Source organism: Erythrobacter sanguineus, from assembly GCF_900143235.1.
Taxonomy (GTDB): domain Bacteria; phylum Pseudomonadota; class Alphaproteobacteria; order Sphingomonadales; family Sphingomonadaceae; genus Erythrobacter; species Erythrobacter sanguineus.
Genome location: NZ_FRDF01000006.1, coordinates 112,866 through 170,150, shown reverse-complemented (window position 1 = coordinate 170,150; position 57,285 = coordinate 112,866). Strand labels below are relative to the sequence as shown.

Annotated in this window: 51 protein-coding genes, 1 tRNA gene and 1 pseudogene (1 of these 53 cut by a window edge); 35 read left to right on the top strand and 18 right to left on the bottom strand. The window is 62.3% G+C overall.

Translation table 11 applies throughout. The annotated features are described in order from the left end of the window. The 4 genes from ftsY to BUA05_RS06595 form a co-directional block, all read right to left on the bottom strand. On the bottom strand, positions 1-824 hold the 5' portion of the coding sequence (ftsY, locus tag BUA05_RS06610; RefSeq protein WP_072673868.1) for a signal recognition particle-docking protein FtsY. It extends 100 nt beyond the left edge of the window; the window shows 824 of its 924 coding nt (coding positions 1-824); it begins with the start codon at positions 822-824; the stop codon falls past the left edge of the window. After that, on the bottom strand, positions 821-2,008 hold the full coding sequence (locus tag BUA05_RS06605; RefSeq protein WP_072673867.1) for a MiaB/RimO family radical SAM methylthiotransferase: 1,188 nt from the start codon (positions 2,006-2,008) through the stop codon (positions 821-823). The genes ftsY and BUA05_RS06605 overlap by 4 nt, the downstream gene beginning before the upstream one ends. Further along, positions 2,005-2,832, bottom strand: coding sequence for a diaminopimelate epimerase (dapF, locus tag BUA05_RS06600; protein ID WP_218587358.1), 828 nt, complete (start codon positions 2,830-2,832; stop codon positions 2,005-2,007). Before dapF ends, BUA05_RS06605 begins: the two co-directional genes overlap by 4 nt. A gap of 79 nt (positions 2,833-2,911) precedes the next feature. Further along, positions 2,912-4,573 (bottom strand): putative bifunctional diguanylate cyclase/phosphodiesterase, encoded by a 1,662-nt coding sequence (locus tag BUA05_RS06595; protein WP_072673865.1) that lies wholly within the window; start codon positions 4,571-4,573, stop codon positions 2,912-2,914. Between the two features lie 188 nt (positions 4,574-4,761). Here BUA05_RS06595 and BUA05_RS06590 point away from each other — a divergent pair, with 188 nt between their 5' ends. Together BUA05_RS06590 and BUA05_RS06585 are read left to right on the top strand one after the other, a co-directional pair. Further along, positions 4,762-5,184, top strand: a complete 423-nt coding sequence (locus BUA05_RS06590) for an EVE domain-containing protein (RefSeq protein WP_072673864.1) — start codon at positions 4,762-4,764, stop codon at positions 5,182-5,184. A 126-nt stretch (positions 5,185-5,310) separates the two neighbouring features. Beyond that, positions 5,311-5,481, top strand: a complete 171-nt coding sequence (locus BUA05_RS06585) for a CsbD family protein (protein ID WP_072673863.1) — start codon at positions 5,311-5,313, stop codon at positions 5,479-5,481. Positions 5,482-5,750: 269 nt separating this feature from the next. Here the strand turns inward: BUA05_RS06585 and BUA05_RS06580 are convergent, their stop codons facing one another. Then, positions 5,751-7,460, bottom strand: coding sequence for a thiamine pyrophosphate-binding protein (locus BUA05_RS06580; protein ID WP_072673862.1), 1,710 nt, complete (start codon positions 7,458-7,460; stop codon positions 5,751-5,753). Between the two features lie 167 nt (positions 7,461-7,627). Between BUA05_RS06580 and BUA05_RS06575 the strand changes: the two genes are divergently transcribed. Beyond that, positions 7,628-7,819: a hypothetical protein gene (locus BUA05_RS06575; protein ID WP_072673861.1), complete on the top strand. Its 192-nt coding sequence runs from the start codon at positions 7,628-7,630 to the stop codon at positions 7,817-7,819. A 10-nt stretch (positions 7,820-7,829) separates the two neighbouring features. On the opposite strand, the gene BUA05_RS06570 is transcribed toward BUA05_RS06575, so the two are convergent. Then, entirely contained in the window at positions 7,830-9,146 is a 1,317-nt protein-coding gene (locus BUA05_RS06570) for an MFS transporter (RefSeq protein WP_072673860.1), read from the bottom strand. A 150-nt stretch (positions 9,147-9,296) separates the two neighbouring features. On the opposite strand from BUA05_RS06570, the gene pgsA reads away from it, so the two are divergent. The 5 genes from pgsA to BUA05_RS06550 all read left to right on the top strand — a co-directional run bounded on the left by pgsA (position 9,297) and on the right by BUA05_RS06550 (position 12,833). Next, the gene (gene pgsA / locus BUA05_RS06565) at positions 9,297-9,905 is read left to right on the top strand and encodes a CDP-diacylglycerol--glycerol-3-phosphate 3-phosphatidyltransferase (RefSeq protein ID WP_072673859.1); all 609 of its coding nucleotides are present in this window, start codon (positions 9,297-9,299) and stop codon (positions 9,903-9,905) included. 209 nt (positions 9,906-10,114) lie between these two features. Next, entirely contained in the window at positions 10,115-10,984 is an 870-nt protein-coding gene (locus BUA05_RS15020) for a cation:proton antiporter domain-containing protein (protein ID WP_211277610.1), read from the top strand. Beyond that, positions 10,866-11,492, top strand: coding sequence for a cation:proton antiporter domain-containing protein (locus BUA05_RS15015; protein WP_211277615.1), 627 nt, complete (start codon positions 10,866-10,868; stop codon positions 11,490-11,492). Before BUA05_RS15020 ends, BUA05_RS15015 begins: the two co-directional genes overlap by 119 nt. Further along, positions 11,473-11,838 (top strand): Rossmann-fold NAD(P)-binding domain-containing protein, encoded by a 366-nt coding sequence (locus BUA05_RS14845; RefSeq protein ID WP_072673858.1) that lies wholly within the window; start codon positions 11,473-11,475, stop codon positions 11,836-11,838. Before BUA05_RS15015 ends, BUA05_RS14845 begins: the two co-directional genes overlap by 20 nt. Then, positions 11,835-12,833: a universal stress protein gene (locus BUA05_RS06550; RefSeq protein ID WP_072673857.1), complete on the top strand. Its 999-nt coding sequence runs from the start codon at positions 11,835-11,837 to the stop codon at positions 12,831-12,833. The genes BUA05_RS14845 and BUA05_RS06550 overlap by 4 nt, the downstream gene beginning before the upstream one ends. A 401-nt stretch (positions 12,834-13,234) precedes the next feature. On the opposite strand, the gene BUA05_RS06545 is transcribed toward BUA05_RS06550, so the two are convergent. Both BUA05_RS06545 and rnd read right to left on the bottom strand, forming a co-directional pair. Next, entirely contained in the window at positions 13,235-14,131 is an 897-nt protein-coding gene (locus BUA05_RS06545; protein ID WP_072673856.1) for a hydrogen peroxide-inducible genes activator, read from the bottom strand. Between the two features lie 9 nt (positions 14,132-14,140). Beyond that, a complete protein-coding gene (rnd, locus tag BUA05_RS06540; protein ID WP_072673855.1) occupies positions 14,141-15,352 on the bottom strand; it encodes a ribonuclease D in 1,212 nt (403 codons plus the stop codon). A 179-nt stretch (positions 15,353-15,531) separates the two neighbouring features. Between rnd and aspS the strand changes: the two genes are divergently transcribed. From aspS to BUA05_RS06495, 9 genes and pseudogenes are all read left to right on the top strand, one after another. After that, entirely contained in the window at positions 15,532-17,322 is a 1,791-nt protein-coding gene (aspS, locus tag BUA05_RS06535) for an aspartate--tRNA ligase (RefSeq protein ID WP_072673854.1), read from the top strand. Positions 17,323-17,455: 133 nt separating this feature from the next. After that, positions 17,456-17,692, top strand: coding sequence for an acyl carrier protein (locus tag BUA05_RS06530; protein ID WP_036796816.1), 237 nt, complete (start codon positions 17,456-17,458; stop codon positions 17,690-17,692). Between the two features lie 181 nt (positions 17,693-17,873). Continuing rightward, positions 17,874-19,133 carry a beta-ketoacyl-ACP synthase II gene (fabF, locus tag BUA05_RS06525; RefSeq protein ID WP_072673853.1) on the top strand — a complete coding sequence of 420 codons (1,260 nt, stop codon included), beginning with the start codon at positions 17,874-17,876 and terminating at the stop codon, positions 19,131-19,133. Between the two features lie 4 nt (positions 19,134-19,137). Further along, a complete protein-coding gene (mltG, locus tag BUA05_RS06520; protein ID WP_072673852.1) occupies positions 19,138-20,103 on the top strand; it encodes an endolytic transglycosylase MltG in 966 nt (321 codons plus the stop codon). A 106-nt stretch (positions 20,104-20,209) separates the two neighbouring features. Continuing rightward, positions 20,210-20,746: a 2'-5' RNA ligase family protein gene (locus tag BUA05_RS06515; RefSeq protein WP_084662501.1), complete on the top strand. Its 537-nt coding sequence runs from the start codon at positions 20,210-20,212 to the stop codon at positions 20,744-20,746. Positions 20,747-20,964: 218 nt separating this feature from the next. After that, entirely contained in the window at positions 20,965-21,090 is a 126-nt protein-coding gene (locus tag BUA05_RS15010; protein WP_281247013.1) for a hypothetical protein, read from the top strand. 71 nt (positions 21,091-21,161) lie between these two features. Beyond that, positions 21,162-21,416 (top strand): annotated as a pseudogene (locus BUA05_RS06505) (hypothetical protein); the annotation flags it as partial. Between the two features lie 65 nt (positions 21,417-21,481). Next, a tRNA-Met gene (locus BUA05_RS06500) sits at positions 21,482-21,558 on the top strand. Positions 21,559-21,736: 178 nt separating this feature from the next. Further along, positions 21,737-22,990 (top strand): tyrosine-type recombinase/integrase, encoded by a 1,254-nt coding sequence (locus tag BUA05_RS06495; RefSeq protein ID WP_072673848.1) that lies wholly within the window; start codon positions 21,737-21,739, stop codon positions 22,988-22,990. 8 nt (positions 22,991-22,998) lie between these two features. On the opposite strand, the gene BUA05_RS06490 is transcribed toward BUA05_RS06495, so the two are convergent. Continuing rightward, positions 22,999-23,202 (bottom strand): DUF5818 domain-containing protein, encoded by a 204-nt coding sequence (locus BUA05_RS06490; RefSeq protein WP_072673847.1) that lies wholly within the window; start codon positions 23,200-23,202, stop codon positions 22,999-23,001. Further along, the gene (locus BUA05_RS06485) at positions 23,199-23,786 is read right to left on the bottom strand and encodes a lytic transglycosylase domain-containing protein (protein WP_072673846.1); all 588 of its coding nucleotides are present in this window, start codon (positions 23,784-23,786) and stop codon (positions 23,199-23,201) included. The genes BUA05_RS06490 and BUA05_RS06485 overlap by 4 nt, the downstream gene beginning before the upstream one ends. A 140-nt stretch (positions 23,787-23,926) precedes the next feature. Between BUA05_RS06485 and BUA05_RS06480 the strand changes: the two genes are divergently transcribed. The 3 genes from BUA05_RS06480 (at position 23,927) to BUA05_RS06470 (ending at position 31,244) form a co-directional block, all read left to right on the top strand. Continuing rightward, the gene (locus BUA05_RS06480; RefSeq protein ID WP_072673845.1) at positions 23,927-24,841 is read left to right on the top strand and encodes a DUF7146 domain-containing protein; all 915 of its coding nucleotides are present in this window, start codon (positions 23,927-23,929) and stop codon (positions 24,839-24,841) included. A gap of 76 nt (positions 24,842-24,917) precedes the next feature. Further along, positions 24,918-29,165: a strawberry notch family protein gene (locus tag BUA05_RS06475; RefSeq protein WP_072673844.1), complete on the top strand. Its 4,248-nt coding sequence runs from the start codon at positions 24,918-24,920 to the stop codon at positions 29,163-29,165. Positions 29,166-29,270: 105 nt separating this feature from the next. Beyond that, the gene (locus BUA05_RS06470; RefSeq protein ID WP_072673843.1) at positions 29,271-31,244 is read left to right on the top strand and encodes a ParB/RepB/Spo0J family partition protein; all 1,974 of its coding nucleotides are present in this window, start codon (positions 29,271-29,273) and stop codon (positions 31,242-31,244) included. A gap of 87 nt (positions 31,245-31,331) precedes the next feature. Here the strand turns inward: BUA05_RS06470 and BUA05_RS06465 are convergent, their stop codons facing one another. Beyond that, positions 31,332-31,922: a mobile mystery protein B gene (locus BUA05_RS06465; protein WP_072673842.1), complete on the bottom strand. Its 591-nt coding sequence runs from the start codon at positions 31,920-31,922 to the stop codon at positions 31,332-31,334. After that, a complete protein-coding gene (locus tag BUA05_RS06460) occupies positions 31,919-32,383 on the bottom strand; it encodes a mobile mystery protein A (RefSeq protein WP_072673918.1) in 465 nt (154 codons plus the stop codon). Before BUA05_RS06460 ends, BUA05_RS06465 begins: the two co-directional genes overlap by 4 nt. A gap of 265 nt (positions 32,384-32,648) precedes the next feature. Between BUA05_RS06460 and BUA05_RS06455 the strand changes: the two genes are divergently transcribed. From BUA05_RS06455 to BUA05_RS06425, 7 genes are all read left to right on the top strand, one after another. Further along, positions 32,649-33,578 carry an ArdC family protein gene (locus BUA05_RS06455; protein WP_072673841.1) on the top strand — a complete coding sequence of 310 codons (930 nt, stop codon included), beginning with the start codon at positions 32,649-32,651 and terminating at the stop codon, positions 33,576-33,578. 12 nt (positions 33,579-33,590) lie between these two features. After that, positions 33,591-34,007 (top strand): hypothetical protein, encoded by a 417-nt coding sequence (locus tag BUA05_RS06450; protein WP_072673840.1) that lies wholly within the window; start codon positions 33,591-33,593, stop codon positions 34,005-34,007. Positions 34,008-34,059: 52 nt separating this feature from the next. Continuing rightward, positions 34,060-34,437, top strand: a complete 378-nt coding sequence (locus BUA05_RS06445; RefSeq protein WP_072673839.1) for an MbcA/ParS/Xre antitoxin family protein — start codon at positions 34,060-34,062, stop codon at positions 34,435-34,437. After that, complete coding sequence (locus BUA05_RS06440; protein ID WP_072673838.1) at positions 34,409-35,137, top strand: RES family NAD+ phosphorylase; 729 nt, start codon at positions 34,409-34,411, stop codon at positions 35,135-35,137. Before BUA05_RS06445 ends, BUA05_RS06440 begins: the two co-directional genes overlap by 29 nt. A gap of 280 nt (positions 35,138-35,417) precedes the next feature. After that, positions 35,418-36,365, top strand: a complete 948-nt coding sequence (locus BUA05_RS06435; protein WP_072673837.1) for a DUF2493 domain-containing protein — start codon at positions 35,418-35,420, stop codon at positions 36,363-36,365. Positions 36,366-36,657: 292 nt separating this feature from the next. Further along, the gene (locus BUA05_RS06430; RefSeq protein WP_072673836.1) at positions 36,658-36,927 is read left to right on the top strand and encodes a hypothetical protein; all 270 of its coding nucleotides are present in this window, start codon (positions 36,658-36,660) and stop codon (positions 36,925-36,927) included. A gap of 268 nt (positions 36,928-37,195) precedes the next feature. Next, positions 37,196-37,594, top strand: coding sequence for a single-stranded DNA-binding protein (locus tag BUA05_RS06425; protein WP_072673835.1), 399 nt, complete (start codon positions 37,196-37,198; stop codon positions 37,592-37,594). Between the two features lie 68 nt (positions 37,595-37,662). On the opposite strand, the gene BUA05_RS06420 is transcribed toward BUA05_RS06425, so the two are convergent. Beyond that, positions 37,663-37,926, bottom strand: a complete 264-nt coding sequence (locus BUA05_RS06420) for a DUF6437 family protein (protein ID WP_072673834.1) — start codon at positions 37,924-37,926, stop codon at positions 37,663-37,665. Positions 37,927-38,268: 342 nt separating this feature from the next. Here BUA05_RS06420 and BUA05_RS06415 point away from each other — a divergent pair, with 342 nt between their 5' ends. The 4 genes from BUA05_RS06415 to mobF all read left to right on the top strand — a co-directional run bounded on the left by BUA05_RS06415 (position 38,269) and on the right by mobF (position 44,802). Beyond that, positions 38,269-38,490, top strand: a complete 222-nt coding sequence (locus BUA05_RS06415) for a hypothetical protein (protein ID WP_072673917.1) — start codon at positions 38,269-38,271, stop codon at positions 38,488-38,490. Between the two features lie 683 nt (positions 38,491-39,173). Continuing rightward, positions 39,174-39,503: a hypothetical protein gene (locus BUA05_RS06410; protein ID WP_072673916.1), complete on the top strand. Its 330-nt coding sequence runs from the start codon at positions 39,174-39,176 to the stop codon at positions 39,501-39,503. Further along, a complete protein-coding gene (locus BUA05_RS06405) occupies positions 39,493-41,844 on the top strand; it encodes a type IV secretion system DNA-binding domain-containing protein (protein ID WP_072673833.1) in 2,352 nt (783 codons plus the stop codon). Before BUA05_RS06410 ends, BUA05_RS06405 begins: the two co-directional genes overlap by 11 nt. Before the next feature lie 45 nt (positions 41,845-41,889). Continuing rightward, a complete protein-coding gene (gene mobF, locus BUA05_RS06400; protein ID WP_072673832.1) occupies positions 41,890-44,802 on the top strand; it encodes a MobF family relaxase in 2,913 nt (970 codons plus the stop codon). A gap of 7 nt (positions 44,803-44,809) precedes the next feature. Here mobF and BUA05_RS06395 read toward each other — a convergent pair whose 3' ends face one another. After that, a complete protein-coding gene (locus BUA05_RS06395) occupies positions 44,810-45,145 on the bottom strand; it encodes an excalibur calcium-binding domain-containing protein (protein WP_084662500.1) in 336 nt (111 codons plus the stop codon). A 313-nt stretch (positions 45,146-45,458) separates the two neighbouring features. Between BUA05_RS06395 and BUA05_RS06390 the strand changes: the two genes are divergently transcribed. The 3 genes from BUA05_RS06390 to BUA05_RS06380 all read left to right on the top strand — a co-directional run bounded on the left by BUA05_RS06390 (position 45,459) and on the right by BUA05_RS06380 (position 51,046). After that, complete coding sequence (locus BUA05_RS06390; protein WP_072673831.1) at positions 45,459-46,235, top strand: Hachiman antiphage defense system protein HamA; 777 nt, start codon at positions 45,459-45,461, stop codon at positions 46,233-46,235. Next, positions 46,219-49,725 carry a DEAD/DEAH box helicase gene (locus tag BUA05_RS06385; RefSeq protein WP_072673830.1) on the top strand — a complete coding sequence of 1,169 codons (3,507 nt, stop codon included), beginning with the start codon at positions 46,219-46,221 and terminating at the stop codon, positions 49,723-49,725. The genes BUA05_RS06390 and BUA05_RS06385 overlap by 17 nt, the downstream gene beginning before the upstream one ends. Positions 49,726-50,233: 508 nt before the next feature. Then, a complete protein-coding gene (locus BUA05_RS06380; protein ID WP_072673829.1) occupies positions 50,234-51,046 on the top strand; it encodes a hypothetical protein in 813 nt (270 codons plus the stop codon). On the opposite strand, the gene BUA05_RS06375 is transcribed toward BUA05_RS06380, so the two are convergent. The 4 genes from BUA05_RS06375 to BUA05_RS06360 all read right to left on the bottom strand — a co-directional run bounded on the left by BUA05_RS06375 (position 50,993) and on the right by BUA05_RS06360 (position 53,696). After that, the gene (locus BUA05_RS06375) at positions 50,993-52,186 is read right to left on the bottom strand and encodes a hypothetical protein (RefSeq protein ID WP_072673828.1); all 1,194 of its coding nucleotides are present in this window, start codon (positions 52,184-52,186) and stop codon (positions 50,993-50,995) included. The genes BUA05_RS06380 and BUA05_RS06375 overlap by 54 nt on opposite strands. Then, a complete protein-coding gene (locus tag BUA05_RS06370; RefSeq protein WP_072673827.1) occupies positions 52,183-52,533 on the bottom strand; it encodes a hypothetical protein in 351 nt (116 codons plus the stop codon). Before BUA05_RS06370 ends, BUA05_RS06375 begins: the two co-directional genes overlap by 4 nt. Further along, entirely contained in the window at positions 52,533-53,099 is a 567-nt protein-coding gene (locus BUA05_RS06365) for a hypothetical protein (protein WP_084662499.1), read from the bottom strand. The genes BUA05_RS06370 and BUA05_RS06365 overlap by 1 nt, the downstream gene beginning before the upstream one ends. Positions 53,100-53,396: 297 nt before the next feature. Beyond that, positions 53,397-53,696 (bottom strand): hypothetical protein, encoded by a 300-nt coding sequence (locus BUA05_RS06360; RefSeq protein ID WP_072673826.1) that lies wholly within the window; start codon positions 53,694-53,696, stop codon positions 53,397-53,399. A gap of 70 nt (positions 53,697-53,766) precedes the next feature. Between BUA05_RS06360 and BUA05_RS06355 the strand changes: the two genes are divergently transcribed. Next, the gene (locus tag BUA05_RS06355; protein ID WP_211277611.1) at positions 53,767-57,075 is read left to right on the top strand and encodes a type ISP restriction/modification enzyme; all 3,309 of its coding nucleotides are present in this window, start codon (positions 53,767-53,769) and stop codon (positions 57,073-57,075) included. Positions 57,076-57,285: the final 210 nt, after the last annotated feature.

Below are 57,285 nucleotides of genomic sequence, written 5' to 3'. Positions count from 1 at the left end.
TATTGCTCTGCCGCCGCCACCAGCACCCCGCCGCGCGCTGTGCCATCGAGCTTGGTCATGATCAGGCCGGTGACGCCCGCCACCTCCTTGAACACGTCGATCTGCGCCAGCGCATTCTGGCCGTTGGTGGCATCAAGCACCAGCACCACATCATGCGGGGCCTCCGGGTTGAGCCGTCCGAGGACCCGGCGGATCTTGGCCAGCTCCTCCATCAATTCCTTCTTGTTTTGCAAGCGTCCGGCAGTGTCCACGATCAGCGCGTCGATCCCGGTGTCGGTCGCCTGTTTGACTGCATCGAACACGATCGCCGCCGGATCGCCGCCTTCCGGGCCACGCACGAGATCGACCCCTGCGCGTTCAGCCCAGGTGGCGAGCTGGCCGATGGCGGCGGCACGAAAGGTATCGCCCGCCGCCAGCAGCACGCCATAGTCATCCTCCATGAACAGGTGGGCGAGCTTGGCGATGGTGGTGGTCTTGCCCGAGCCATTGACCCCGATCACAAGGATCACCTGCGGGCGCGGGAAGGCGGTGATTTCGAGCGGTTTGGCCACCGGGCGCAGGATTGCGGCGATTTCCTCTGCCACGGCTTCGCGCAGTTCGCGGGTGGTGATTTCGAGCCCGAACCGCTTGTCCGCCAGCCGCGCGCGGATGCGCCCTGCCGCTGCGGGGCCAAGGTCGGACATGATCAGCGCATCCTCGACCTCGTCCAGGGTGGCATTGTCGAGCTTGGCCCCGCCGCCCACCACCGGCAGGCTGGACGCCAGCTTTTCAGACGTCTTGGCAAAGCCACCGAACAGGCGCTGGCTCCAGCTGGTTTCGCTCATCGCAACAGCCCTTCTTCGATCCCGCTGATGGTGATGTCGATAACCGCGCCCGCCGGGGTGGCAGGGGGCAGGGCGACGCGGGCGTAATTGGGGGCATAGCCGGTGCCATCGCGTTCGGCGAGAACGGGCAGGGTTTCGCCCACAAGCCTTGTCAGCCAAGCGGCGCGGCGGGCAGCGGCGCGGGCGCGCAATTCGGCGGCGCGGGCCTTTACTACCGCGCGCGGCACCTGCGGCATGCGCGCTGCAGGCGTGCCGGGGCGGGGCGAGAAGGGGAAGATATGGGCATGGACGATATCCAGTTCGTCGATGATCGCCAGATTGTCCGCATGGTGCGCTTTGCTTTCGGTCGGGAAGCCCGCGATGAGATCGGCGCCGATGGCGATATCCGGGCGCAGCGCCCTGAGGCGGGCGACCAGTTGCACCGCATCGCCGTGCAGGTGGCGGCGTTTCATACGCTTGAGGATCAGGTCCGCGCCGTGCTGCAAGGACAGGTGCAGATGCGGCATTACGCGCTGTTCGTGGGCGATGAGGTCGAGCAGCAGCGGATCGATCTCGACCCCGTCGACCGAGGACAGGCGCAGGCGGGGCAGGGCAGGAAAGGCAGCGAGGATCGCGCCTGTCAGGTCGCCCAGTCGCGGAATCCCGTCCAGATCCTGACCCCAGCTGGTCAGATCGACTCCGGTCAGCACGACTTCCCTTGCCCCCGCAGCCAGATGCGCCTCAACCTCGCGCAGCACCTCCGCAACGCTGAGCGAACGGCTAACCCCGCGACCCTGCGGGATCACACAGAAGGTGCAGGCATGATCGCAGCCGTTCTGCACCGCGACAAAGGCGCGGGTGCGTGCCAGGGCCTCTGCGTGCGTTTTGGGCGGCGCGTTGAGGGGAGCATTCCACGCCCTTGGATCAAGCTTGGCAGCGTTGGCCACTAGCCCGTCAACCTCGTCCATCGCGCCGATTTCGGCCCGGTCGATTTCGGCCGCGCAACCGGTCACCACCAGCCGCGCATCGGGATGATCGCGGCGCGCGCGACGGATTGTCTGGCGTGTCTGGCGCAGCGCCTCACCCGTCACTGCGCAGGAATTGACCACCACGAGGTTCTGCTCGCCCGCCAGCATCGCCCGCATCCGTTCGGATTCGGCGATGTTCATGCGGCAACCCAGACTGATGATGCGGCTTGCGTTCACGCCTCCGCCCCCAGAGCAAAATCGTCCCAGTCGAAGCTGCCGCGAAAACTCTCTGCAGCCGGGCCGTTCATCAGGATCGAGCCGCCTTCGGTCCATGCGATCACCAGGTCACCGCCGGGCAGGCTCACCCGCACCGGGCTGTGAACCAGACCCTGCCTGATGCCTGCGACCGCCGTGGCACAGGCCCCGGTGCCGCAGGCGCGGGTAAGGCCGGCGCCGCGTTCCCATACGCGCAATTTCAGGTGATCCGGCCCGGCAAGGCTGGCGATGTTCACATTGACCCGCTCGGGAAACAGCGGGTCATGCTCGATCACCGGCCCAAGCGTCTCAAGCGCCGCCGCATCGGCATCATCGACGAAGAATATCACGTGTGGATTGCCGACATTGACCGCCATCGGCTGCGCAAGTTCGCCTTGGTCCATCGGCCATCCCACCGGCATCGCGGCAGTATCCATCGCATAGGCGAGGGGAATGGCCTCCCAATCGAACCGCGGAGCGCCCATGTCGACCCGTGCGCCGCCGTCCAGCGGTTCCAGCGCAATCAGTCCGCCGCGGGTCTCGATGGTGACGGCCTCGCCATGCAATAGGGCCACGGCGCGCGCGGCATTGCCGCATGCTTCCACTTCGCTGCCATCCGCGTTGAAGATCCGCATCCGGAAGGCGTGACCTGCCTGCGGCGCGTCGCTTGGTTCAAGCAGCACCAGCTGATCGCATCCGATGCCGGTGCGGCGATCAGCCAGCGCGCGCGCCGCCGCCGCCGTCATCGGCGGCAGTGGATGCTCACGGGCGTCGAGCACGACGAAATCATTGCCGAGCCCGTGCATCTTGATGAAGGGAATCCGCTGCGTCACTGTTGTCGCATCTATGCACGCGCGCCGCGCGCGTCCAGTGCTGCAAACCCGATCAGGGCCGGGCGATGCGGTAGAGCGGCCGCGCGGCGGGCGTTTCGGGCAGGACTTCGGCAGCCGGGCGATCATTGACAGCGGCAAGCTTGCCTGCGGCTCTCAGCCGTTCGCGTACTTCCTCTGCATTTTCGGGCTTGCCGTAGAAATAGCCTTGCGCCTTGAGTCGGCCCATCGATTTGAGCGCAGTGAGGATTTCCTCGTCCTCCACCCCTTCGGCGGTAAGCGGCAGGTTGAGCCCGCGGCCCAGTGAGATGATCGCATCGACGATCCGCGAGCGTCCGTTCGGCTGGCGCAATTCGCTGATGAAGCTGCGGTCGATCTTGATACGGTCGAACGGCAGGCTGCGCAGCTGTTCGAGGCTCGAATAGCCGGTGCCGAAATCATCAAGGCTGATCTGCACACCCTGATTGCGCAGCGAGGTGATCATCGATCGGACCAATCCGACGTTCTCATGCAGGCAGCTTTCGGTAATCTCGATCTCGAGCCGGGGCGGAGGGAGATTGGCGGCAACCAGTTTTTTCAGCAGGCGCTGCGCGAACCACGGATCGCGCAATTGCACCGGCGAGATGTTGATCGACAGCGACAGGCTGTCGTCCCATTCGCGTGCATTGGCAAAGGCCTGATCCATCAGCTGTTCGGAAAGTTCGGTGATCAGACCGATTTCCTCGGCGATGGGGATGAAGATTTCGGGGCTGACAAGGCCGAGTTGGGGCGATTGCCAGCGGGCCAGCATCTCGAAGCCGACCAGTTCGCCGCTTTCAAGATCGACCTGCTGTTCGTAAAACGGCACGAACTCGCCCTGCGTCAAACCGCGGCGCAGGCCGGTTTCGATCTGGTTGCGGAACCGCAGTTCGTTTTCCATGCTCGGTTCGAACCAGAAATAGCAGTTACGGCCCTGTTTCTTGGCATGATAGAGCGCCATGTCCGAACGATGCATAAGCGTGGCGGCATCGATTGCGGTTTCGGTTGATCCTTCGCCATCGTGATCGGTGGCAAGACCGATCGACATGGTCAGCTCAATCGTCAGCTCGGGCAGAGCGAAGGGCTGCGCCACGCTTTCGAACAGGCGGATGACAAGGTCGTCGATACGGTCGGTATGGCCCACCGGATAAGACATGACAAAGGCGAATTCGTCGCCCCCCAGCCGCGCCAGCCGGGCATCGCGCGGCAGCAGCGAACGCACCCGTTCGGCCAGCGTCACCAGCACAGCATCGCCATTGGTATGGCCGTGCATATCGTTGATCTGCTTGAAATTATCGAGATCGATCATGCAATAGGCCACCGCTTCGCCGGCGACTACGGCGCGCTGGCGTACCTGTTCGGTCGCCTCGGCCATGCTGCGGCGGTTGAGGCACATGGTCAGCGGATCGGTTGCGGCCAGCAGGCGGGCCTGATGTTCCGCCCGTTTGCGTTCGGCGATCTCGTGGGTCAGGTCGCGGTAACGCCGCCAGCCGAAAATTACGAGCGCTATGTTCAGCAGCAATGCGTTGATCAGCAGCACATCGGGCGTGCGGCTGTTGCCCAAGAGCGCGTCGAGAGCCTTGGGTAGCACGGATCCCCCGGTGGCTATCAGCATGATGATCGCCGCCACTGCGATGCCCAGCGCGATGATATCGCGTTCGGCTGTTTCCAGCGGATTATCCGGTCCGTGTTCCGTCAACGTATTCAGCCTTGTCCAACTGCGTGTGCTTGGGGACGAAGTTTGGTCTGTCCTGCGTCAGCCTTTTGCAGATAGCGTTAAATATCGGGTTAACCGGGGGCGCGGCGCGAGAGGGCTTGGCGAGTGCCGTCGCAGCGGGCTATCGCCCCAGCCTGGCCAGACCGCCCCAGCAAGGAGAATCGCCCGCCATGACCCGCCAATCACCGCATTACTGGCTGATCAAATCCGAACCCTTCAAATATGGCTGGGACGATCTTGTCGCCGAAGGCGAGGGCACGTGGGACGGGGTGCGCAATTATCAGGCAAGGAATAACCTTGCCGCGATGGCGGTGGGGGACGAGGCGTTCTTTTACCACTCGCGCGAAGGGCTGGAGATCGTTGGCATCTGCACCATCAGCGTGGCCGGGATCACTGATCCGACCGATGAGACTGGCAAATGGGCGGCCGTGAAGGTCAAGCCCAGGGAAAAATTCGCCCACCCCGTCACCCTTGCCGCGATCAAGGCCGAACCACGGCTGGCTGAAATGCAGCTGATCCGCCAGTCGCGCCTTTCGGTATCCGGGGTGACCGCGCAGGAATGGCAGGTGATCTGCGAAATGGCGCAGGACTGACCACGCGCGAACGCCTCATCGTGCCTCGGCCACTGCCTAACCCGCCTTCCGGAACGATCAGCTTTACCACCCATTGATCTCATGAAAAGCCAATAGATTCATTGGCTTGAATAAAGGAGATTAGTCATGGGTGAACTGACAGACAAGATCAAAGGCAGTGTCCAGGAAGCGCTGGGCGAAGCCAAGCAGCTTTCCGATGACCCTGAAACCAAGGCTGAAGGCAAGAAGCAGGAGCTCAAAGGCAAGGCTGACAAGGCCAAGGGCGAAATCAAGGGTGCAATGGGCGACCGGATCTGACGACTGATACCAATACTCGATGAACTTGACTCATCGAGCATCGGTTAAGCCCGTGCGGCGCTTGAGCATTTCCAGCGCGTGATGCGTCAGCATCTTGGCGCGCTGGAATGGCAGGCGCAAAGCCCACCGAGGCCGCTTTCCCGAGGGAGTGCGGCCTCTCGCTTGTCCAGAGCGTTTTCGAGCCGGATGGAATCAACCGACGACTCGGAAAACGCGGTTATTCAGAAACATGGAGCGGTTGATCCGATGCCCCCGGATCGGAAACCGCTTTAGCTCCCCTTGGCACTGGCCCGTTCGCGCAGGCCGCTGATCGTGGCACCGCTGGCCGCGATGCGTTCCAGATCGGTCTTCACATGGATCAGCCGCAGGCCGATGCGGTTCCGGGCCTCGGCCAGCGCGGCGATGAACTGATCGGTTGTCTCGGCCCGCGCGCTCCATCCGCCATAGGCCGTGCCCAGCGCCGCGAAATCGGGATTGGCCAGTGTGGTGGCAGACACCCGGCCGGGATATTCGCGCTCCTGATGCATCCGGATCGTGCCGTATGCACCATTATCCACCACCACCACGATCAGGTTCGCGCCATATTGCATGGCGGTGGCGAGTTCCTGCCCGTTCATCAGGAAGTCCCCGTCGCCCGCCACGGCCACCACCGTGCGTTCGGGGTAACGCAGCGCGGCGGCGACGGCGGCGGGCACGCCGTAACCCATCGCCCCGCAGGTGGGAGCCAGCTGGCCGGGGAACGCATCATAGCGCCAGTAGCGGTGCCACCACCCGGCGAAATTGCCCGCCCCGTTGGCGATGATCGTATCAGCGGGCAGGGTTTCGCGCATCGCCGCAACGCAGGCAGCCAGATCGATCGCCGCATCAGACGGGCCGGGCGTTGCCCATTCCAGCCATTCGCGATGCGCCTCGGCTCCCGCATCGAAGGGGATCAGGTTCTGATCTTCCCACAAGGCGGCGCATTCGGCGAATTCGTCAACGCCGCAGCATAGCGCCAGATCGGTGCGATAGACCCGCCCCAGCTCCTCCGGGTCAGGGTGGATATGCACCAGCAACTGGCCGGGGTGTTCAAGCGTAGGCACGGTGTAGCCATCAGTGGTCGCCTCGCCCAGCCGCGCGCCGACTGCGATGATGAGATCGGCGTTCTTCACCCGCTCGACCAGCTTTGGATTCGGGCCATAGCCCAGGTTCCCGGCATAGACCGGCGATGCGGGCGCAATCGCGTCCTGCCGGCGGAAGGCAGTGGCGACGGGAAGCCCGATGCGTGTCGCAAAGGTCTGGAAATATTCGCGCGCCTTGGCATTCCAGCCAGCCCCGCCGATGATCGCGACGGGGCTGGCTGCATCGGCGATCAAATCGAACAGCGTGCTCAACGCATCAGGGCAGGCGGCCTGCGCCGCGCGGGCGACGAAGGGGCGTGGAGCGAGGCTGGCAGGCACATGTTCGGTCAGCATGTCCTCTGGCAGGGCCAGCACCACCGGGCCGGGCCGTCCGTTGATCGCGGTGGCATAGGCGCGGGCGACATATTCGGGGATGCGCGCCGAATCGTCGATCCGCGCCGCCCATTTGCAGATGGGTGCGAAAAAGGCGGGGAAATCGACCTCCTGAAACCCTTCGCGCCCCTGCATCCCGCGCGCCACATCGCCGACGAACAGGATCATGGGTTGCGAATCCTGATGCGCCACATGCACGCCGATGCTGGCGTTGGTCGCGCCCGGCCCGCGAGTGACGAAGGCGATGCCGGGCCGCCCTGATCCGGCGGCATTCATCGCGCCGTCGGCGCAGGCCATGAAGGCGACTCCGCCCTCCTGTCGGCAGGTGACCACGTCGATATCGGGCCACTCGGGCAGAGCATCGAGCACTGCCAGAAAGCTTTCGCCCGGCACGGTGAAGATCCGTTCGCAGCCCTGTTCAGCAAGGCAATCGACCAGCAGCGCGGCGGCGCTTCTCCGGGTATCCGGGTGCGTTGCATCAGGCACGTGATATTCTCCCGTCTTGTCGTCTGCCGCCTCTACTACCGGGCGCAGGGGCGTGCAAACCGGTATCAGATGAAACGGGTGTCCCACGCTGCGACACCCGTCCCGGTGCGCCTTCCCAAAGGTTAAGAAAGTCTTAAACTCCCCGCTCTGAGAGGGAGAATCGTATCATGCGCCGCACTCTCGTCCTGACGGAAGAAAGCGCCCGCCATCGGTTCCGGGCCAGCCTGCCGCCGCATGTGAAGCGAGATCTGATTCCGATCCCCGCCGAGGCGCTGTGGCGCCTGACGATGACTGATATGCGCGGCGTTGCCAGCGTTTATGTCGCGGCGACGGCGGCGGTGCTCGCCTTCATCATCTGAGCGGCATGAACTAGCCGAATTCCGGCTCGCGCTGATGTTCCAGCGCATGCAGCCTGCGCGCCAGCTGGGCCGAGAACAGACACAGGATCAGGCTCGCCAGCAATTGTTCCTGCAATGGGATGCCAAGAAAGCCGAGTCCCCCGGCAACGCCTGCGCCCACCACCATGAAAACCGAGGAAATGAAATTGTTCGCCGCGACCGAGCGTGAGGCCTCGTGCTTTTCGACGCGGGTGGTGAGGAAGGCGTAAAGCGGCACCACGAACATGCCGCCCGCCACTGCGATCAGCACGAGATTGGCCAGCAGCGCCAGCGCCAGCGGCTGGACCATGAATTCGCCGACCGTGAACAGATCGGCTGCCGGGGTCAGATTCCAAATCCGGCACAGGAGGTAGAAGCTGATCAGAAACCCGCCCAATGCCAGCACCGAGGCGGCCGAATAGCGCGCCGAGATATCGCCCTTCAAAAGCGCGTTGATCGATACTGAACCGATCGCGATGCCGGCCGAAAACGCCACCAGCATGACCGCCGCAACCTGCTTGTCGGCCAGCAGCACGTTCTTGGCGAGCGGGATGAACTGCACCGACAAAATCGCGGCGATCGTCCAGAAGAAACTGATCGCCAGCACCGAATAACGCAGCTCCGGATTGCCCATCGAAAAGGCGATCAATGATCTGGAGGCGCGGATCGGGTTCCAGTCAACCGTTGTCTCGGTGGTCTGGGGCGGGGCGGGCGGCACCCAGCGGCAGATCATGTAGCCTACCAGCGCGATCGCTACGACCGCAATGGTGCTGGCCATGATCGGCAAGGCGCCGCCCAGCATCATGCCGACCAGGATCGCCACGTAAGTCCCCGCCTCGACCAGCCCGGTCCCCGCCAGCACTTCGTCCTTTTCGAGATGCTGCGGCAGGATCGCGTATTTGATCGGGCCGAAAAAGGTTGAATGCACTCCCATCGCGAACAGTGCGACGAACAGGAGTGGGATCGCCAGCGTTTCGATCGAGACCCCGCGCGCGGCCATGACAAGGCCGACCGCGCCAACAGACATGATGATGATCTCGGCCAGCTTGATCCAGCGGATGATCTTGGCTTTGTCGCGCATGTCGGCAAGCTGGCCCGAGGTGGCCGAGAACAGCACGAAGGGCAGCACGAAAACCGCGGTGGCAATGCCGCTGATGAAGGTCTCGGTCTCGGGCGAATCATAGACCTGATAGACCACGAACAGCACCATCGCGTTCTTGTAGAGATTGTCGTTCAGCGCATTGAGAAGCTGGGTCAGGAACAGCGGCAGGAATCGCCGCTGGCGCATGAGATTGGTCGATGTGGTCATGCGGATGGTATGCCGGTGTTTCCCTGTGCTTGTCCGGGACATAGCGCGGGCAGGCATATTCACAAGCCTTGCGCCTGGCCGGCATCATCGGGGATGATGGTGCAGACAGGCTTTTGCAGGCACGAATGGCGCGCTAGAGCGGGAGGGACGATGCTGAATCTGCCCAACCTTCTCACCTTGTCGCGCATCTTTGCGGTACCGCTGCTGGCGTTCTTCCTGTGGTGGCCGGAATGGCGTCTGGGTTATCTGGTCGGCTTCGTGCTCTATTGCGTGATCGCGATCACCGATTTTCTCGACGGTTATCTGGCCCGTGCACAGGGGACGGTGTCGAAGATGGGCATCTTCCTCGATCCGATTGCCGACAAGATCATGGTCGCGGCGGTGATTCTGGTGCTGACCGCGCAGGGATACCTGCGTGGGCCTTATGCGGGCGATGTCCATGTGATCGCGGGCCTTGTGATTCTGGTGCGCGAGATTGCCGTGTCGGGCCTGCGCGAATTTCTGGGCGGGATCCAGGTCTCTGTGCCGGTGTCGAAACTCGCCAAGTGGAAGACAACGTTCCAGCTGGTATCGCTGGGCGCACTGATCCTGGGCGGCGCGGTGCATGGCCCGCCATGTCAGGCGGTGGGGCAGGGCTGCGGCACCATCGCGCAAAGCTGGGTCCATCTGGTGGGACTGGTATCGCTGTGGACAGCCGCGGTGCTGACCTGCGTGACCGGCTGGGATTACCTGCGCGTCGGCCTCAGGCACATGGATTGAGCGCGCTCTGGCGCAATGAGCATACCCGTTTCCGGGGACCCCGGGATTGGTGCGTGATCTGCCAAGAATCTGCGCAATGCGATGATTGACAAGCCGGATCGTTCACGACAGCTTCTGACGCAAAGTCGGGCTGTTCCAGCGCCTTGAAAATCCGGCCAGCCTGCGACAACCATTTTGGAACAGCATCCTGATCTTGAGGGGACAAAGCCGTGACGGCCGCGATCGAAGGTTACCTGTTCTACGAGATCGCAGCATTGCTAGTGCTTGCCGCCGGGGCCGGTTTTGTCGGCCTGATGCTGCGCCAGCCGCTGATTGTCAGCTTCATCGCGGTCGGCATCCTTGCCGGCCCATCCATGCTCGACATTGCGCAGTCTGATGCGCAGATCGACTTGCTGGCCGAACTCGGCATCGCGGTGCTGCTGTTTCTTGTCGGCCTGAAGCTCGATTTCAACCTCGTGCGCACGCTGGGACCGGTCGCGCTGGTCACGGGGCTGGGGCAGGTGCTGTTCACCACCGTGTTCGGGTTCCTGATCGCGCTCGCGCTTGGTCTTGATGCGCGCACCGCCATCTATGTCGCGATTGCGCTGACCTTTTCCTCGACCATCATTATCGTCAAGCTGCTGTCGGACAAACGCGAGATTGATGCGCTGCATGGGCGGATCGCGCTTGGGTTCCTGATCGTGCAGGATATTGTGGTGGTGATCGCGATGATTTCGCTTTCGGCGATCGGGGTTGGCGATGCAGCGGGCGGCGAGAACGCGCTGGGTGATGTTCTGCGCGTGCTGGGCTATGGCCTTGGGATGCTTGCCTTCGTGGTGGCGTTCATCCGCTTCCTTGCCAACCCGCTGGTTGAAAGGCTGTCGCGCGCGCCCGAATTGCTGGTGTCCTTCGCAATCGGTTGGGCCGCTTTGCTGGCGGCAGTGGGCCACTATCTCGGCTTCGGCAAGGAACTAGGGGGGGCTGCTCGACGGGTTCTCGCTCGCCTCGCCCCCCTTCCGCGAGGCTATTGCGGCCCGGCTTGCCTCGCTGCGCGATTTCCTGCTGCTGTTCTTTTTCATCGCGCTCGGCGCGTCGCTTGATCTGTCGCTGCTGGGTGCGAGTGTCGGCCCGGCGATTCTGTTGTCGCTGTTCGTGCTGATCGGCAACCCGCTGATCGTGCTGACGATTATGGGGGCGATGGGCTATCGCAAGCGCACCGGGTTTTTGGCCGGGCTGACAGTCGCCCAGATCAGCGAATTCTCTGTGAATTTCATGGCGACGGGCGTTTCGATCGGCCATGTTGCGGACGAAGCGCTTGGTCTTGTCACGCTGGTCGGGCTGGTGACGATTGCGGCGTCGACCTATATGATCACCTTCTCGCACAAGCTTTACCAAATGTTTGAGCCGGTGCTCGGCCTGTTCGAGCGCAAGGGAACGCAGGCTGAGCCTGATAATGGCCCGGACAGCAGTGTTCCCCATGATGTGATCCTGTTCGGGCTGGGCCAGTATGGGCTCGGCATTGCCGGTGCCCTGCGCGATCAGGGCAAGCAGGTGCTGGGTATTGATTTCAGCCCCGAGGCAGTCCGTCATGCCCGCGCAGTGTTTTGACACGCTGTTCGGCGATGCGACCGGTCCCGAATTTCTTGCGCATCTGCCGCTCGGGAAGGCCCGCTGGCTGGTGCTGGCGGTGCCCGAACACCACACCGGATTGACTCATGACGATCCTCGGCGTTCGTTGCTGCGGGCGGCGCAGGATCTGGGCTATACGGGCAAGGTCGCCGTCGCAGCGCATCAGCCGCACGTGGCAGAGGCGTTCGCCCGGGGTCGGGCCGATCTGGTGCTGATGCCCTATCGTGACGCAGCCTATGCCGCGGCAAGGATGATCGCGTCGGACGAGGCCGCCCCGCTGCATGGAGCGAGCGACCCGCAAGGCCAGAAGGAATTTCCCGCTTGACCGGCCCTGCTCGTGTTTCTGCCCCGATCCCGGCCCGCGTGCCGGTCGTTCTCGGCACGGAAGGCGACAGCAACGCGCTCGATACCGCGGCGGCCTTTGCCGATCACTACGGCGCGCGGATTGATGTTTTGTCGTGCGTCCAGCCGCCCCATGATCTTGCGCTGGTCGCATCGCTTGCCGAACTGCCGCCCGAACGCCTGCTCGCCGAAATGGAAGATCGCCGCCGCGAACAGATCGCGGCTCTGGTGGCGGAAAAATGGCCCGGCCGGGACGTTGCCATTCACCTGCGTTCGGGCAAGCCATTCATTGAAACCATCCGCTTCGTGCTTTCGCAAGGGGTCGATTTCGTGATCAAGGCTGCCGAACCGCTGGGCGGCATCCGGCGGTTCCTGTTCGGCAGCACCGACCAGCACCTGCTGCGCAAATGCCCGTGTCCGGTGTGGCTGGTCTCTGCCGATGCATCGCCGACGCCGCGCACCGTGCTGGCCGCAGTCGATCTTGACGAGGAGGGCGCGGCGGAACCTGCCACGCTGGCATCGCTCAACCGGAGGGTGATTGATACCGCGCTGTGCATTGCCGGGCCGGTGGGGGCAGAGGTGATCGTCCTGCATTCGTGGGACATGATCGGCAGCAATCTGGCCTGGGCGTTTTCCTCAACCCGGAACGCAGAAGTGCTGAGCGAGAGATATGCGCGCGAGGTGCAGACGGCGCGCCGCCGGGTGATGGACAGGCTGCTGGAGGAAGCGGGTGCGCGCAATTCTGCGGGCCAATCCGTCACTCCCATTCCGCGGCTTGTGCGCGGCCCCCCGGAACAGGTGATCCAAGACCAGTGCCGCCAGCTTGGCACCGATGTCCTTGTCATGGGGACGACGGCGCGAACGGGGCTAAGCGGCGTGATCATCGGCAATACTGCCGAAAACATCATCAACAGTCTGGACTGCCCTGTGGTGGCGGTAAAGCCGGAAGGATTTGTCAGCCCGATCTCGATTGATTGAGCGGCAAATTGTCGATTTCAGGAAACAGGCAACAGGAAACAGGCACCAGGCGGGGGCAGGGCGCGGGCGTGGGCCGAACGGCAGGTTCTGGTTGCCAAGTGCGCAAGTGAGCCTGCCTTGCGCCCAACCAGCCTGACTCGGCATTTCCTTTGCCCGGATCACGCTTTGAACCGCCGCTGATTCTTTCACATTGTAATGTGAGCGGCCAGATGGCCGCCAGATGGGTTTGTCCGCCATGCACGGGTTGTGGTAAGGTGCTGAACTAATTGTGCAATAATGCTATTGCAAAAGCGGGCAGCGTGCCTGGTTTGGGAAAAAGCAGGCTGACAGCCGGTCGTGCAATGCTGCGCGCCTTTGCTGTCGGCAGGCGCTGCCTTGAAGTAACGGGCCAGCTCCGCGGATCAACCGGCCTTCAATTCCTCCGCCAGTAGCAGGAAATCGGCCTCGCGCGGGGAGTTCTTGCGCCATGCCAGCACGATCTCGCGCTTGGCCGTGGGGCTGTCCACCGGCCGCGCGACCACCTGCGTGCCATTGAGTATGCCCGCCTTCAACGCCATTTCGGGCAGCATGGTCACACCGAGATCATTATCCACCAGCTGCACAAGCGTGTGCAGGGACGTGCCGATCATCGCTGCGCTGGCGCGCAATTCGCTGCGCGAACAGGCCGCCAGCGCGTGGTCGCGCAGGCAATGACCGTCTTCCAGCAGCATCAGCCGCCCCTGATCGATCATGTCGGGCGAAATGCTGGCCGGGGGATCGCGCGGATCATCCTTGGGAAAGGCGATGAACAGGCGGTCATCAGCGATATGTTCGATTGCGGCATCGCCGGTGTCGAAGGGCAGGGCCAGAAGCACGCAATCGACTCGCCCGTGGTGGAGCGATTCGAGCGCGTCCTGGCTGGTTTCCTCGCGCAGCAGCAGCTTCAATTCGGGCCGTTCGCGGCGTAGGCGGGGCAGCACCCGCGGGAGCAGGAAGGGGGCAATGGTGGGAATCACGCTCATGCGCAATTCGCCCACCAGCGGCTTGCCCGAGGCTTGGACCAGATCGGCCAGTTCCTCTGCCTCGCGCAGCAGGCGGTTGGCCTTTGCGACCACCTGTTCGCCCAGCGCGGTAAAGCGCACCACGCGGCGCGACCGTTCGACCAGCGTCACGCCGAGCAGCGATTCAAGCTCGCGGATGCCCGCCGATAGCGTGGATTGCGACACGAAACTGGCATCTGCGGCGCGGCCAAAATGGCCATGTTCGTGCAACGCGACGAGATATTGCAGCTGCTTGATGGTGGGCAGGTAGGTGGACATGGCCCGCCGCTACTCCGCTGCCAGCGTGTCGGGCGCATCCGGCACAGGCGTTGCCACATCGTCGATATGGGTCATCTTGAGCCTGCCCTTCTCGACTGCGAAGGCGAGCTTGCCCTCGACCAGATCAAGCGCGTCCTTGCCGAACACGTCGAAGCGCCAGCCCTTGAGCACCGGCAGATCGCGCACGCCGGCGGCGAGCGCTTCCATTTCCTCGGCGCGGGTCAGCAGGCGCGCGGCAACATCAATCTCGCGGGCGCGGATCTTGAGCAGCAGCTTGAGCAGGTCGGCGACCAAGGCACCTTCCTTGCCAAGCGGGGCGCCGCGCACCGCCTTGTCGGGCATTTCGTCCTTGGGCAGCGGTTCGGCATCGGCCAGCACCTTCATCAGCCGCTTGCCGATGTCATTATCCTTCCATGCGGCGGAAAGCCCGCGCACCTTGGCCAGATCACCCTGCGATTTGGGCGGATGGCTGGCGATGTCTGCCAGTGTTTCATCGCGCATGATCCGGCCGCGCGGGATGTTCTTGTGCTGCGCCTCGCTCTCGCGCCATGCGGCCAGCGCCTTCATCCGGCCCAGCACCTGCGGGTTGCGGCCCGACTGGCGGATGCGTTTCCACGCGGCGCCCGGATCGGTGAGGTAGTTGGACGGATCGGCAAGCTTTTCCATCTCGGCATCCAGCCAGACGCCGCGCCCGGTCTTGATCAGTTTCTTCAGGATGCGCGGGAAGATGGTGGCCAGATGGGTGACATCGCCGATGGCATATTCGATCTGGCGATCGGTCAGCGGGCGGCGGCTCCAATCGGTAAAGCGCGCGCCCTTGTCGATCGTCAGGCCCATCCACGCCTCGACAAGGTTGGCATAGCCGATCTGTTCCGACTGGCTGATCGCCATCATCGCGATCTGGGTGTCGAAGATCGGATGCGGCGTCTTGCCGGTCATGTTGACGATGATCTCGACATCTTGCCCTCCGGCATGGAACACCTTGAGCACGTCTTCATTGTTGCACATCAGATCGAGCAGCGGGGTGAGGTCGATGCCGTCTGCCATCGGATCGATGGCGGCGGCTTCCTCGGTGTTGGCGATTTGCACTAGGCACAGTTCCGGCCAGTAGGTATTCTCGCGCATGAATTCGGTGTCGACGGCAACGAATTCGGACTTGGCGAGGCGGGCGCAGAGTTCGGAGAGGTCTTCGGTGGTGGTAATCAGTTCATGGATTTTCATGTTTACTTCGCTTGTCGCGGGCGGAGTGCCGCCCTCGGGATGGATCCCAGATGACCTTCGCACAGCTTGACAAAGTGCGAGGCTTCCCCTGTTAGCGCGCCCATGGCGGGGCCAGGCCCTGCAAACGCAAACGCGATGCGCGCCCTAGCGCCATAGCTGCGAACAGGACAAGAGTTTAGATGCACCCATACCGCACACATACTTGCGCACAGCTTTCTTCCGCCAACGTGGGCGCGACCGTCCGGCTGTCGGGCTGGATCCACCGCAAGCGCGATCATGGTGGCGTATTGTTCATCGATCTGCGCGATCATTACGGCCTGACCCAGATCGTCGCCGACAGCGACAGTCCGGCCTTGCCAGTGTTGGAATCGCTGCGGGTCGAAAGCGTCGTAACCATCGAAGGCGAGGTCAAGGCGCGCGTCGCCGAAACGGTCAATGCCAGCCTTGCGACCGGCGCGATCGAGGTCTTCGCCCGGTCTGTGACGGTGCAGAGTGCCGCAGAAGAACTGCCGATGCCGATCGCCGATGAACAGCCTTATCCTGAGGATATCCGCCTCAAGTACCGCTTCCTCGACCTGCGGCGAGAAACGCTGCACAAGAACATCATGACCCGCGTGGCGGTGATATCCGACATGCGGACACGGATGGCGGCAGTTGGCTTCAACGAATTCTCGACCCCCATCCTCACCGCTTCCAGCCCTGAAGGCGCGCGCGATTTCCTCGTGCCGAGCCGCATCCACACCGGCAAGTTCTACGCGCTTCCGCAGGCCCCGCAGCAGTACAAACAATTGCTGATGGTCGCAGGCTTCGATCGGTATTTCCAGATCGCCCCCTGCTTCCGCGATGAAGACCCGCGCGCCGACCGTCTGCCGGGGGAATTCTATCAGCTTGATCTCGAAATGAGCTTCGTCACCCAGGAAGAAGTGTGGGAGGTGATGGAGCCGGTCATCCAGGGTACCTTTGCGGCCTTTGCTGGCGATAAGCAGGTGACGCCCGCCGGCGAATTTCCGCGCATCCCCTATGACGAGGCAATGCTCAAATACGGCAGCGACAAGCCGGACCTGCGCAACCCGCTGATCATCTCGGATGTGTCTTCTCACTTCACGAGCTCGGGCTTCGGCCTGTTCGAGAAGATCGTCGGCGGTGGCGGGGTGGTGCGGGTGATCCCGGCGCCTGGCACCCACGAAAAGAGCCGCAAGTTCTTCGACGAGATGAACGATTGGGCGCGGCGGGAAGGTTATGCAGGGCTTGGCTATGTGACCCGCAAGGGCGGGGAATTCGGTGGGCCGATCGCCAAGAACCACGGACCGGAGCGGATGGCCGAGCTTTACGCTGAACTCGGCCTTGGCGAGAATGACGGCCTGTTCTTCGCTGCCGGCAAAGCGGCAGATGCCGCGAAGCTGGCAGGGGCGGCGCGCATCCGTGTGGGCGAGCAACTCGGCCTTATCGACGAGGATTCCTTCGCGCTCGCATGGATCGTCGATTTCCCGTTCTACGAATACAACGAGGACGAGAAGAAAGTCGATTTCTCCCACAACCCCTTTTCGATGCCGCAAGGCGGGATGGAGGCGCTGGAAGGACAGGATCCGCTGACGATCAAGGCGTTCCAGTACGATCTGGTCTGCAACGGCTATGAAATCGCCAGTGGATCGATCCGGAACCACAAGCCCGAAACCATGGTCAAGGCGTTCGAGATCGTCGGGCTGTCCAAGGCGGATGTCGAGGAACGCTTCGGCGGGATGTACCGCGCGTTCCAGTACGGCGCGCCGCCGCACGGGGGCATGGCTGCCGGGGTCGACCGGATCGTGATGCTATTGTGTGGGGCGAAGAACCTGCGCGAGATCACGCTGTTCCCGATGAACCAGCGTGCCGAGGATCTGCTGATGGGCGCGCCGAGCAGCCCTGAACCGCGCAGCTTGCGCGAGTTGTCCCTACGCGTCGTCGAGCCGCCGAAGAAAGATGGCTCCTGAGCAAGGAGCCTGCTTCACAGGGCTGGGCGCCGTTGTCACTATGGGCAGACCGTCTCAAGCCCACTTGCGCTTGCCTGCGCCCTTCATTAGGGCGGATGAGAGTTTTCCAAACCCCATTTCAAGAGGGAATACCATGAGCGATACTGCCGATCGGGTGGCTAAGATTGTCGTAGAGCATCTCGGCGTCGAGGGTGACAAGGTAACCCAGGATGCCAGCTTCATCGACGATCTCGGTGCAGACAGCCTTGACATCGTCGAGCTGGTGATGGCCTTCGAAGAGGAATTCGGTGTCGAAATCCCCGACGATGCGGCCGAAAAGATCACCACCGTTGGTGATGCCACCAAGTACATCGAAGAACACAAGGGCTAAGGCCCGCAAGGACGCGCCTGTGTCTGCGTCGGCCTGCCATTCCCCGCTGCGGGAAAAGGTGGGGTATTTGTCCGGCAACCTGTTTGCGGACACGCGGATCAGGGCCTAGACAGGCTCAGCCCTTCCGGGTTGGGCCTGTTTCTGTTTCTGAGCCAATCGCTCTTTCTTTCGGAGAACCTGAATGCGCCGTGTGGTTGTAACCGGCCTCGGTCTTGTCACCCCGCTTGGCGGTGATGTGGAGACGACTTGGGCAAACCTCATCGCGGGCGAGAGCGGGGCTGGCCAGATCACCCGCTTTGATGCCTCGAACCAGAAATGCACCATCGCCTGTGAGGTGAAGGGCACGGATCACCCGTGGGGCTTTGATCCCGACAAGCGGGTGGATCACAAGGTCCAGCGACAGGTGGATCCCTTCATCATCTACGGCATCGATGCCGCCGGACAGGCGCTGGAAGATGCCGGCCTGACCGACATGACCCAGGCCGAGAAGGAGCGTACCGGCTGCTCGATTGGATCGGGGATCGGCGGGTTGCCAGGGATCGAGCTGGAAAGCGTCAATCTCCACGAACGCGGGCCTTCGCGGGTTTCGCCGCACTTTGTCCACGGCCGCCTGATCAACCTCATCACGGGTCAGGTGCAGATCAAGTATGGCTTCATGGGGCCGAACCATGCGGTTGTCACTGCCTGCTCCACCGGGGCGCATTCGATTGGTGACGCTGCGCGGATGATCGCGATGGATGATGCCGACGTGATGCTCGCAGGCGGGGCCGAAGGTACGATCAATCCGCTCGGCATTGCCGGATTCGCTCAGGCGCGCGCGCTTAACATGAGCATGAACGACCGCCCGACCGAAGCCAGCCGCCCCTATGACAAGGGCCGCGACGGGTTCGTCATGGGCGAAGGCGCGGGCGTGGTGGTGCTTGAGGAATATGAACGCGCCAAGGCGCGCGGAGCCAAGATCTACGCCGAAGTCACCGGCTACGGCCTGTCGGGCGATGCCTATCACGTCACCGCGCCCCATCCCGAAGGCAAGGGTGCGGAACTGGCGATGCGCATGGCGCTGAAGAAGGCGGGTCTGGGGCCGGGTGATATCGACTACATCAACGCCCACGGCACCTCGACCATGGCCGATACCATCGAGCTCGCAGCGATCAAGCGGGTACTGGGTCAGGGTCTCGGCGGCGCTTCCATGAGCTCCACCAAGAGCGCGATCGGCCACCTGCTGGGCGGCGCAGGCGCGGTTGAAGCGATCTTCTGCATCCTTGCGATGCGCGATCAGATCGTGCCGCCGACACTCAACCTCAACGATCCAGACGACGGCACGGAGGGCATCGACCTCGTGCCGCTGACGGCACGCAAGCGCGAAGTGCGTGCGGTGCTGAACAACAGCTTCGGCTTTGGCGGCACCAATGCCTCGATCATCATGCAGAAGGTCGACTGATAGGATGACCCGCGCGCGGCTTGCAGTGCTGGGCTTGCTCGCGCTGCTTGCCGCGGGAATTGTGGCCGTTTGGAGCCTGATGGGTTCCGCGACGGTGACGAAGGAAACTGCCTTTACCATTCCCGCGGGCGCTTCGGTCAGTGCGGTCGCGGACAAGCTTGAAGCAGAGGGCCTGATCACCTCGGCCTCGGGCTTCGTGCTGCAAGCGCGCATCTTTGGCTCTGATGCGCCGATCCAGGCGGGCGAGTTCCTGCTCGCCCCCGACATGAGCCAGGGTGACATCCTCGCAAGCTTCCAGTCGGGCGATGTCATCCGGCGGTTTGTGACCATCCCCGAAGGCATGCCCTCGATCCTCGTGTGGGAACGGCTGATGGCCGAAGAACTGCTGGATGGCGAGGTGCCTGTGCCGCCCGAAGGCTCGATCCTGCCCGATACCTACGCCTTTGAGCGCGGGCAGAGCCGCGCCAGCCTGGTCGAGGGGATGCAGGCCGCGATGGACAAGGCGCTGGCCGAGGAATGGGCGGCGCGCGCGCCCGGCATTGCGGTCGATACCATGCGCGACGCGCTGGTTCTCGCCTCGATTGTCGAGAAGGAGACTGGCAAGGCTTCCGAACGCAGGATGGTTGCCGGGCTCTATTCCAACCGGGTGAGGGCGGGGATGCTGTTGCAGGCCGACCCGACGATCATCTATCCGATCACCAAAGGCAAGCCGCTGGGCCGTCGCATCCGCCAGTCCGAAATCGCGGCGGTCAATGGCTACAATACCTACACGCGCGTTGGCCTGCCCGAAGGCCCGATCACCAATCCGGGACGTGAAAGCATTGCCGCAGTGCTCAACCCCGAAAAAACCGGCGCGCTGTTCATGGTCGCTGACGGCACAGGTGGGCATTGGTTTGCCGATACACTCGAACAGCACAACGCCAATGTTGCCAAGTGGTATGCGATCCGCCGGGAACGGGGCGAGATGTGACAGGCGCAGCAATAGCGCGGAGGCACAATCGCAATCCGCTATCGCGGCTGTCCTCGGCGGACTTCAGCAAACCAGCCCGGCAATGTGGCGAGCTGTAGGCCCCGCATTGGCTCAGCCCTTCATCATCACTGCCGCTCTGCCGAAAGACCTTGGCGCATGGGCCGAAGGCTTGCGCCGTGCGCATTACCCGGTGGAACGAAACCAGATCCACGCGCACGTCACGCTGTTCCATTCCTTTGCACCGTCCTTGCTGGAGGAACTGCGCGACTTCCTGCCGCGCGTGGTGGCGGAGTTCACTGCACCAGCGGGCGCTGTCGCCGGCGCCATGGATCTTGGCACCGGCACTGCTATCGCGCTGAAAGCACCGCAATTGCTCGCCTTGCGCGGATTGATTGCCGACCATTTCCACGGCAGCCTGACCGTGCAGGACCTGTATGAACCGCGTCCACACGTCACCATCCAGAACAAGGTCACCAAGGCCGAGGCGCGCAGCCTGCAGGCCAGCCTTGGTCCGGTTCTGGCGCCGTGGATCGCCAAGGGCCGCTTTACCTTCCCTGCGCTGGAACTGCACCGCTATTGCGGCGGGCCGTGGAAGAGGCTTGGCATCTATTCATTTCGTGGGCAAAACAGCATCTTGATTTGATGCTGACCGGCGTAAAACATGGCCTCGTTCATTAGGGAGCTGGCAGACGCGGGAGATATCTACGCCCACGCTTCCTATGTCTTGCTGATTTCTTCGATGATGATGACATCGCTTCGTCGCTTGCGGTTCCTGGCACTGGGCAGCGGTATCGCCGCGATGTTGCACTTCACGTTGCAGACAAGGGATATGCCAGCCTGGTCTGGGAAGCACTATTTGTAATGGCCAACGCCGGACAATTGCTGATCTTGCTGTATCGCTCGCGGCTGCACGATCTGCTGCCTGAAGAGCATGATTTGCTTGATCAGGTGCTGCGCGTCCATGATCCCGTTGCGCGCCGCCGTTGATTTATATCGCCAGTGGGGCTGCGGCGATCGCGCATGATGAAAAGCAGGTCGGGGTATAAGGAAAAGGTGATTTTCTGGGCGAGATGAGCCTTGTTTCCGGGGGCAAGGCTTCGGCTTCGGTGGTGGTCGCCAATCGGATGCGGATCGCTCTGATCGACCGCGAGGCTCTGGAGCAGCTGGCACGACAATCGCCGGAGATCGGCAATGCGTTTGATGGCGCTCTCAATCGCGGGTTGGCGGCCAAGGTTCTGCGGATGAATCGGGCAGCGCTAGCCGGGGCGGCGGATGTTTCCGGCTATCGGGAAATTCCTGATTTGGCCAGTTGACCGAATGCACGTGTCGCCCTAAGTGCGCTGCCTGCCCGGGCACGGTTTGCCCCACGGTCCTTTGGGGCGGAGTAGCTCAGCCGGTTAGAGCAGCGGAATCATAATCCGCGTGTCGGGGGTTCGAGTCCCTCCTCCGCTACCAATCTCGAATCCGCATGGGTTCGTTTGCCTCCGCATGCATCCATGAAATTAAATTAATTCAGAATGATATGCGTGATTCGCGTCCGCTTGCGTCCGCTTGCATTCGCTTGAAGCCGGATTTGGCGTGGGGGTATTTTGGGGGTATTTTCCGGGGGTACCGAAAAGGAGCGATACCCCCAATGGCCCTGAGCGAGATTCAAATCAAAAAGGCGAAAGCCACCGATCGACCCTACAAGCTGGCGGACGGGGAGGGATTGTACCTGCTGGTTCAGCGAAATGGTTCGAAGCTTTGGCGCCTGAAGTATCGCTTCAGGGGCAAAGAGAAACTTCTCTCGTTTGGTCCTTACCCCGACATTGGTATCGCGGCAGCTCGCGAACTGAAGAAGCTCGCGAAGGCGACTCTTGTCGAAGGTAGAGACCCTATGGTTCACAAGCCGGGACGTGACTTCGAGGACGAGAAGACCTTCAGGGCAGTGGCGGCCATGTGGCATCAAAACCGGGAATGCAGCCTCGACCCTGCACATGCGAAAAGGGTCTGGTCGCGGCTGGAACGGGATGTCCTGCCTCAGCTGGGCGATCTGATGATGCACGAGATCACGCCGCCTGAGGTTCTGAAAGTCATTCGCAAAATTGAAGAACGAGGCGCACTCGACATCAGCCGGCGCGCCAAGCAGGGAATTGGGCAAGTTTTCCAGTTCGCTATTGCCAGTGGCATGTGTGATACGGATCCTACGGCGCACTTGCGCGGGGCATTGAAGCCGCGTCCGCGCGTTCAGCACATGTCGAAGTTACCGTTGAGCGAACTTCCAGAGCTCCAGATTAAGATTGATCGCTATCAGGAGGAAGGAGATCGCCGCTCAGAAATCACAAGGGCCGCGCTGAAATTTGCTCTTCTAACCTGGGTCCGTACCAAAGAGCTGCGTTTTGCGACCAAGAGCGAGTTCGAAGGTCTCGACAGCAAGAACCCTGTATGGCGAATTGCAGCTGATCGAATGAAAATGCGGCGCGAACACATCGTTCCGTTGTCCAGCCAGGCTGCTGCATTGATCCGAGATATGATGTCGAAGGCAGATGGTGACTACGTGTTCCCGGGTCAGAAGCCCAGACAACCGATATCAGAGAACACCATGATCTACGGTCTTTATCGGCTCGGGTACCACGGCAGACAGACAGTGCATGGTTTCAGGGGGCTAGCGAGCACATGGGCCAACGAACAGTTGGTTGAAGTTGGTCAGCCGCCGATATGGATGCGTCGATACAATGCAGACTGGGTCGAAATGCAGTTAGCACACAGCGAGGAGAATGAGGTCCGTGGCGCCTACAATGCCGCCGAGTACCTTGCTCCACGACGCTCCATGCTTCAGGACTGGGCTGATTTTCTGGATCTTCAGCGCGGCGACCTGGGCAACCTCGCTGTTCTTCGGGCAGCTTAGCTTCCGGATTAAGCGGGAACCTGCCCGAGCCACTCGACCTGAAGTCGATCGAGGCCAACCACGATACCCTCGGCGGTGACTTCGAACCCGATGTCGTCGTTTGAGGGCTCGAAGTCCTCTAGGATCCAGTGATCCCCCGCGTCGGTAACCAAAGCGATGCCACGCGGCACATGCTCCAGACGGCCGCTTATCCGTTTGCGATTCGTGTTCATGTGGAGCTGTATGCCAGCCAGCGACCGATGACGCTTCTTACATATGCGGGCGTTTCACGATTTTTCGGAATGCCGCCCGCCCGAGCGACCGCGCCGGGTCCAGCATTGTAGGCTGCGAGTGCCAGATGGATGGCCCCGAAGCGGTCGAGCATCTTTCTGAGGTAACGGGCCCCGCCGTCGATATTCTGGGCCGGGTCGTGCCGATTGGCGACACCAAGTTCCCGCGCTGTGGCGGGCATGAGCTGTGCAAGGCCAGCAGCTCCGGCCGGACTTATCGCCATTGGATCGAACCGGGATTCGGTCCAGACGAGCGCCTGAAGCAGACGAGGGGGAAGCCGATAGCGCGCTTCAGCTTGCCTAATGAGTGGTTCGTAAAGAGCCTCCTTGAATGATCGTTGCAGTGGTGATGGAACGGCCGTTGCTGGAGCAAAAGCCTCATTTGTCCGAACATCAGATGTATCGGCAAACCCAGGCTTTTCGCGCCCCAGGTCGTGGTCGAACACTTGGAAATCCTGAGCCCTACCACCACTGACCCCGCCTGCGGCGAGTGCACCTGCCAGGCATACTAAACAGAACTTTCTCATGACGCTTATCTCTCGGCTTGCTGCGAATCAAAGAGGAACATAAAAAGAACAAATGCTGTAGGAAAACGCTTTGACGTACGAACGACCGAAGAGTGGAGGGCTACCACTGGCAGGGGCATTTGAGCAGTGATGGAGCTAGCATGTCCGTTTCGAATTCCATTCTGAGGCGCAATTCGCTCGAGGAAACCGCTCGCAGGATTTGCGAATTGCGCGGCGGCAAATGGTCCGGCACAAAAGGCATGGCCTGTTGCCCCGCACACGAAGACCGCACGCCTTCGCTGGGTGTGACGCTCGGCCGAAAGGCTATTCTCTTCCATTGTTTTGCGGGCTGCGATCAGCAGAGCGTGCTTTCCGCTCTGGCCCGCGAAGGTTTCGAGGTGGCCAGGTTTTTCTCGGGTTCTTCGGCTGGGGAGCAGCTCGAGCCAACCAGAGTGCGCAAACCCTCGGCAGCAGCGTTGAGGATCTGGCGCGAAGCGGCACCACTGCGTGCCAGTCCGGCCAAGGCCTACCTTGAGAGCCGCGGCATCCTTGCCGCATCTTCAGCTCTTCGCTTTCATCCACGCGCGCCGCTCGGGCCGAAAGGACGGGCCCGCTTTCTTCCCGCTATGATTGCGGCGGTCAGCCTCGACGAGGGGCCGATCGCGATCCACCGCACATTTTTGTCCACCGAGGCTTCAACCAAGGCCACCTTCGACAAGCCAAAGCGCGCGCTTGGCTCTCTCGGTGAAGCTGCTGTCCGTCTCTTTGCTCCGGTTTCCGGGAAGCTCGGTCTTGCCGAGGGGATCGAGAGCGCGATGTCGGCCTATGCTCTCACCGGCATTCCCGTCTGGGCGACCCTGGGCAATGAGCGCTTCGGTCTCGTGAGCGTGCCCGAGAGCGTGACCGAGCTTCACCTCTTCGTCGATCATGATGCTGGCGGCGAGCTGGCTGCCTCACGTTGCCTGGCCGCCTATGCCCGCGATGGACGCACGATCCAGGTTCGCAAGCCGTCATCACGCGACACAGACTGGAACGACGAACTCACAGCATGGCTGCACCGCAAAGCGGCACAGTAAGAGGAGAGAGGGCTTCTCGAATTCCTGATCCGGCAGAGGGCGTGTCCCGATGCCCCCATCAGGAGGACAAATTGCCATGTTTCAATCAGACCTGTTTCCCGCCAGCGAGCAGTTGCCGTCAGAGCCCCTGGCCTTCGCCATCGGCACCAGGATTGCGGCGCTTCTTGCCTCGGGACGCCATCTGACCCGTGCCGACATTTCCGGCCTGTTCGCCAAAGACACCGGCGCCCTGGACTGGGGAAGCGCCTGGACCATCGATGACTACAACAACGCGGCCGAGATCGGCGCAATGCTGTGGCTACGGAAATCTTCACGCATCGATCTGGCGACAAGCGTGCACGAAGCAGAGGCGCGTTTCGACTGGCTCGAAGCAGCTTTGCCGCCGCGGCACGTGCGCAGCGAAGCACAGGTCGAGCTCCAACAGTTCTCGACCCCGCCGATGCTGGCTTGGCTGATGGCGAAGGCCGCAGCAGTTGCTGCGCAAGACACGCTCCTCGAACCGTCCGCAGGCAATGGCGCTCTTGCTCTCTGGGGCAGCGTCCAGAACGCCTCATTGGTCCTCAACGAGATCGATCCGGCAAGACGAGACGGCCTGGGCCACATCTTCCCTTCGACCACGATCACCGCGCATGACGGGGAACTGATCGCGGACTTGCTTCGCGGTCCTGCACCATCGATCGTGCTGATGAACCCGCCATTCGCCCGCAGCCAGGAGCGCGGCAAGGACGGCGATACAGCCCAGCGCCACCTGCGAAGCACGATCCGGTCTGCCGCCGTTGGAGCGAGGATTGTCGCCATCATGCCCGAAGCCTTCGATGCTTCCGCCTTCGCCAAGGCACAGGACGAAGCATCGCTGTTGCTCGATGTTCGGCTGCAGCAGATGTTTCGCCGGACCGGAACGGGCATCGCTGTTCGTCTGGTCGTGATCGACAAGGTGCCGACTGCGTCCGCGCCAGTTGTCACTGGAGATACATGCGACCTGATCGCGCTCGGCGAACTTGTTACCGAGCTTCCGCCACGTGCGCAAATTTCCGCCAGCCTCCATCGCCTCCCAGTCAGCAAGCCAGTGCGCCTCGTTGGCAAGACCTCAACGCATCGCGCGCCGGTGCGTCCGGTGGCGCCTTTCGCAGCGACAGCAGCAGCCAAGGCGAATGCGATCGACCTTGCCTATTCGGTTTTGGCCGACCCCGCGCCGGTGCCTGAACAGACAGGCATCTACCTACCTTACCGGCCAAGTCGCATCGCTTTCGAAGGCGCGCCGGTTCACCCCACGCCGCTTGTGGAATCGGTCGCCATGGGCTCGGTCGCGGCGCCCCAGCCGGACGTTAGCCGGCGCCTTCCCGCAGGTTGGCAGGCCAATGGCCATTTATCCGAAGCGCAATGCGAGACATTGGTCTACGCTGCGCAGGCATTCGCGCGTGATCTCCCGGGTCGCTTCAAAATCAGCCAGGAAGGCACCTCGATTGAGCTTGCCGAAGACGGCCACGCCTACCGCCAAGGCTTTTTCCTCGGCGACGGGACCGGAGCGGGCAAGGGTAGGCAGATCGCAGCAGTGATCATGGATCGCTGGCTCGCGGGTGAGCGGCGTCATGTGTGGATCACCAAGAATGAGGCTCTGCTCGAAGACGCTCGCCGGGACTGGGAAGCGCTTGGCGGGCTGCCGCTCGATCTCCAGCCGCTCTCGCGCTGGAAACTCGGCCATCCGGTAACGATGTCCGAAGGCATTCTCTTCGTCACCTATCCGACGCTACGCTCGGGACGCGCCGAAGATACGCGCCTTGACCAGATCCTTGCCTGGGCGGGCGAGGATTTCGACGGCGTGATCGCTTTCGACGAAGCCCACGCCATGGCCAATGCGCTCGGGGGCTCTTCAGCCCGCGGCAAGGTCAAGGGCTCCGAACAAGGGATGGCGGGCCTCAGACTGCAGAACTATCTCCCGCGCGCCCGGGTGCTCTACGCGTCTGCCACTGGCGCCTCGGATATCGCCAACCTCGGTTACACCTCACGGCTTGGTCTCTGGGGACCCGAGACCGCCTTTCCGACCCACGAGGCGTTCATGACCGAAATCCGCGCCGGCGGCGTCGCGGCGATGGAACTTGTCGCCCGCGACCTCAAGGCTCAGGGCCTCTATCTCGCCCGTGCGTTGTCGTTCGCCGGGGTTGAGTACGATATTCTCGAGCACAATCTGACCGAAGCGCAGGTGCGGATTTACGATGCCTATGCTGATGCCTGGGCGATCATTCACCGCAATCTCGAGGCGGCGCTCGAAGCGACCCGCGTGGTCGACGAGGACAGCGGCGATACGCTCAACCGGAATGCCAAGGCGGCGGCGCTGTCGATCTTCGAAGGCACCAAGCAGCGCTTCTTTGCCCAGCTCCTGCTCTCGATGAAACTGCCGAGCCTTATCCCCGCGATGGAAGCGGCGCTTGGCGAAAACCATTCGGTGGTCGTGCAGCTGGTCTCGACCGCCGAGGCGATGCTCAACCGTCGCCTCGCTGACCTATCCGATGAGGAGCGAGAAGCGCTCGATATCGACCTCTCCCCACGCGAATATGTCATCGATTACCTCGCCAAGAGCTTCCCGGTTCGCCTGATGCAGGTCTTCACTGACGAGGATAGCAATTTTCGTTCCGAAGCGATGAACGACGACGAAGGCAATCCCGTTTTCTGCCCGCGCGCCGTAGCCGCGCGCGATGCGCTGATCGAACAGCTCTGCGCGCTGCCGCCCATCGCTACCGCGCTCGATGCGATCATCGAACACTTTGGAACCGAGGCTGTGGCCGAGGTCACAGGTCGAACCCGCAGGCTGGTCATGGGACGCGACGGTCAGCAGCGCCTCGAACGGCGAAGCCCCAGTGCCAATGTCGCCGAAGCGCAAAGCTTCATGGAAGGAACCAAGCGCATCCTGGTATTCTCGGATGCGGGCGGGACTGGGCGTTCCTACCATGCTGATTTGGGCGCCAGGAACCAGCAGCGCCGGGTTCATTTCCTGCTCGAGCCGGGCTGGCGCGCCGACAACGCCATCCAGGGGCTCGGCCGCACCAATCGCACCAACCAGGCCTCGGCCCCGCTGTTCCGGCCGGTAACGACCGACGTGAAGGGCGAACGCCGGTTCATCTCGACCATTGCGCGAAGGCTCGACGCATTGGGCGCGCTCACGCGCGGACAACGCCAGACCGGCGGGCAGAACCTGTTCGACCCGGCCGACAATCTTGAAAGCGACTATGCGCGCGACGCGCTCAGCCGCTGGTTCCAGCTGCTCTATGACGGCAAGCTCGAGGCCACCACTTTCGGCAACTTTGTCGAACGAACGGGCCTCCGTCTCGAAAGTCCCGATGGCGGGCTGACCGACAATCTCCCCACGATCCAGCGCTGGCTCAACCGCATTCTCGCGCTACCGATCGCGCTCCAGAACGGGATATTCGACGAATACCTTGGCCTAGTCGAAGCGCGGATCGAAGCCGCGCGCGAAGCGGGAACGCTCGACCAGGGCCTTGAAACCGTCAGGGTCGATAGTTTCGATATCCTCGCCGATGAACTCTTGCGCACCGATCCTGTGACCGGCGCCGAAACCCGCCTCGTCTCGCTTGAAGTGGTGAGGCACCTGCGGCCTCTGCGGTTGCAGCGCCTGGTGCGGATGCACGAAATTGGCAGCCCGCACGTGATCCCGATGCGCAATGCGCGCTCGGGCAAGGTCGCGCTGTCGGTTCCAGCCCGGCGCCTCATCGCCGACGACGGGGCCGTGTTCGAACGCCGACGCCTTCTGCGTCCGCTCAATTCCGCGAACTGGACCCTTGAGGCACTCGGTGAGAGCCTCTGGGAAGAAATCGGCGTCACCGCGTTCACGAGTGCATGGCGAGACGAGGAAGAGGAGGCCGCCGCTTCACCAGTGACCGAGCGTGTCCATCTCGCCACTGGGCTGCTGCTTCCGGTCTGGAAGCGGCTGCCCGGCGATCATGTTCGGGTCACTCGGCTCGTGGCCGAGGATGGCCAGTCGATCATCGGCCGCGAAGTGCTCGATATTGACCTTGCCGCAATCGCCGACACCTTTGGCCTGTCCGGAGTTACCGGACCATCGGCTGAGCATATCGGCGACCTCGTCATCGCAAGCGGCAAGCCGCTGAACCTCGCAAGCCATGATCCAATCACCGTGAAGCGCTCGCTGGTCGGCGGCGAACAGCGCCTTGAACTGACCGGGTTCTCGCCTGATCGGCTCGACTGGTACAAAGGCAAGGGCTGCTTCACCGAGATCATACGCTACCGCACGCGTCTGTTCGTCCCGGTGTCAAGAGCCTCGTCCGTCCTCCCTGCGCTAGCCGCCTGATCCCCCGGTCAGACCCCGATCACAAGAATGAGAGTGGAGGAAGCCGTTTGGGCTTGTGGGCCTCGTGATCCTCACCTGCGCCTTCATTCCATCAGGAGAACACCCATGATCCAGTCGATCCCCTTGAAAAAGCTCGTTCAGAGCCCGCGCAACGTTCGCAAGTCGAGCGACGTACTGGCTGACCTCCAACTGCGGGCAGACATTGCTGCGCGCGGCCTGCTGCAGAACCTCGTCGTGCGCAAAGGAAAGCGCGGCAAGTTCGAGGTCGAGGCCGGCGGTCGCCGCCTCGCCGCGCTGCAGGCGCTGGCCGAAGAGGGCACCTTGCCCGAAAACCATGAGGTCACCTGCCTTGTCATCGAAGGCGAGGAAAGCGAAGTACGCGAAGCCAGCCTTGCCGAGAACTTCCAGCGTCTCGCGATGAATCCGGCCGACGAGGCGCAGGCCTTTGCGGCGATCATCGACGCGGGAGCCACGACTGAAGACGTGGCGCGCCGCTTCGGTCTCACCGTCCGCTTCGTCGAAGGACGTCTGCGCCTCGCAAGCCTCGCGCCTTGCGTTTTCGAAGCGCTCGCCGAAGGCACGATTACGCTCGACATGGCCAAGGCCTACGGCGCGATTTCCGACGTCGAGCGACAAGCGCATGTCTACGCTGAGCTACAGGACGCCTGGTACCAGATCACGCCTGACACGATCCGCCGCATGGTGCTCGATGCCACGGTGCGCGGCAGCGATCCGCGAGCTGTCCTGGTCGGTCGCGACGCCTACCTCGCCGCAGGTGGCCGGATCGAGCGCGAACTTTTCGACGATGATGCAAGTGAAAGCTGGATCGATGTCGCGCTGCTCGAGGACCTCGCGCACAAGGCCATGGAGGAAGCGGCCGCCAGGACGGCTCAGGAACACGGCCTTGCCTGGGTGCGACCGACGCTTGGCAATTATGTCAGCCATGACCTTCTCGAAGGTCTGAGTCGCTTGCCCGACGAGCCTGCCCCGATGACCGAACAGGAGGCGCAGGAACTCGGTGAACTCGAAGCCGACTACGACCGCGTCGCCGCCGTGCTCGAAGACGAAGACAGCGACGAGGACGAGGTTGCGAATGCCGAGGAGGAACTTGTGGTTATCGACCGCGCGATGCGCGCGCTCAATGATCGGCCGCCCGTGCTCGCCGACGATCTGAAACCCAAGGCCGGTGCCTTCCTCGTCCTCTCGCGCTATGGTGAGCCGACATTGGTCCCGCAGTTCTATACCGAGACCGAGGTCATCACCGGTGAAGGCGCTATTGAGGCAGTCGAGGAAATCGTAGGGGCAAAGCCCAAAGGGAGCTCGCTGTCCCAGCGCTTGCTCGACGAGCTTGCAATGCAGCGTCGCGATATCCTGGCGATCCATCTCGCTAACGATCCGACACTGGCGCTCGACTTCATGGTCTTCACGCTCGCGGATGCCGATGGGCACGACTGGCGCGCCAGAAAGGCATCGACGCTTGTCGGCTCCGTCGCGTCCGGACCGGTTGCCGGTTTCGAGGCCAAGGATGCACCGGCGAGTGCTGCTCTGGCCGAGTTCGCTGGCTCGCTCGACGAAAGCTGGCGCTCGGGCGAGACCGACGTTGAGCGGTTTGCCAGGTTCCGGGCGCTTTCCGACGAGGCGCGTTCGGCCTGGCTTGGTCATGTCGTTTCGCGCACGCTCGTCGCCAGCCTTGCCTGCGAAGGCGAGCGTTCTGTGCCACTGCACGAGGCGCTCGGCTCGCTGCTCGAAATCGAAACCGCGCATTGGTGGCGTCCCACTGCGGTCAACTATTTCGACCGCGTGGCCAAGGCCCGGACACTCGAAGCGCTCGACGCCGCTGGGGGTCCCGCATTGGTCAGTCGCTATGCCGCCTCGAAGAAGGCCGAACTGGCCAGCGCTAGTGAACGCATCTTCTCGGGCACCTTCATCGGTGAGGCCGAGGTCAAGGAACGTGCACAGGCCTGGGTGCCTTCGATCATGCGTTTCTCTGATGCCGAGGGTTTCGCGCCAGTTGGTGTCGAATCCGACGAAACGGACAGCGAAAATGGAACTGACGAGATTGCCGAGCAGGCTGCCTGACCCCTCCTGACAGGTCCAGGTCACTCGGCGGGCGGTCCGTCCCTCTCGGGACGGGCCGCCTTTTTGCCATGATGCACTTCAGTCAAGTCATGATCGTGCGAATCGAAGCAGAGGTTCGAGATCGTGGAGGTCAGCCGCGCGCAGAGCTTCGATATACTGCCCCCGCGTTGCCCCGGCTTCGATCAGGCTGGTCCTTCCCCAGGAGAAGTAGGGCTGCCCCAGATGCTTTGCGAGGAGATCGGCAGCGAGCCTGGAAAACCTGCCATTGCCGTTGGGGAAGGGGTGGATCTGGGTAAGCCGGTGATGAAATCTCAGCGCGATCTCGTCAGCGGGATAGGTGTCGTGCTCGATCCAGTATCGCACATCATCCAGCATCTGTCGCAAATCAAGCGGGATCCGGAAGCTGTCGGAGCCGATCCGCCGGTTGGTCTCCTTCGAGTAGCCGCCCGCCCAAGCCCATACCTTTCCGAACATGCGTCGATGCAGTTCGCGCAATATGTCTTCATCAAGCATGTTGCGCGATTGCCTGGTCGCCCAGTTCTCCCCATCTGTGATGTTGATCTGCTCGGCTTCGTTCAGTTCGTGTCGCAGCGTGATGTAGGTGGGGATCAACCCCAGCCGCTCTTCAGCGGAAAGAGGGGTGTTGCCGTCCTCGTCGGAGAACAGGTCAGCGCTCACACATTGTCATCCCACAGGCGCGCCGCAGGGCCTCGCAGCAGGTCGTCGACCAGCCTGTCTCTTTCCTGGCTCTGCGCCTCGGCATCAAGGCCCTGGTTCTCAAGTGCCATGCTATGGCTGGTACGGGACAGGCGCTGTGTTGCGAGTTGGCGCGCACGTTTGTGCACTTGTTCCTCGATCGGTGCATTGGGCACGAGCGCATAGACCAGCGTGCAGTCGAGCGCCTCGGCTGCCTGCCTGAGGGTCGCGAGGGTAAGGGAGTCGCGAGCTTCGCCCTTTTCCATCTCGACGATAACCGACTGCGACTTGCCCATCCGCGCCGCCAGTTGGCGGGTCGTCATGCCGTATGCATCTCTCAGAGCACGGATCCAGCCGCGCGGCGGACGCGCGAGCTCCGGCCGCTCCCGAAGCGATGCGAGACGGTTTTCGAGGTTTTTGCGAGCGAGGGCCTTGGCATCCATGATTGTATCCTGACGATCCATTGCATACATTCTGATCGCATTAAAACGATCAAATGTCAATCTTCAGATCGTGTATAGACGATCATATTGGCCCTGCATGATCGTATATCGTCGATCAAATTTAGGTCGTGTCTCTTGCACTACACATGGCTTCTCAGGAGCGATACGAAGATCAGACGGGTGACGTGATGCTGGAAGAAGAGGGGAGTGGGCTCTGGTTTTCCTGAACCGGGACATGGGTGTCCCGGCGATCAGGAGACCTCCCATGAGCAACCGCCGTCGCGCCTCGTCGCCTTCGCCAGCCGAGCGTATCACCGCCGCCATCATCGAGAAGCTCGAACAGGGCACCAAGCCCTGGGTCAAACCGTGGCGCGGTGTGCCTGTCTCGCGGCCTCTGCGTTCCTGCGGAACGCCCTATCGCGGCATGAACACCTTCTGGCTGTGGATGGTCGCCGATGGCTGCGGCTATACCTCACCCTACTGGATGACCTATCGCCAGTGCCAGGCCCTAGGCGGGCAGGTCCGCAAGGGCGAAAAATCGACCATTGCGATCTTCTACAAGAACTACACCAAGGAGGTCGAAACCTCGGCCGGTGAGGCCGACATCGAGAACCGGCGCGTGCTCAAGGCCTATGCGGTATTCAACGCCGACCAGTGCGATGGCCTGCCCGCCTTCTATCACCCTGAACCAATGGTCGCGCCGGTCGAACCTGCAGGGCGGGAGACGAAGCTCGACCAATTCTTCAGCAGCATCGGCGCAAACCTGCGCCACCACGGATGTCAGGCATACTACGAGCCAGTGCTGGACCGTGTCACTATGCCGCCCGCCGAACTGTTCGAGGCCTATGACCACTACTATGCGACGCTCGCGCACGAACTGTCGCACTGGACCGGGCATTCCTCACGGCTCGATCGTGATCTCAAGAACCGCTTCGGCAGCGACGCCTATGCCGCCGAAGAGCTGATCGCCGAACTGTCCTCGGCTATCCTGGGTGCTGAACTGGGTCTTCCGGTCACCCACCTCGACCATCACGCCAGCTACATCGCATCCTGGCTCAAGATCCTTAAATCGGACGAGCGCGCGATCCTGACAGCAGCCGCCAAGGCAGAGGAGGCCGCCAGCTTGCTTCTTCAGCTTGGAGGACGCGACATCTCGAACAACGAAGGCGAGGCTACCCTCGCCGAAGCAGCTTGAGGGAGGGACGCAATGGGACGTTCCGTCAGCTACCCGACCGGTTCGACTGTCGCCTTCCGTCTGCTCGACGATGAGGACGACGATGATCCAGACTGGACCTATGAGTGCCTCGTCGACGACATTACCGCAGCGGCCAAGGCCGCTTTCCCGTCTCTCGAACCGTTTCAAGGCTGGCGCGGCCGCGAAGACCGTATTCTCCTTCGCAATGCTTACGCAGATCTTGGTGTTTCGACCTATTGCGGCCTCGCGGCGATCTGGCTCGCCGAACGCGTCGACAACAGGTACTGGGAAGCCGACTTTCGCCAACCGCGCACTGCTCGTGCAAAACACTGGCTTGCGCAGGTTACGCCACGCTTCGAACAGCTGTTCGGCGAGCTCAGGATGATCGGGCGGTTCTCGAACGGCGAGGCAATCTACGAGCGGGCTTGATCTTGCATTTGAGAGATATTTGTGTATATCTTGCAAATGAAAGGATAGCTCATTGGCAACCCAGCCACTCCAACTCCAGCCGGACGACGGCAAGCTACTCACCTCCGCAGTCGCGAGGATCGCCGAGTTCTGGGGGCTCACCAATCCCCGGCTCGGGGCAATCCTCGGTGTGTCGGAATCGACCGCCTCGCGGCTGCGATCAGGCAAGGCCGAACTCGATCCGGCCAGCAAGTCGTTCGAAGCCGCGCAATTCCTCTTGCGGTTGTTCCGCTCGCTCGACGCCCTTCTTGGCAGCGACGATTTGTCGGCCCGTGCCTGGCTCACCACCACCAATCTCGATCTCGATGCGCCGCCGCTCGAGCTCATCGAGAGCTTCAAGGGCCTCATCACAGTATGCGACTATGTGGACGCCCACCGCGCTCGCGTCTGAGTTCCGGCGCTACCGAAGGACCGTGTGGCGTGTCGTCGAGGCGCAGCATCGGATCTCGACCAACCGGCTGACCGTGAAGCTGGCAGATCAGAAGCGGCTCGAGGAACTGGCTGACGATGCCAAGCCCGATCTCCCAAAATCCGCACGCGGGCTTCACTATCTCCTCGCGTCACCTTTTCGCTATGGGCACACAGTCGCCAGTCGCTTTCGCCGTGCGGGCGAAAGGCCCGGAATCTTTTACGCAAGCGAGGCCGAAAGCACAGCGATCACCGAGACAGCCTACTGGCGCCTCAGGTTCTTCAGCCGTTCACCCGGGTTCGTGCCGGGCAACCGGACCAGCGAACATCTGAGCTTCTCGGTTCCCGTGTCGCTTATTCGCCTCCTCGATACGACCCGGCCGCCGCTCGATGCTGACGCAGAGCAGTGGCTTGATCCTGATGACTACTCGGACTGTCAGGATCTTGCTGCTGCGGTGCGCGAGGCAAACGGGCAGGGCATCTGGGCGCGCTCTGCACGCGATCCCGATGGCATCAATCTTGCCCTCTTCGATCCTGCCGGTTTCGGGAAAGCGGAGCCCGACCATGGCCGGGGCTGGCACCTGCGGCACGAGGGAAACCGCCTTACTGCTATAGCGGCCTTTCCGCATAACGAAGTCTTGACCTTCACGCCCGAACAGTTCGGCCTCCCGAAGCTCGCCTGAGCAACACCAACATTCCTCCGGGATCACTCCAGCACCGCTCCAGCGTCCCTCCGACTTCCCGGCTTGGCCTGTTCGCTGGTTTCCCGTGCCCTGGACCGGCCAGGGCTCGCCGCAACCCGCGCAAGGCTGCGGCCCGTGTGGCCCGCGCCAGCCTTGCCTTGCGGGGTTTCCCGCTGACGCGGTGCGGCATGCCCTTGTCCCGGTCCCTTGCGGGCACGGCGAACAGGCCACGGCAGAAATTCCTTCCGCCGGTCCTCGCCGATCTCAGGAGGATCACAGCATGTATGACAGTTTCACCAGCCAGCTTGCCGGGCTCGACCTTGCGGGGTTCAGTGTCACGCCCGCCCCGTTCGATCAAACAGACTTTCCTTGCGAAGCGGCAGTCGAGCAGACGCTTGGCGCGGTCTGGTCCGATCTCTTTGCTCTCCTGGCGGACACCGCCCTTGCGGCCGATGCCGAAGACCTCGCCTGGGGTTTCGTCAATCTCTTCCACCGTGCGGCCAGCCGGAAGTCCGGACAGCTCGACCGGGCCTCGGATGAAATCCGCGCTCTCCTGGCTTCCGCCGATGGTTCCGAAATTCATTCCTCCAATCTCGAGGAACAGACCTTGCGCGCACAGTCCGCAGAAGCGAGCATGCAGGCCTTCGAGCAGATGCGCGAGGTGGCGGCATTGCTCTACCGCGACGAAACCGGATCCTCATGGAAGCCAGTTTCCGGATCACGCGCAAGCCACTCGAAGAACCTCACCTCTGCTGTCATCGATGCACGCGATTTCCTGCGCGCGAGAGCCGAACGCAGGCAGGCAGCGCATTCTCCAGAGGGCACACCGGTTGTCTTCGCTGGCGGCCGCATGAGGTTCGACAGTGATGCCGATGCCAGGACCTATGCCGACAACATCTGGGCGACGCTTGACAAGGTGCGCGATGCCGTACCCGATCTTTACCTCGTCCATGGCGGAGACGGTAAGGGTGCAGACAGGCTCGCCGCTTCTTGGGCCGAGCGTCACGACGTCCAGCAGCTGACCTTCACGCTAGACCGCCGTCTTGGTGCCCGTGCCGGGTTCAAGCGCAACGAGCAGATGCTCTCGCTTGCGCCCCGTTACGTCGTTGCATTTCCGGGAAATGGCGTCACCGAACGCCTCGTGATCGAGGCGAGGAAGCAGCGCATAACTCTTGTCGATCGGCGCGGTCCGCTCGGCTCCTATCCTGCTGCGAGCCGAAGCCAGTGATCGCTTCGAAAAAAGGGCGGCCCGTCAAGGCCGCCCAATAGGAGAGAACTCTTTGCATTGCTGCTCCGAGCCCTTCGGGTCGCATGACGACCATATCAAAAGGGGTCCGTGAGTCGATAGTATGAAAACGCCAGAGCCGAATAGATACGCTTTGAAGGGTAGATCTTGATAGGCGACTGAGCGCCTAACGGTGCCGACTTTGACCAAATTCGTCGTCGCGCAGTCTTGCGAAATGATCTCTTGCACGCGTTGGGAGTTTTCTTGTTTCCTGCCCAGAGCTAACAAGGAAATCATGCAACTCGACGATCTGCTCCTGCGCTACTTTGCCACCACCGACCTCTCCGGCGTTGCTCCCGACACCTTTACAGCCGGCATCGAGCACTGCCGGGTCGATCTCGGCCTTGAGGAAGATCGGGGCAAGCGCTTTGCCCTGTGGTCGTTCCTGCATATGTTCGGGTCCGCCCCCGATCTCGACGTGGCGTTCGAGAGCGAGGAAGATCGGAACGCCGCGCGCAACTTCATGGATCTCCTGGCGGCATCAGAGGGCGATGGGGTAAGCTGATTGCAGCATGGTCTTGGCACCTTCAGACCTGCACCCGATACCCATCCGGCTTTCTTCGCGAACAGTCCGTAAAGCAGGTCAGCTGAGGACAGCAACCCGTTCCTTTGCCGGCCGTGTTGGCAGCTGCGCTGCCTGCCCGCACCACCCGCCAGGAACAGGTTTCCCTTGGAGCTTTGCCCCTGCGGTGCAGCCCTCCCATGCCCTGCTTCTTTCAGATGTTCGCAAGCCGGAGATGGTCTCCGGTTTGAGGAACTGAAGGACTACCATCATGACCAATATCGCCATCATTACCGGCCGCATCGCCCGCGATCCCGACACCCGCGAGACCAAGGGCGGCACCAATGTCACTGGGATCACCGTCGTCACCGATCGCCCTGCGCGGGACAAGGACGGCAAGACCTACAAGGACGAGAACGGCTACACCGCCAAGGAAAGCGAGTTCCACCGGGTGACCTGCTTCAACGGCCTCGCCAAGACCGTCGGGCAGTACTGCTCCAAGGGCCAGCTGGTCAGCGTCCAGGGCCGCATCCACTACACCCAGTGGGAGGACAAGGACGGGGTCACGCGCTACGGCACCGAGATCCTCGCCGACAAGGTCGACTTCCTCTCGCGCGGCAACGGCAGCGGTGACGACAACGACAATCAGGACGCTCCCGAGATCGACTGAACTCTCCCCTCGATCTTGCCTCCCGAAGGGGTCCTGTCCTAACCGGACAGGGCCCCTTCCTTGTGCTACTACGCTGCTGAAGACTTGGATTGCCCAGCTGAAGGCGAGACCAGCCCCAGACGTTGCAGCGCGGCTTCCTCCCCAAGTTTTCCCAGAGTTACCGCGACCCGGGCGAGACCCTTGCGGGAAAACGCTTCGAGGCCGGTTCCCAGTACGATCCGCCCGAGTTCAAGCGCGGCTTGCTCTTCCAGTTCCCGTTTGCGCTCATCCATCGCCAGCCGGTCGGCTTCGAGCTTTCTCAGCGCCTCGATGGGGTTTCGTTTCGACGGCATTGCGTGTCCTTTCTTCGTCCCCTCGGATAATCCTCCCGCAGGGGCTGTGGACTTTCAGCCGACCTGTAGGAAAGTGAATTCGCACCGCAGATCGCTTGCGCACTGCAAGAGGCGGGGAGGGGGCCTGGCTCACGGTCTTGCGATGGTGATGGGCGTGCGGCCGGCGCGTCAAGGACGGCGGGGCCCCACCATTTTGCCTCCCCTTCGCTCACGCTCCGGTCCGACAAAATCGTTGCCCCCACCGCCGCTAACGCGGTCGCCTTGCAGGCGATCCCTGACCCGCCAGCCGCACACCCCTCCGCCGTCCTCCTGTCGTCTCACGACAGACATCAGGAGGAAATCATGGCTACACTTGCTCAGTTTGACACGAACTCGAACAGCTACTTCGAGGCTTTGGCGATTGCCGAACGCCGCGCACTGCACAGCTTCTTCGATCAGCACATCGTCGAGGACGACGATCTTGGCTACTTTGCCCTGGACGAGGGTGACTACAACGCTCTTCCGGCACACATGGCCGATAGGGTGGTGCACACCGTCCAAGGGGCAATGCTCGACGAATTCTGACCACCGACAAGGGCAGGAGCCGGTAACGGTTCCTGCCTTTTTTCATGGTCGCAGGAATGGGGATTGGGACGCGAAGCGGAGCGGGGCTGGGGACGCACTCTGTCCCGCGCGAGCCAGTGGCTCGCGCTCCTGAGGGTGCGGCGTCCTTGCTCCGGGCCCCGCATGCACTCCCGACTGGCGACGGGTCGGACCGGCGCGAGGCGGCGGGACCGACTTTGCCCCGGTCCCTGGCCCCGCACGCGTTCCTTTGCCGCCACCTTATCGGGGGTGCGGTTTCCGTCTCGGGGCATCTTCATCATCGGGATGTTGGCGGTTTTGCCCGACCCTCACACGTGCTCGCGCTCCAAAGACAATCAGAGGCAAATGCCTCCAGGTCGAGAACGGGCATCATGGCCGGAGACCACCGCGCGATGGGGGAACGCAATTGGCACACCGTACGCAGCGGGTGCTGCATCGTAAGAGCAGGAAATCGCCGAACAATTCGTCAGGAATTCTCCTTTGTCTTTACTGTGCCAGTAGCGGTCCAGCGTGTTCCGTCACCGGTCCGATTCGGCACGGAGAAGACGAACTCTCTGGAAAGCATAGAGAACTTTTCGATTTCCTACACCCCTGCCGCCGGCCTAATGTGGTCCCTGCCTTTCGAAGAGTGAGCCAGGTTCTTTTACCAAAGGAACTTGGAAATCATGTATCGAGATAACCGCTTTGTGACCTATGTCACGCCCCTGATCGGAACCTGGATCAGGGATCAGGCGCTTGAGCGCCGCATCAGTTCCAGCATTGTCATTTGCGACTGCATTTATGATGCCTGGGAGCGGGCCACGGGAAGTGATCTGAAGACACCGGCGACCGATCCGGTGCGCCAGAACATCTTCATTACTGTCGCGCTTGATGCCTTGCTCACGCACCATCCGCACGCCGATCTGCGCGAGAAGACGGTCGCTGCCTACCAGCGCCGCCTCGAACGTCTGGGCATCGTTGCACCCCAACCACTGGGAGGCCGTGATGAAGCATAATCTTGTCAACTTCACCCGCGGTAGCCAGCTCCTCGGACACTTCGGCTTCATGTTCGCTGCGGGCCTCAAAGGACCGCTTTTCGTCACGGTGCTGGTTGTCGTCGGGCTCGCCTGGTGGGAGCTGAGCGGGGCCCTCGATGACTACCAGATCTACCTCTTGGGAATGCACGTCTATGCCTCCGCCTATAGCTTCATGGAGTTCGATCCAGACAAACTGGTGAACCTGAAGCTGGGCGACGGGACCATGTTGGCCTTTCCGATCTCGGTCGTGACCGACTACCCGCCGATGCGCGAAGCGGTGGCCATCTTCCGCGGTGCCCTGACGAGCGCTCTGACGCTGTCCGGTTTCATTCTTGTGCCATTGTTCGCGCTCTTCTGGTGGGTCGCTGAACGCTTCGGCGAGAAGTCGAAGCAGAAGAAGCATGTCCGCGGTGCGGAGCTCGCGACCTTGCGCGACCTCGAGCGCGAGATCGCCCGTCACAACCGCGACGCGCGCGCCCGAGAATATGGCGATGCGATGGGGTGGAAATGGCGCCTTGCCGGTACTGCAGCGCTGCGGGAAGCAGGCTTCTACAGTCCTGCCCATCTCGCCCGCATCAGCTGGCCCTGGCGCCTCGAACAGAGCCACACCATGCTCGTCGGCACCACCGGCACAGGCAAGACCGTAGCACTGACCGAGCTTGCATCGGAGATCCGCAAGAGGGGAGAACGCGCTGTCGTGTTCGACCTCACGGGTGCATTCATCGAAACGTTCTACGACCCGGAGCGCGATGTCATCCTCAATCCTCTCGATGTGCGTTGCCCCTCCTGGAGTGTGTTCAACGACTGCTCTACCCGAGCCGAATTCCACGCTGCCGCGGAATCGCTGGTCCCGCATGACGGCGGCGGCGCGGAACAGTTCTGGGTGCTGGCCGCGCGCACGCTGTTCGTGGAGACCTGTCTGAAGCTCGCAGAAGCCGGGCGAGGCACCAATGCCGCACTTGCCCACGAACTGATGAACGCCGATCTGTCCGACCTGCACCGCTTGCTCGAAGACACGATGGCGGGGCCGATCAGCACTCCGAGTGCGGCACGCATGGCGGAATCGGTGCGTGCGGTGTTCAACGTCAATGCCAAGGCGCTGCAGATGCTCCCCGACGAGGGCATACCGTTCTCGGTTCGCGAGTGGGTTGGCGGGGCCGGCAAACCGGGTTCGATGCTGTTCCTTTCGGCACGCTATGTCGACATGAGCATGCTCTCGCAGCTGCTCACGCTATGGCTCGATACCTCGATCAATACGCTCATGGCCGGCCCCCGCTCGCGCGACATTCGGCTGTGGTTCCTGATCGACGAGCTGGGAGCTTTGCACCGCCTTCCCTCTCTCGAGAAAGGGCTCCAGACTGCGCGCAATTACGGCGGGGCGATCGTCACCGGCATCCATGCCTTTGCCAAGCTCAAGGACGTCTACGGCGAGAACATGGCGATGACCCTTTCTTCGCTCGCACGCACCAAGCTGATCCTCGGCACCGCCGATCGAGAGACCGCCACATGGTGCTCGGATGTCATCGGTCACCGCGAGGTTCGCGAAATGGAGGAAGGGTACAGCTATGGTTACAACAATGCGCGCGATGCCGTCAGTCTGACACCCCGCCGCCAGGTCGTCCCGCTGCTCCTGCCGGATGAGCTTATGAAGTTGAAGAACCTCCACGGCTTCATCAAGTTTCCCGAAGGCTTCCCGGCCGCTCCAGTGGTCCTGCGACCGCGCAACTGGCCGCGGGTCGCCGAGGGCTTCATCGCTCGCCCCGAGGCGAAGAAAGTTGCCCGAAAGCCGGTCGATCGAGCCTCGGGAAGCGAGAAACAGGGCCATCAGCCCGGTTCCGATGCCACCACACAATCCGGCGACAACGATGGCGATCCGCGCCGTCTCACGGAGAAGCAGGACCCTCCCGCTCGGCAGCGGGGCAAGACACGCGATGATGCCGCGCGTGAACCGGTGCGCAACCGGCGTCACTCCAAGACCGCGCACAATCCCGAAGCCAGCGACGAACGTCCACGGGGCCGCAAAGCACGCGGCAAGCAGACCGACGGCGTTGCCCGAAAGCCTGCCCAATCCGAGCTGCCGCTAACGGGGAAGGGCACCAGATCGACCGGCAAGGATGGTCCGGATGTCGGAGCACCGAGGGTCGATCTACCCGATCCGGAGGCCGGGCAGCGCGCGGTTGATGCGCGCGGCAAGGCGGACCAGGCGATGCAGGAAGAGCAGCAGCGATCGCTGCTGGGCGGCGCGGCGCGACAAGGGCCCGACCCAGATCGAGACCCTGGTCATGATCACGACCTCGGGGACTACGATCCGGACATGTAGCGCAAACCAGGGGAGGGGAAGGGATGCAGAAGGTGATGCTTTGTCATGCTATCCGTTGCCAATGTCCGCTCGCCCTCGGCTGCGGCAAACTACTTTGCGTCGGACAATTACTACGCCAGCGCCGATGCCGATCGTTCGGGGGAATGGGTGGGCGAAGGTGCGCGCAAGCTGGGTCTTGGCGGCAAGGTCGAGGCCCGGGTGTTCGACGCCCTGCTGCGCGGCGAGCTTCCGGACGGAAGCTCGGTCGGCAATCCCGGCCAGGCGCACCGTCCGGGCACCGACCTCACCTTCTCGGTCCCCAAGAGCTGGTCGCTGCTGGCGCTCGTCGGCAAGGACGAGCGGATCATTGCCGCCTACCGCGAGGCTGTGATCGAGGCGCTTCAATGGGCCGAAAGGAACGCTTCGGAGACCCGCGTGGTCGCACGCGGCAAGGTCATCACGCAGCCCACGGGCAATCTTGCGATTGGCCTGTTCCAGCACGACACTAACCGCAATCAGGAACCGAACCTTCATTTCCACGCGGTCATCGCCAATGTCACACAGGGGCGCGATGGGAAGTGGCGGACGCTCAAGAACGACCGGCTATGGCAGCTCAACACGACCCTCAATGCGGTCGCCATGGCGCGCTTCCGCGTGGCGGTCGAGAAGCTCGGGTATGAACCAGGTCCCACACTCAAGCACGGCAATTTCGAGGCGCGCGGGATCGCGCGCGAAGAGGTCATGGCGTTCTCGACGCGTCGCCAGGAAGTGCTCGATGCGCGGCGCGGGACGGGCCTCGAAGCGGGAAGGATAGCTGCGCTGGACACCCGCGCCAGCAAGGATGGGATCGAGGATCGCGAGGCCCTCGGCCGGCTGTGGGGTGAGACTGCCACGTCGATCGGCCTCGATCTCGCTTCGCTGGTCGAGCAGGCGCATGTGCGTGCGCTCAGGCACTCGATCGAGGGAACGCGGTTCGGTTCGCTGGTCGAGCGCGGACGTGCTCTCTTGGACATGTTTGTGGCCCATGTTCGCGGGGACCCGGCTGATCCGCTTGTACCCCCTTCCGTTCTCAAGCAAGACCGCCAAACGATCGCGGCTGCACAGGCGGTCGCCTCGGCGGTGCGGCACCTGTCGCAGCGCGAGGCGGCATTCCCGCGTGAAGCTCTCTACAAGGCTGCGCTTGATTTCGGGCTTCCGGCAACGATCGCCGATGTCGAAAAGCGCGCCCGTGCGCTGGTTCGCTCGGGTCACCTCCTGGCCGGAAAAGGCGAGCACAAGGGCTGGCTTGCGTCGCGCGAAGCACTCGAGACCGAGCAGCGAATTCTCGCCGAAGTCGCCGCGGGCAAGGGCGAGAGTCATGCCACGCTTGATCCAAAGGATGCCGAGGTGCGGGTCCAGGCGTCAGCCGAACTCGGCCACGGGTTCAGGCTCAACGAGGGGCAGCTTTCTGCGGCACGGCTTGTTCTTGCGTCCGGCGACCGGATCGTCGCGGTGCAGGGGGTGGCCGGTGCGGGCAAGAGCAGCGTCCTGAAGCCCGTCGCTGACGTGCTGCGCGAAGAGGGGCATCCTGTCATCGGTCTCGCTATCCAAAACACGCTCGTCCAGATGCTCGAGCGCGATACGGGCATCGCATCGCAGACGCTTGCACGCTTCCTCGGGGGCTGGAAGCGCCTGCTCGATGATCCTGCCAATGCCGCGCTTCGCACAGAAGCGCGCACGGCCCTCAAGGGCCATGTGCTTGTGCTCGACGAGGCTTCAATGGTGTCGAACGAAGACAAGGACAAGCTCGTCCGTCTCGCCAATCTGGCCGGTGTCCATCGCCTGGTCCTTATGGGCGACCGCAAGCAGCTTGGCGCCGTCGATGCGGGAAAACCTTTCGCGCTGCTGCAGCGCGCCGGGATCGCGCGCGCCGAGATGGACACCAACCTGCGCGCCCGCGATCCCGTCATCCGCGAGGCTCAGGCAGCCGCGCAGGCGGGCGATGTGCGCAAGGCACTCGTTCGCCTGAAATCCCACACGATCGAGGCCAAAGGGGATGGCGCGCTGGTTGCCGCCGAAACCTGGCTGGCGCTCGACAAGGCAGAGCGCGAGCGCACGTCGATCTATGCCTCGGGCCGCCGCATCCGCTCGGCGGTCAACGAGGCTGTGCAGCAGGGGCTGGTTGCCAACGGCGAGATCGGTCCCGGCAAGATCAGGCTGGAGGTTCTCGACCGCGTCAATACGACACGTGAGGAACTGCGTCATCTCTCGGTCTACCAGCGGGGCAGAGTTCTCGAAGTGGCGAAGAAGGAACTGGCGCTCGGCCTTGCGCCCGGCGACTACCGCGTCCGCGGACCGGATCGGCTGGGCAAGTTTGTCGAGGTAGAAAACGCGCGAGGCAAGCGGTTTCGGTTCGATCCGGCGCGCATCAGGTCAGGCAAGGGCGGGGAGCACCTGGCACTGCTCGAGCCGCGCAAACTGGAAATCCATGAAGGCGACAGGATCCGCTGGACGAGGAACGATCATCGTCGCGGGCTCTTCAACGCCGACCAGGCTTCGGTAATTGCGATTGCAGGGGGTAAGGTCACTGTCGAGACATCGAAAGGCGAACAGGTCGTGTTGGCGAAAGGCGATCCGATGCTGAAGCGGATCGATCTCGCCTATGCCCTAAATGCCCATATGGCCCAGGGTCTGACATCGGATCGCGGCATCGCGGTTATGGACAGCCGCGAGCGAAACCTTTCGAACCAGCAGACCTTCCTAGTCACCGTGACCCGGCTGAGGGATCACCTGACACTGGTGGTGGACAGCTCGGACAAGCTGGGAGCAGCCATCGCGCGCAACAGAGGCGAGAAAGCATCGGCGATCGAGGTGACGGCGCGGCTGAAGTCGGCGGCCGAGAAGGGAAGTGCAGTCGATCAACCCAACTCGGAAGAAGCCAACAAGGCAGACAAGGAACTGACCCGGAGCAAGAGCAAGTCGCTGGATTTCGGGATCTGAACGAATTTTACTCGCATCCAATCCCGTCGCCGTCGCGGTCGAGGTGAGGCCCGTACCCAGGTTGGCCGCGACGGACCGGTGCAGCGCCTGCGTTTCTGGCCGCGGTACAATTGGGATAATAGACATCGCCACTCGGCGCTCTTTGCGGTTGGCTTGACTCACCAGAACCCGGTCCCCGGTGGCAATGGCGGCCACCATTCTTTCGATCATTATGGCAACCGTCAGCGGCAAGACCACCAGGATGGGCGAAGCCTGTGCCAGTCAGGAAAGGAGCCGCTAAAGCGGTCAAGGCCAGAATTGGTGTGGCGCTGCGATTGATTCGCTTCCTCCCAGCAGTGCCCATTGTAGACTCTCCCAATTCTTATGGCGGGATAACACAAACCGCCGAATATCGGTAAGGAGGTGGATTTTGGCGGCATTGTGCCTCACGCTCTTGCGGATGGAATGGTAGCTTTGCGTCCTAATTGCGGTCGTCTATGCGCATGCGCACCAACCCCTAAAGCTGCTATTGACTTAACGGGATCAGTGCGGCCTACCGTTCTCAGCCTTACCGAGTTGAAATTAGATGGTTCTTGGTACAGTCAATCGACCTCGCCATCAACGGCCACGTCTGGCGCGAGCGAGATAGCACTCGTGCGGCGAAAGGAGCGATAGCGATGGTCAAGCTTGCCCATTGGTGCACCTTCGCAGACACTCAAGTCGGCCCGCACAACTTGCGCGTGCTAACCGGCACTGCCGCGCAACTTGCCTTCGGCATAGACGCGACTGCCGCAGCCATTCCAGGACATTATGCGTCCGAAGAGCATGTAGCGCGGGTTCTGCGGCTACTCGGCAAGCCGGCCGCAGCAGCGATGATCGAGCAGAAGCTCCCCACAACCAAGTCGATGCGCTCGGGGGACCTTGGCGAGATATTTGCGACTGAATGGATCGCCGCCGAGGGCACCTATCAGGTTCCGGTCAAGCGGCTACGGTGGAAGGATCACCGCAACATGGCGATGCGCGGCGAGGATGTAATCGGCATCGCGCAGGATCCGGCGACCTTGCAGCTCACTTTCCTGAAGACCGAAGCCAAGAGCCGGGCGAACCTGACCGAGCAAGTCGTTACGCAGGCGCGTGCCGGCCTCGACAAAGACGCGGGCCTGCCCTCCGGGCACGCGTTGAGCTATATTTCGGCCCGCCTCGTTGAGCACGGAAATCACGCGCTCGCCGACGCGATCGACAATACGACCTTTCAGCTCGGCATTCAGCCGCAGTCGGTCCGGCATCTGCTCTTCACCTTTTCCGGCAATGCGCCGGACGGTATACTGACTAATGGGCTGCAAACCTATGCGGGCGGCTATTCGCAGTGGAGCGTGGGGCTGCGCATCGATGGCCATCCCGCTTTCGTCGCCGCCGTCTATGATCGCGTGATCGACAATGCCAACCACCCCTGATGCGATCCGTGCCGCGGTCGAACTTGCGGCGACCGCCGGCTTTCGCGGGCGGCTGATCGCGCGCGGTCAGGCGCGGGCAATGATCTGGCGCGACGGGGTGCTGCCGCCCGGCGCGCCGCCTTTTTCGCCCCAGTTGAGCTACGATCTCACCACCTATGCCTATGCGCTATTCGACCTCGGTCTGCGCAATCGGGAAATGGAAGGCGACCCGGCGGTTTCCCGGTCCGCCTTCGAGCAGGCCGCGGTGGCGCTCGAGTCAGTCATCGCAAAGGGCGATAGAGCCAGCGCGGAGCGCGACTTTCACTTCGTCATGGCGGCTTGCGCCTATCACCTCGCGCAACTTTCGGCGCGTGCCTTCTCGCTGCTCAGCATCGTCGCTGCGGACAATAACTTTTCGCGCCTCGAACGCGCCGTGGGTCTCCTGATACGGCGCGATTTCACAACGCTCGAAGCCGAAGTCATCAGGTTCAAGGCGTCCGGCGCCGCGACCGATGAGCGGCTTGCCGCTGGCATTGCGGCGGCTGTCGACGCGGCCGACCTCATCGGGGTGGCCGCAGATGGCAACGACATGCTGATCGACGGCGTCGACCTGGCGCTGACCGACCAACTCTACGGAGCGATCGCGACCTATCTGCTGGCGCTCGAACGCGGCGACGCCTCGCTGGTTGAGCAATGCCTCGCGATGCTGCGTGACGGAGTGCGCGCCGCCGCCGACCTCAACCTAGTTCCACAATGGTGGGCGTTCCGTGCGGCAATCCACCTGCTGCGCGATCTGTGGGAGAGTACTTTCCATCGCTTGGTGCCGATTGAACCGGCTGGCGGAGCCGCGCCAGACTGGAAAAGGCTGCGAACCCTTTTTCTCGCCTCACTGCTAAGGCGGCCGCGCGCCGAGGTCGATCTTTGGCCTTCACAGATCGATGCCGCAGGGCGCGCGGCAGATCAGCTGGACGACCTCGTCGTCTCGCTGCCAACGAGCGCGGGAAAGACGCGGATCGCCGAGCTTTGCATTCTGCGCTGCCTCGCTGGAGGCAAGCGCGTCATGTTCGTAACGCCGCTGCGCGCGCTTTCGGCGCAAACCGAAGCGACTCTGCAACGCACGTTCGGCCCCTTGGGCAAGACCATTTCCGCGCTTTACGGCAGCATAGGCGATAGCGGCCTCGATGAGGATGCCATTCGCCAGCGGAACATCGTAGTTGCGACACCTGAGAAGCTCGATTTCGCGCTCCGCAATGATCCGGGCCTCCTCGACGATGTCGGCCTATTGATCTTCGACGAGGGTCACATGATCGGCCTCAACGAACGCGAAGTCCGCTACGAGGTACAGGTGCAACGCCTGCTGAAGCGCGCCGATGCCGCGACGCGCCGCATAGTTTGCCTGTCGGCGATCCTGCCTGACGGACCGCAGCTCGAGGATTTTGCCGACTGGTTGCGCCGCGATGCGCCGGGCGAGTTGATCAAGAGCGCTTGGCGCCCGACCAGGCTGCGGTTCGGCGAGGTCGTGTGGAACGGCCAGACTGCCAGACTCAACTTGCGCGTCGGCGAGGAACGCCCATGGGTGCCGACATATCTGACTGGCGCCCCCCCGCCCAACTGGGTGCCGCCCAAGCGGCAACGCACGCGGCTTTTCCCTGATGATCAGCGCGAGCTGTGCCTCGCTACCGCGTGGCGGCTCGTTAGCGACGGCCAGACGGTGCTGGTTTATTGCCCTGAGCGACGTAGCGTTGAACCCTTCGCCGAGGTCATCGTTGATCTCCATGAACGCGGCGCGCTGACATCTTTGCTGGTCGATGACCCCAACCGGCTCAACATCGCGCTGGCGCTCGGAGCCGAATGGCTTGGCACCGACCACGCCATCCTCAAATGCCTGCGGCTCGGGGTCGCGTTGCACCATGGCGCGCTACCGACCGCCTATCGCAAAGAGATCGAGCGGCTTTTGCGCGAAGGCATATTGAAGGTAACCATCTCCTCGCCCACGCTTGCGCAGGGGCTCAATCTCTCGGCGACCGCGCTTATTATGTTCGCGCTGCACCGCGCCGGCGAGCGTATCGAAGCGTCCGAGTTCAAGAACGTCATCGGACGTGCTGGGCGCGCCTATATCGATGTCGAGGGGCTCGTTCTCTATCCGATGTTCGGCAACGTCGCCCGTAAGCGGCAGGCGTGGGAGGGCTTGCTCGACGACCTTGGCCAGCGTGACATGGAAAGCGGCTTGGTCCGGCTGGTAGTTGAACTGCTCAAGCGGCTGCACGCCTTGCACGGTGGCGATGTGACCCAGCTCGTCGAATATGTCGCCAACAACGCTGCCGCCTGGACGTTTCCGGAAGTTGCGGGAGAATCACCGACGGCGCGAGAACGCGCTCTCGCGGCGTGGGAGGAGCAACTTGCGATGCTCGACACCGCGGTGCTGAGCCTCATCGGCGAATTCGATGTCGCCGACGCCGACATCGCGGCCACGCTCGATACGGTACTGCAGTCGTCGCTGTGGCATCGCCGCCTCCAGCGGTTGAGCGACGTCAGCCAGACCGCGCTCACTAAGATGCTCGAGTCACGGGCACGGGTGATATGGGCGCAATCGACCGCAGCACAGCGCCGGGGCTATTTTCTCGCCGGGCTAGGCCTCAAGTCCGGTCACGCCCTCGACGCGATCGCGCCCCAGACCAATGAGTTGCTGGTCACAGCCAACGCGGCATTGCTCGTCGGGGATCAGAATCGCGCGATCGATACGATCACCTCCATTGCCGAGCTGGTATTCCCGTTCCATCCGTTCACACCCGATCCGTTGCCCGGCAACTGGCGGCTGATTTTGCGCGCTTGGCTGCTTGGGGAGCCGCTCGGCGCGATCGGTGGCGAGCCAAGCGAGACGCTCCGCTTCGTTGAGGGCGGCCTTGTCTACCGGCTGCCATGGGCAATGGAGTCGATTCGCGTCCGCGCAACTGCCAACGACGATCTTGTCGGCGATTTTCAGCTTGACGACCATGAGCTGGGCCTCGCTGTCCCGGCGGTAGAAACCGGCACGATGGTCCGCTCGGCGTCGTTGCTGATTCAGGCGGGATTCAACTCGCGGGTGGCGGCGATCAAAGTCATCCAGGATACCGGCGCGACCTTTTCGTCTGGGGACCAGCTGCGAACCTGGTTGCGGTCGCCGGGTGTCGCGGAGTGGAGTGCATTACCGGACTGGCCGACCGCCGAAACCAAGCCGATGTGGCTCGAATTCCTTTACGGGTTCGTGCCCGTGGACAGCCGTACTTGGTCCGAGCGGCGGTTCTACGCCAATGTGCAATGGGCGGGCGTTCCACCAGCGCCCGGCGCTGCAGTTCGGGCCCATCATATCGACGGACAACCGTGGATCGTCTCGGCAGCTGGCGACAGGCTGGGAATCATGCAGGCACCGCTCAATCCGGAGCGGCGGGGGCTGGCCCGGGTGGACGTGAGCGACCAGGCCGACCGTGTCGACATAAGCTATCTTGGGCCCGAGGATCTCTGGACACTCTAGCAACTAGTCGCGTCTCGGCCATGAGCTTGACAGGCGCAGTGGGACATTTCGGCGATCTGCGGAACCATGAGGTAAAAACTTTGAACCCCACCGGCGCTGCTGCGGGCGGGGGATGTCTGCTTCCACCAACGCTGTAGCGGGTCAGATCGCAATCGTGTTGAATGCCTGAGCTGCGTAGAGAAGACGCTAAGGCTCGCAGACGCTGGATTTACTGTCTTTCCAGCTTCACCGCTCCCCGAAAGTGAGTCCGCTTTCACGCTTTGGCTTACCAAAGCGGCCAGTCGGCTCATGGCCCAATTCCAGATATCGCCGCTGCGCTATTGGCGTCACTACGTATCGCCTCGACGACCGGCGAATTCAGCGGACTATCCGGACTCACTAGCCTGAAAGCCCCCGTTACCACGTTGGCAGGCAATATCGCTGCTGTGGCAGTGCGGTCATAGTAGTTCCGGGCCATCGTTGATTGAAAGAATGGTAGGAGTTCGCCAAGTCCTTGTGATATTGGACAATGATGCGCGCCCTTCAGGCTCAGTTCTTGGATGTTGACGATCTCTTGCGAGAGGCCGCGCAGGGAAGGTTGCGGGGCCACGGTTCTATCATGATTGAGAGCTCGGGTCGCATCGGTCCGCTCATTGAGTTGCTGGCAGGTGCTCAGCAATTCCCGCGCGAGTACGAATCTATTTCGTTCGCGGGGGCGTTCGCTTCTCACGTTCGTGAGGCATGGGCGACGGGTCAGCCGTTCGGCGGTGGTTTTAGCGATCAGGCAGGAGCCTTCCCACTTCCTCTTATAAATCCTGTAGAGACCAGTGATCCGGTCTGGCAGCAATGGCTGCTCCACGCGGAGAATGCCGCGAAGAATCGGGGTTTTCCCGCCGGGCTCGTTGCGTCGCTCATCGGGGCGATGGGTGAGATGCAGGACAATGTCTACGAGCATAGTGGCGCAGCCCACACGGGGCTTGTCGCCTATGCCGTTACGGATCACTCCTTCGAGTTTGTCGTGGCGGATCGCGGCATGGGTGTGTTGGAGACGCTACGGCAAAATCCTGACTACGCGCATCTGCCGGATGCAGGGGCAGCGCTGGCCGAGGCCATCAAAACCGGTGTGTCGCGTTTTCCTTCGGCAAGTGGACGTGGGCAGGGATTCGTACAGCTTTGCCGGTCCATGGTGACTGACCGAGCGGAGCTTCGCTTCCGCTCTGGCGATCACGCGCTCATGCTTTGCCCGACGCATGATCCCCTCAATGGCGATCAGCGACTAAGTCATACGTCAGCCCTCGCGGGCCTGACGATCAGCGCGATTTGGCGCGCGGAAGCCCTCTGACGCAGCGCCGCGCCGTTTTTCGGCGTGCGTGCGCGCCAGAATGATGTGGTGACTGTGGAGCGCCGCGACGTTCTGCTGCAACAACGCATCGATCGGCGCGCCAGGCGGGGTGGGATGCTTGTGCCATACCAACTTCCCATCATGCCGGAATTGCGCCTCCTGCCGGCAGCGGGTCTTGGTGAAGGCGTCGGTATCGATCATCGTCACCGATGCAAAAGCTGCCCGCAGCGGTTCGAGCGCGCGCATGCCGCCACGAACCACCAACCCCAACGGTTGCGGGACGCGGGCGGCAAGCGCGGTCAGCTGCGCCACATGCCAATCCAGCCGTTCGCCACGGCCAGCGCCAGTCGCAAACTCGAAGGCCAAATACTGGATCTCTGGGCGCTGGGCGATCAACTTGCCCCAGCGCTCGTAATCCCGTTCTGTACGCGCATTGGGATGCAAGGCGGTCGGCAGCCCTGCCTGCATCATCTCAATCGTCGCTACCAGGATACGCTTCATGGCATGCAAGTTATCGGTGCGTGGCACATCGGTCAGCACGCTGAAATTGGGAGGCGTGATCAGCGCGATGTCGAGGGCTGCCAGCTGCTGAAGCATGGCAGGCCTGTCTTTTGCCGCCCAGTAGCGCTCTATCTTCCTGTCCCGCGCCACCCCGGAAACCACCAGCCGGGCATTCGGGTCAATACCGAATTTCTGGCTCAACGCCGCGCGGTCGGGATAGCGAAGCGTGCCCGCGTCGATGTCCAAAAGCGTATAGAGCGGCAGCGCCACAATCGGAGAATTGAGCGTGCCGACACGCGCGGTGGCATGATCGATCAACGGGACCATCGGCGGCAGTGCCTCGATGGGCACGACTTGAGCCCGGGGCACGTTCACGAACTCCAGCCCACCGACTTCCCTCAAGCGTTCCACAAACTGCTTCGGCTTGACTCGGCAAACAAGGTCACAGGTATCCTTGTCCTTGCAGCGGCAGTAATCGCCGCAGTCGAAGAAGCTGGCACCATTATGGACACCACCGCAGATAGGGCGGTCAACACAGGTCACACAGCCCAACGAACAAGGCATGGTCGCGGCATCGTCCCACAGACTCTGCGCATTGCGCACGAGGCGGGGCAGCGAGTGGTTGTTGGCATTCTTCATTGCAAACGAAGCTCCGCGCTGTTGCCGAACAGACTGACCCGTTCGACGATCCCAAGGGCGACACCGCCGCATTCGGTAATGGATGTGTGCATGTCGGATGGCAGGCCATTCACCACGCCAATGCGGCTTTGCCCCCGACACACCATGGCGTTGCCAGACCCGCACTGCACCACCAGCTCGTCGCCAGCCTGCACGCTCATGCCGGGGTCGATGTCCGCCGTAATGGTGCGCTGCTGCGCCCCAAACTGAACATCGAACAGCCCCGGTTCCTTGAGCCGGTCCACGCCATTGTTCCAGCGCTTGCGCCAAGGCTGGCCGGACTGTTCGCGGATAAAATCAGCACCCATCAGATCGCCTCCATTACAGGGCTAAACAGCTTGGCTTTACCGTGGCGCACTTCCTTTAGCATGCCCTTGGCGGACAGCGTCGCCAGCCGGTTGTTCCATGCGGTCGTGCCGATCTTGTCGTCGGGGCGGAGCTTGGCGAGGTCCGGCGCGGAAATCGGATAATGCGCGGCGATAAGTTGAATGGTGTTCATCTGCCCGGAGTCCAGCTCGCCGAGGATGTGCGGATCGGTGGTTGTGCCGTCCGTGTCGAGTGTGCATGCCCAAATGGCGTCGTTGCGACCACGAAGGTAGGTCGCAAGCTCTTCCTCGATGGTCGCATTGGCATTGGCGACTACCGGATAGATCATGCCCGCCGCGTTGCGGCAAAAGTCGCGGAAGCCCATGACAGCCTCACGAAGAAACGACCCCGTCGCGATGTCGACCTTGGCAAAATCGAGGAATGCGAGGGTGGGCTCGGACACCGGCATCGTTTTCTCGATCAGCTGGGCAAGCATCTGCCGTCCCATGGCGCTACCAGCCAGCGTTGTGCTGCCAGCGGGGTTGGCCAGCATCGGGTATTGAATCATTTCACAATCCTCACTCATAAAAGTGAGATAGATGAGTTGCAACGATCCGTCAAGGGTCTCTACGAGAGCTTCGCGTGTGCTGTGGACGGGTCAGGCAGGCCACTGAACCACCGTCCAAGCCCTCGGGCGGTCATGCGACCAACCCCATCATCGCATTTCTGGTAAATACGAGCATCACAAAGGGATGTCTCTAAGCAAGCGAGATGAGGGCTGGGATCATATGTGCTACAAATTAGAAGGTCCGGCTGCTCCCCAGCGCGCACACAAGCCGATAGTCAGCTATGGACCCACAACCAGTCAGGCCGCTAGCAACAGCTCGATCCGTTCGACTTCCTGTGCGAATTCGAATCGCAACTGATCGCGCTCATTCTCCGGCAACCAGTTCGCCATCTGCGGAAAGACGACCTTGTGATACTTCAGGGTCTGCTCGTCCCATGGGCATTGGTCCTTGGCACTTCGGGCTTCGGCCAATACTTCCTGCAATTCGCGGCGTACTTCGTCACGATCGGGCTCATAGGACGGCGCGGGCGCGGAATCGCCGAGATCCAGACCCATTTGGGCCGGTCCACCGAACAGATCGCCAGTTTCTTCCGCCATTTACTTATCCAAAGCCGTTGCGGGCATCGCTCGCCCTGTGCCAGATGACAATATGAACTGGAGGTAACGGGTGACGCAAGCCAACACCATCGAAAAGGCTGTGGGAGAATTTGGCGCTTCGGCCAGTGCGAAGCTGGCTGGTGGTGACGGCCAGCCGGAAGACCAGCTGCGCGCACCGCTTGAAGCTCTGTTCGCGCAGATTGCAGCGATCCTCAATCCTGCGGTGAAGAATCTCGTGATGACCGGGGAAACCTCGCTCGCAGAATTGCGCACCCGGCCCGACTATGCGGTGAAGGTCAACAATGCCCTGGTCGGCTTCATCGAAGTGAAAGCTCCGGGCAAGGGGGCCGATCCACGCAAGTGGAAGACCGGCCATGACAAGGAGCAATGGGATAAGCTGAAGGCGCTGCCCAACCTGCTCTACACTGACGGCGACAGCTTTTCGCTTTGGCGCGATGGGGCGCTGGTCGGGCAGATAGTCCACCTCGATGGCGGGGTCGAACATGCGGGCGCAAAGCTCACCGCGCCGCAAGTGTTTCTGCCTCTGCTGAACGATTTCCTGACGTGGAAACCGATCGCTCCAAAGGGTGCGAACGAGCTGGCCCGCGTCTCCGCGCGTCTGTGCCGCTTCCTGCGCGACGAAGTGCTCGAACAGCTCAATGCTTCGGAGAAGAACGCCAAGCTGACGGACCTCAAGGACGATTGGAAAGCGCTGCTGTTCCCCGATGCGGATGACGACAAGTTCGCTGATGGTTACGCACAGGCGGTCACCTTCGGGCTGCTCATGGCGAAGTCGAAAGACATGTCGCTCGAAGGCGGGCTGGATCATGTGGCCAAGGAGCTGGGCAAGGCCAATACGTTAATCGGCACGGCGCTGCGGCTGCTGACCGAGCAGGATCTCAACCTTGGCCCCGCGCTCGACACGCTGACCCGCGTGCTCGATGAGGTTTCGTGGGCCAAGGTGTCGAAGGGCGATCCCGAGGCCTGGCTCTATTTTTACGAGAACTTCCTTGAGGTTTACGACAACAGGCTGCGCAAGCTGACCGGCAGCTACTATACCCCGCCGGAAGTGGTGCGCACGATGGTGCGGCTGTGCGACGAGGCGCTGAAAAGCCAGCGCTTTGGAATCGCCGATGGGCTGGCCGGCAAGGACGTGCATATCGTCGATCCTGCCACCGGATCGGGCACGTTCCTTCTCGGCACGATTGAGCGGATCAAAGCCACCATTGAGGCGAACCATGGTGGTCCCGGCGCGGTAGCGCCGATGATGGAAGATGTCGCCGGGCGACTGATCGGCTTCGAATTGCAGTTCGGCGCGTTCGCTGTGGCGCAGCTTCGCCTACTGGCGGAAATGCTGGAAATTGGCGCAGACGCTACACCGCGCCTGTTCGTTACCGATACCCTGGGCGATCCCTACGCCGATATCGAAAGCGGACAGGGAATCTACCGCGAGATTTCCAAGTCGCGAACCGAGGCCAACAAGGTCAAGCGAAGCGAGCCGATCACCGTGGTGATCGGCAACCCGCCTTACAAGGAAAAGGCCAAGGGCAAGGGTGCGTGGATCGAGAGCGGCAACAAGAACAAGGGTGCGCCACTCAACGACTGGCAGCCACCCAAGGCGTGGAAGATTGGGACGCATGCAAAGCACCTCCGCAACCTCTACATCTACTTCTGGCGTTGGGCAGCGTGGAAGGTTTTCGAGCAAGGCGCGGGCGGGCGCGACAAGCAGCCGCCGGTCGGAGAAAAGCTCGCCGGGATGGTCTGCTACATCACCGTTTCTGGCTTCCTCAACGGCCCTGGTTTCCAGAAGATGCGCGCCGATCTGCGCAGCCAGTGCGACGATATCTGGGTGATCGATTGTTCGCCTGAAGGGCATCAGCCGGAAGTGGCGACACGCATATTCCAAGGTGTGCAGCACCCGGTCTGCATTGTGCTCGCTAGCCGTTCACGCACACCTGGCGAAGGTGCTGCAAGAGTGCGCTACCGTGCGCTGGCCAAAGGGCGGCGTGAGGAGAAATTCGCTGAGCTGAAAACAGTCACGCTTGGTGACAAGGGATGGAGCGATTGTCCGTCCGATGCACGTGCGCCGTTCCTTCCAGAACTGCGCGAAGGTTGGGGAGCGTTTGCGCCACTCGACTCTGTGATCGACGATTGCGGATCGGGCGTGATGCCCGGCCGCACATGGATCATCGCACCTGACGAAGTGTCGCTGAAGCAACGTTGGAAACGGTTGATCGACGAGTCCAAGGCTGAGAAGCGTGCAATGCTGTTCCAGCCCCATATGCGCAACGGGAAGCCCGGTGATCGCCATATAGGGAAGTCCGGCAAGGCACTGTGGTGGCCACAACGTGAATTGCTCACTTCGGTGGAAGACGCCCCGAAGCAGGTCGATCATGATGTCGAGAAGCTGCGCGTTCTGGCGCGTCGCGCTCTCGCAGGTGAGGCTCCCATTCGATACGGTTTCCGTTCTTTTGACCGCCAATTCATCTTGCCAGATGCGCGTGTCATCAACCAGCCAAACCCCGGATTGTGGGAAAACCACAGCGACAAGCAAATCTATTTTTCTGCGCTCATGGCGCACAGCCCGAAGTCAGGGCCAGCGATCTCAACAACAGCACTGATTCCGGACCTTCACCAATACAAGGGATCGTTTGGTGGCCGCGTGTTCGCCCTCTGGAAGAACGCCGATGCAACCGAATCCAATGTCTCTCCCGCCGTCGTCGCGCTGCTGGCCAAGGCATTCGGTGCACCGGTCGATTCGGTCGATGTCTTCGCCTATGTCGCCGCGCTGCTCGCTCACCCGGCTTACACCTCTAGCTTTGCCGACGATCTCATCCGTCCCGGCCTGCGTGTCCCTCTGACCGCCGATGCGGCGCTGTTCGCCGAAGCTGCAAAGCTGGGTCGCGAAGTGGTCCGGCTGCACACCTTCGGCGAACGCTTCGCCACCGAAGACCCGCCACAGCCTCCCCGAGTGGCGAACAATGGCCCGGTCATCCCCAAGGACGGCGCAATCCCTTCGACGCCAGAGGGCTTCCCTGACACGCTGGACTACGATGCGGCAAAGCGCCGCCTGCTGGTCGGCACGGGCTTTATCGACAACGTCCCGCCCGCAGTCTGGGCCTATGAGGTTTCGGGCAAGCAGGTGCTGCGTCAGTGGTTCAGCTATCGCCGGAAGGACCGCGAACGCCCCCTGATCGGCGACAAGCGCCCTCCGTCCCCGCTCGGCGATATCCAGCCCGACCGCTGGCAGCCCGAATACACCAGCGAACTGATCAACGTGCTCAACGTTCTGGCGCTGTTGGTCGAACTGGAACCCAAGCAGGCAGACTTGCTCAAGCGTATCTGCGACGGCCCGCTCATCCCGGCGAGCAAACTATAGCAATGTGCACATGGCGATGTTGCTTGCGGCGACTGGCAAGATCGTAGCGAACTGAAACGATAAAGGACAGTTGGCAACCGGCCTCGGTCTCGCCATCATCGCCCGCGCGGATGAATGCCCGGTTTCGACGACGCAGACATGATCCGGGAATGACCGGTATGTCGGTGACTGCGGGTCCACCAACTGTGTCGCCTGAATGTCGGCTTCCTC

Coding starts and splice junctions, on each gene's coding strand:
- BUA05_RS06460 (WP_072673918.1), bottom strand. CDS start 32,383: ATGGATGCCAAGGCCCTCGCTCGCAAAAACCTCGAAAACCGTCTCGCA.
- BUA05_RS06495 (WP_072673848.1), top strand. CDS start 21,737: ATGGCCCTGAGCGAGATTCAAATCAAAAAGGCGAAAGCCACCGATCGA.
- BUA05_RS06570 (WP_072673860.1), bottom strand. CDS start 9,146: ATGACCACATCGACCAATCTCATGCGCCAGCGGCGATTCCTGCCGCTG.
- BUA05_RS06585 (WP_072673863.1), top strand. CDS start 5,311: ATGGGTGAACTGACAGACAAGATCAAAGGCAGTGTCCAGGAAGCGCTG.
- BUA05_RS06420 (WP_072673834.1), bottom strand. CDS start 37,926: ATGCCGTCGAAACGAAACCCCATCGAGGCGCTGAGAAAGCTCGAAGCC.
- BUA05_RS06360 (WP_072673826.1), bottom strand. CDS start 53,696: ATGGCGGAAGAAACTGGCGATCTGTTCGGTGGACCGGCCCAAATGGGT.
- BUA05_RS06385 (WP_072673830.1), top strand. CDS start 46,219: ATGCCAACCACCCCTGATGCGATCCGTGCCGCGGTCGAACTTGCGGCG.
- dapF (WP_218587358.1), bottom strand. CDS start 2,832: ATGCACGGGCTCGGCAATGATTTCGTCGTGCTCGACGCCCGTGAGCAT.
- pgsA (WP_072673859.1), top strand. CDS start 9,297: ATGCTGAATCTGCCCAACCTTCTCACCTTGTCGCGCATCTTTGCGGTA.
- fabF (WP_072673853.1), top strand. CDS start 17,874: ATGCGCCGTGTGGTTGTAACCGGCCTCGGTCTTGTCACCCCGCTTGGC.
- BUA05_RS06435 (WP_072673837.1), top strand. CDS start 35,418: ATGTATGACAGTTTCACCAGCCAGCTTGCCGGGCTCGACCTTGCGGGG.
- BUA05_RS15010 (WP_281247013.1), top strand. CDS start 20,965: ATGGCCAACGCCGGACAATTGCTGATCTTGCTGTATCGCTCGCGGCTG.
- BUA05_RS06395 (WP_084662500.1), bottom strand. CDS start 45,145: ATGGGCACTGCTGGGAGGAAGCGAATCAATCGCAGCGCCACACCAATT.
- BUA05_RS06490 (WP_072673847.1), bottom strand. CDS start 23,202: ATGAACACGAATCGCAAACGGATAAGCGGCCGTCTGGAGCATGTGCCG.
- BUA05_RS06475 (WP_072673844.1), top strand. CDS start 24,918: ATGTTTCAATCAGACCTGTTTCCCGCCAGCGAGCAGTTGCCGTCAGAG.
- BUA05_RS06590 (WP_072673864.1), top strand. CDS start 4,762: ATGACCCGCCAATCACCGCATTACTGGCTGATCAAATCCGAACCCTTC.
- BUA05_RS06380 (WP_072673829.1), top strand. CDS start 50,234: ATGATGCGCGCCCTTCAGGCTCAGTTCTTGGATGTTGACGATCTCTTG.
- BUA05_RS06450 (WP_072673840.1), top strand. CDS start 33,591: ATGGGACGTTCCGTCAGCTACCCGACCGGTTCGACTGTCGCCTTCCGT.
- BUA05_RS06545 (WP_072673856.1), bottom strand. CDS start 14,131: ATGTCCACCTACCTGCCCACCATCAAGCAGCTGCAATATCTCGTCGCG.
- BUA05_RS06470 (WP_072673843.1), top strand. CDS start 29,271: ATGATCCAGTCGATCCCCTTGAAAAAGCTCGTTCAGAGCCCGCGCAAC.
- BUA05_RS06370 (WP_072673827.1), bottom strand. CDS start 52,533: ATGGGTGCTGATTTTATCCGCGAACAGTCCGGCCAGCCTTGGCGCAAG.
- BUA05_RS06390 (WP_072673831.1), top strand. CDS start 45,459: ATGGTCAAGCTTGCCCATTGGTGCACCTTCGCAGACACTCAAGTCGGC.
- BUA05_RS06530 (WP_036796816.1), top strand. CDS start 17,456: ATGAGCGATACTGCCGATCGGGTGGCTAAGATTGTCGTAGAGCATCTC.
- BUA05_RS06405 (WP_072673833.1), top strand. CDS start 39,493: ATGAAGCATAATCTTGTCAACTTCACCCGCGGTAGCCAGCTCCTCGGA.
- BUA05_RS06480 (WP_072673845.1), top strand. CDS start 23,927: ATGTCCGTTTCGAATTCCATTCTGAGGCGCAATTCGCTCGAGGAAACC.
- rnd (WP_072673855.1), bottom strand. CDS start 15,352: ATGAAAATCCATGAACTGATTACCACCACCGAAGACCTCTCCGAACTC.
- mltG (WP_072673852.1), top strand. CDS start 19,138: ATGACCCGCGCGCGGCTTGCAGTGCTGGGCTTGCTCGCGCTGCTTGCC.
- BUA05_RS06415 (WP_072673917.1), top strand. CDS start 38,269: ATGGCTACACTTGCTCAGTTTGACACGAACTCGAACAGCTACTTCGAG.
- BUA05_RS06425 (WP_072673835.1), top strand. CDS start 37,196: ATGACCAATATCGCCATCATTACCGGCCGCATCGCCCGCGATCCCGAC.
- BUA05_RS06440 (WP_072673838.1), top strand. CDS start 34,409: ATGTGGACGCCCACCGCGCTCGCGTCTGAGTTCCGGCGCTACCGAAGG.
- aspS (WP_072673854.1), top strand. CDS start 15,532: ATGCACCCATACCGCACACATACTTGCGCACAGCTTTCTTCCGCCAAC.
- BUA05_RS06455 (WP_072673841.1), top strand. CDS start 32,649: ATGAGCAACCGCCGTCGCGCCTCGTCGCCTTCGCCAGCCGAGCGTATC.
- BUA05_RS06430 (WP_072673836.1), top strand. CDS start 36,658: ATGCAACTCGACGATCTGCTCCTGCGCTACTTTGCCACCACCGACCTC.
- BUA05_RS06365 (WP_084662499.1), bottom strand. CDS start 53,099: ATGATTCAATACCCGATGCTGGCCAACCCCGCTGGCAGCACAACGCTG.
- BUA05_RS06485 (WP_072673846.1), bottom strand. CDS start 23,786: ATGAGAAAGTTCTGTTTAGTATGCCTGGCAGGTGCACTCGCCGCAGGC.
- BUA05_RS06410 (WP_072673916.1), top strand. CDS start 39,174: ATGTATCGAGATAACCGCTTTGTGACCTATGTCACGCCCCTGATCGGA.
- BUA05_RS06575 (WP_072673861.1), top strand. CDS start 7,628: ATGCGCCGCACTCTCGTCCTGACGGAAGAAAGCGCCCGCCATCGGTTC.
- mobF (WP_072673832.1), top strand. CDS start 41,890: ATGCTATCCGTTGCCAATGTCCGCTCGCCCTCGGCTGCGGCAAACTAC.
- BUA05_RS14845 (WP_072673858.1), top strand. CDS start 11,473: ATGCCCGCGCAGTGTTTTGACACGCTGTTCGGCGATGCGACCGGTCCC.
- BUA05_RS06375 (WP_072673828.1), bottom strand. CDS start 52,186: ATGAAGAATGCCAACAACCACTCGCTGCCCCGCCTCGTGCGCAATGCG.